51 protein-coding genes and 2 tRNA genes (1 of these 53 running past the window's edge) are annotated in these 57,671 nt (G+C 32.5%); 26 read left to right on the top strand and 27 right to left on the bottom strand.

Going from position 1 to position 57,671, the window contains the following annotated elements:
- On the bottom strand, positions 1–982 hold the 5' portion of the coding sequence (locus tag Q0828_RS14060; RefSeq protein ID WP_298422162.1) for a ferritin-like domain-containing protein. Its footprint begins 524 nt before the window's first position; the window shows 982 of its 1,506 coding nt (coding positions 1–982); the start codon lies at positions 980–982; its stop codon lies beyond the left edge, outside the window.
- Between the two features lie 233 nt (positions 983–1,215).
- Between Q0828_RS14060 and Q0828_RS14055 the strand changes: the two genes are divergently transcribed.
- The 6 genes from Q0828_RS14055 to Q0828_RS14030 all read left to right on the top strand — a co-directional run bounded on the left by Q0828_RS14055 (position 1,216) and on the right by Q0828_RS14030 (position 5,323).
- Complete coding sequence (locus Q0828_RS14055; RefSeq protein ID WP_298422159.1) at positions 1,216–1,947, top strand: thioredoxin family protein; 732 nt, start codon at positions 1,216–1,218, stop codon at positions 1,945–1,947.
- Between the two features lie 111 nt (positions 1,948–2,058).
- Positions 2,059–2,622, top strand: a complete 564-nt coding sequence (locus Q0828_RS14050; RefSeq protein ID WP_298422156.1) for a hypothetical protein — start codon at positions 2,059–2,061, stop codon at positions 2,620–2,622.
- 52 nt (positions 2,623–2,674) lie between these two features.
- Positions 2,675–3,169 (top strand): LURP-one-related family protein, encoded by a 495-nt coding sequence (locus Q0828_RS14045; RefSeq protein ID WP_298422153.1) that lies wholly within the window; start codon positions 2,675–2,677, stop codon positions 3,167–3,169.
- An 84-nt stretch (positions 3,170–3,253) separates the two neighbouring features.
- Positions 3,254–4,105, top strand: a complete 852-nt coding sequence (locus Q0828_RS14040; RefSeq protein ID WP_298422150.1) for a hypothetical protein — start codon at positions 3,254–3,256, stop codon at positions 4,103–4,105.
- 95 nt (positions 4,106–4,200) lie between these two features.
- Positions 4,201–4,686: a sigma-70 family RNA polymerase sigma factor gene (locus Q0828_RS14035; protein ID WP_298422147.1), complete on the top strand. Its 486-nt coding sequence runs from the start codon at positions 4,201–4,203 to the stop codon at positions 4,684–4,686.
- A gap of 7 nt (positions 4,687–4,693) precedes the next feature.
- Positions 4,694–5,323 carry a hypothetical protein gene (locus Q0828_RS14030; RefSeq protein WP_298422143.1) on the top strand — a complete coding sequence of 210 codons (630 nt, stop codon included), beginning with the start codon at positions 4,694–4,696 and terminating at the stop codon, positions 5,321–5,323.
- Between the two features lie 8 nt (positions 5,324–5,331).
- On the opposite strand, the gene Q0828_RS14025 is transcribed toward Q0828_RS14030, so the two are convergent.
- The 8 genes from Q0828_RS14025 to porU all read right to left on the bottom strand — a co-directional run bounded on the left by Q0828_RS14025 (position 5,332) and on the right by porU (position 16,782).
- Positions 5,332–6,006: a YceI family protein gene (locus Q0828_RS14025; RefSeq protein ID WP_298422140.1), complete on the bottom strand. Its 675-nt coding sequence runs from the start codon at positions 6,004–6,006 to the stop codon at positions 5,332–5,334.
- A gap of 101 nt (positions 6,007–6,107) precedes the next feature.
- Entirely contained in the window at positions 6,108–6,788 is a 681-nt protein-coding gene (locus Q0828_RS14020) for an SDR family oxidoreductase (protein WP_298422137.1), read from the bottom strand.
- Positions 6,789–6,984: 196 nt separating this feature from the next.
- Positions 6,985–7,932: a M20/M25/M40 family metallo-hydrolase gene (locus Q0828_RS14015; RefSeq protein ID WP_298422134.1), complete on the bottom strand. Its 948-nt coding sequence runs from the start codon at positions 7,930–7,932 to the stop codon at positions 6,985–6,987.
- A gap of 80 nt (positions 7,933–8,012) precedes the next feature.
- Positions 8,013–9,641, bottom strand: coding sequence for a 2-oxo acid dehydrogenase subunit E2 (locus tag Q0828_RS14010; protein WP_298422131.1), 1,629 nt, complete (start codon positions 9,639–9,641; stop codon positions 8,013–8,015).
- Positions 9,642–9,644: 3 nt separating this feature from the next.
- Positions 9,645–10,643, bottom strand: coding sequence for a pyruvate dehydrogenase (acetyl-transferring) E1 component subunit alpha (gene pdhA / locus Q0828_RS14005; protein WP_298422128.1), 999 nt, complete (start codon positions 10,641–10,643; stop codon positions 9,645–9,647).
- Between the two features lie 256 nt (positions 10,644–10,899).
- Positions 10,900–11,382: a cytidine deaminase gene (gene cdd, locus Q0828_RS14000; protein WP_298422126.1), complete on the bottom strand. Its 483-nt coding sequence runs from the start codon at positions 11,380–11,382 to the stop codon at positions 10,900–10,902.
- Positions 11,383–11,636: 254 nt separating this feature from the next.
- Positions 11,637–12,878: a type IX secretion system outer membrane channel protein PorV gene (gene porV / locus Q0828_RS13995; RefSeq protein ID WP_298422123.1), complete on the bottom strand. Its 1,242-nt coding sequence runs from the start codon at positions 12,876–12,878 to the stop codon at positions 11,637–11,639.
- A gap of 31 nt (positions 12,879–12,909) precedes the next feature.
- Entirely contained in the window at positions 12,910–16,782 is a 3,873-nt protein-coding gene (gene porU, locus Q0828_RS13990; RefSeq protein ID WP_298422120.1) for a type IX secretion system sortase PorU, read from the bottom strand.
- A gap of 226 nt (positions 16,783–17,008) precedes the next feature.
- Here porU and gldJ point away from each other — a divergent pair, with 226 nt between their 5' ends.
- Together gldJ and murF are read left to right on the top strand one after the other, a co-directional pair.
- The gene (gldJ, locus tag Q0828_RS13985) at positions 17,009–18,712 is read left to right on the top strand and encodes a gliding motility lipoprotein GldJ (RefSeq protein WP_298422117.1); all 1,704 of its coding nucleotides are present in this window, start codon (positions 17,009–17,011) and stop codon (positions 18,710–18,712) included.
- Positions 18,713–18,797: 85 nt separating this feature from the next.
- Complete coding sequence (gene murF / locus Q0828_RS13980; protein ID WP_298422114.1) at positions 18,798–20,069, top strand: UDP-N-acetylmuramoyl-tripeptide--D-alanyl-D-alanine ligase; 1,272 nt, start codon at positions 18,798–18,800, stop codon at positions 20,067–20,069.
- 38 nt (positions 20,070–20,107) lie between these two features.
- Here murF and Q0828_RS13975 read toward each other — a convergent pair.
- The 10 genes from Q0828_RS13975 to Q0828_RS13930 form a co-directional block, all read right to left on the bottom strand.
- Positions 20,108–20,182: transfer RNA gene (locus Q0828_RS13975), tRNA-Val, on the bottom strand.
- Between the two features lie 26 nt (positions 20,183–20,208).
- A tRNA-Val gene (locus tag Q0828_RS13970) sits at positions 20,209–20,283 on the bottom strand.
- A 67-nt stretch (positions 20,284–20,350) separates the two neighbouring features.
- Positions 20,351–21,562 (bottom strand): folylpolyglutamate synthase/dihydrofolate synthase family protein, encoded by a 1,212-nt coding sequence (locus Q0828_RS13965; RefSeq protein ID WP_298422111.1) that lies wholly within the window; start codon positions 21,560–21,562, stop codon positions 20,351–20,353.
- A gap of 16 nt (positions 21,563–21,578) precedes the next feature.
- A complete protein-coding gene (locus Q0828_RS13960; protein WP_298422108.1) occupies positions 21,579–22,472 on the bottom strand; it encodes an energy transducer TonB in 894 nt (297 codons plus the stop codon).
- Between the two features lie 6 nt (positions 22,473–22,478).
- Positions 22,479–22,874 carry a biopolymer transporter ExbD gene (locus Q0828_RS13955; RefSeq protein ID WP_298422105.1) on the bottom strand — a complete coding sequence of 132 codons (396 nt, stop codon included), beginning with the start codon at positions 22,872–22,874 and terminating at the stop codon, positions 22,479–22,481.
- The gene (locus Q0828_RS13950) at positions 22,874–23,260 is read right to left on the bottom strand and encodes a biopolymer transporter ExbD (RefSeq protein ID WP_298422103.1); all 387 of its coding nucleotides are present in this window, start codon (positions 23,258–23,260) and stop codon (positions 22,874–22,876) included. Before Q0828_RS13950 ends, Q0828_RS13955 begins: the two co-directional genes overlap by 1 nt.
- Before the next feature lie 14 nt (positions 23,261–23,274).
- A complete protein-coding gene (locus Q0828_RS13945; protein ID WP_298422100.1) occupies positions 23,275–23,982 on the bottom strand; it encodes a MotA/TolQ/ExbB proton channel family protein in 708 nt (235 codons plus the stop codon).
- 52 nt (positions 23,983–24,034) lie between these two features.
- Complete coding sequence (gene nhaD / locus Q0828_RS13940) at positions 24,035–25,456, bottom strand: sodium:proton antiporter NhaD (protein WP_298422097.1); 1,422 nt, start codon at positions 25,454–25,456, stop codon at positions 24,035–24,037.
- Between the two features lie 30 nt (positions 25,457–25,486).
- The gene (locus tag Q0828_RS13935) at positions 25,487–26,713 is read right to left on the bottom strand and encodes a Glu/Leu/Phe/Val dehydrogenase dimerization domain-containing protein (RefSeq protein WP_298422095.1); all 1,227 of its coding nucleotides are present in this window, start codon (positions 26,711–26,713) and stop codon (positions 25,487–25,489) included.
- A gap of 69 nt (positions 26,714–26,782) precedes the next feature.
- A complete protein-coding gene (locus Q0828_RS13930) occupies positions 26,783–27,844 on the bottom strand; it encodes an anhydro-N-acetylmuramic acid kinase (RefSeq protein ID WP_298422092.1) in 1,062 nt (353 codons plus the stop codon).
- 174 nt (positions 27,845–28,018) lie between these two features.
- Here Q0828_RS13930 and Q0828_RS13925 point away from each other — a divergent pair, with 174 nt between their 5' ends.
- On the top strand, positions 28,019–29,161 hold the full coding sequence (locus Q0828_RS13925) for an acyl-CoA dehydrogenase (protein ID WP_298422089.1): 1,143 nt from the start codon (positions 28,019–28,021) through the stop codon (positions 29,159–29,161).
- Positions 29,162–29,219: 58 nt separating this feature from the next.
- Here the strand turns inward: Q0828_RS13925 and Q0828_RS13920 are convergent, their stop codons facing one another.
- From Q0828_RS13920 to Q0828_RS13900, 5 genes are all read right to left on the bottom strand, one after another.
- Complete coding sequence (locus Q0828_RS13920; RefSeq protein ID WP_298422086.1) at positions 29,220–30,311, bottom strand: serine hydrolase; 1,092 nt, start codon at positions 30,309–30,311, stop codon at positions 29,220–29,222.
- Between the two features lie 83 nt (positions 30,312–30,394).
- On the bottom strand, positions 30,395–31,198 hold the full coding sequence (locus tag Q0828_RS13915; protein WP_298422083.1) for a hypothetical protein: 804 nt from the start codon (positions 31,196–31,198) through the stop codon (positions 30,395–30,397).
- Positions 31,199–31,271: 73 nt separating this feature from the next.
- Positions 31,272–32,054, bottom strand: a complete 783-nt coding sequence (locus Q0828_RS13910) for a hypothetical protein (protein ID WP_298422080.1) — start codon at positions 32,052–32,054, stop codon at positions 31,272–31,274.
- A gap of 4 nt (positions 32,055–32,058) precedes the next feature.
- Positions 32,059–32,844, bottom strand: coding sequence for a toll/interleukin-1 receptor domain-containing protein (locus Q0828_RS13905; RefSeq protein ID WP_298422077.1), 786 nt, complete (start codon positions 32,842–32,844; stop codon positions 32,059–32,061).
- Positions 32,845–33,010: 166 nt separating this feature from the next.
- Complete coding sequence (locus tag Q0828_RS13900) at positions 33,011–33,151, bottom strand: hypothetical protein (protein ID WP_298422074.1); 141 nt, start codon at positions 33,149–33,151, stop codon at positions 33,011–33,013.
- 189 nt (positions 33,152–33,340) lie between these two features.
- Here Q0828_RS13900 and Q0828_RS13895 point away from each other — a divergent pair, with 189 nt between their 5' ends.
- The 12 genes from Q0828_RS13895 to Q0828_RS13840 all read left to right on the top strand — a co-directional run bounded on the left by Q0828_RS13895 (position 33,341) and on the right by Q0828_RS13840 (position 48,040).
- Positions 33,341–34,039: a hypothetical protein gene (locus Q0828_RS13895; RefSeq protein WP_298422071.1), complete on the top strand. Its 699-nt coding sequence runs from the start codon at positions 33,341–33,343 to the stop codon at positions 34,037–34,039.
- Positions 34,040–34,254: 215 nt separating this feature from the next.
- On the top strand, positions 34,255–35,622 hold the full coding sequence (locus Q0828_RS13890; protein ID WP_298422068.1) for a microtubule-binding protein: 1,368 nt from the start codon (positions 34,255–34,257) through the stop codon (positions 35,620–35,622).
- A gap of 236 nt (positions 35,623–35,858) precedes the next feature.
- Entirely contained in the window at positions 35,859–36,920 is a 1,062-nt protein-coding gene (locus Q0828_RS13885) for a hypothetical protein (protein WP_298422065.1), read from the top strand.
- 102 nt (positions 36,921–37,022) lie between these two features.
- The gene (locus Q0828_RS13880) at positions 37,023–38,981 is read left to right on the top strand and encodes an AAA family ATPase (RefSeq protein ID WP_298422063.1); all 1,959 of its coding nucleotides are present in this window, start codon (positions 37,023–37,025) and stop codon (positions 38,979–38,981) included.
- A 5-nt stretch (positions 38,982–38,986) separates the two neighbouring features.
- On the top strand, positions 38,987–40,735 hold the full coding sequence (locus Q0828_RS13875) for an amidohydrolase family protein (protein ID WP_298422059.1): 1,749 nt from the start codon (positions 38,987–38,989) through the stop codon (positions 40,733–40,735).
- Between the two features lie 21 nt (positions 40,736–40,756).
- Positions 40,757–41,152 (top strand): nuclear transport factor 2 family protein, encoded by a 396-nt coding sequence (locus tag Q0828_RS13870; RefSeq protein ID WP_298422057.1) that lies wholly within the window; start codon positions 40,757–40,759, stop codon positions 41,150–41,152.
- 6 nt (positions 41,153–41,158) lie between these two features.
- The gene (lepB, locus tag Q0828_RS13865; protein WP_298422053.1) at positions 41,159–41,845 is read left to right on the top strand and encodes a signal peptidase I; all 687 of its coding nucleotides are present in this window, start codon (positions 41,159–41,161) and stop codon (positions 41,843–41,845) included.
- Positions 41,846–41,878: 33 nt separating this feature from the next.
- Positions 41,879–43,600, top strand: a complete 1,722-nt coding sequence (locus Q0828_RS13860; protein ID WP_298422050.1) for an AraC family transcriptional regulator — start codon at positions 41,879–41,881, stop codon at positions 43,598–43,600.
- A 100-nt stretch (positions 43,601–43,700) separates the two neighbouring features.
- Entirely contained in the window at positions 43,701–43,958 is a 258-nt protein-coding gene (locus tag Q0828_RS13855) for a hypothetical protein (RefSeq protein ID WP_298422047.1), read from the top strand.
- A gap of 663 nt (positions 43,959–44,621) precedes the next feature.
- Positions 44,622–45,869, top strand: coding sequence for a DUF6638 family protein (locus Q0828_RS13850; RefSeq protein ID WP_298422044.1), 1,248 nt, complete (start codon positions 44,622–44,624; stop codon positions 45,867–45,869).
- A complete protein-coding gene (locus tag Q0828_RS13845) occupies positions 45,866–46,390 on the top strand; it encodes a hypothetical protein (protein WP_298422041.1) in 525 nt (174 codons plus the stop codon). Before Q0828_RS13850 ends, Q0828_RS13845 begins: the two co-directional genes overlap by 4 nt.
- A gap of 6 nt (positions 46,391–46,396) precedes the next feature.
- Entirely contained in the window at positions 46,397–48,040 is a 1,644-nt protein-coding gene (locus tag Q0828_RS13840) for a hypothetical protein (protein WP_298422038.1), read from the top strand.
- 75 nt (positions 48,041–48,115) lie between these two features.
- Here Q0828_RS13840 and Q0828_RS13835 read toward each other — a convergent pair whose 3' ends face one another.
- Entirely contained in the window at positions 48,116–48,295 is a 180-nt protein-coding gene (locus Q0828_RS13835) for a hypothetical protein (RefSeq protein ID WP_298422035.1), read from the bottom strand.
- Positions 48,296–48,509: 214 nt separating this feature from the next.
- Between Q0828_RS13835 and Q0828_RS13830 the strand changes: the two genes are divergently transcribed.
- On the top strand, positions 48,510–50,228 hold the full coding sequence (locus Q0828_RS13830; RefSeq protein ID WP_298422032.1) for a helix-turn-helix domain-containing protein: 1,719 nt from the start codon (positions 48,510–48,512) through the stop codon (positions 50,226–50,228).
- A 77-nt stretch (positions 50,229–50,305) separates the two neighbouring features.
- Positions 50,306–50,494 carry a hypothetical protein gene (locus tag Q0828_RS13825; RefSeq protein WP_298422029.1) on the top strand — a complete coding sequence of 63 codons (189 nt, stop codon included), beginning with the start codon at positions 50,306–50,308 and terminating at the stop codon, positions 50,492–50,494.
- Positions 50,495–50,525: 31 nt separating this feature from the next.
- On the opposite strand, the gene Q0828_RS13820 is transcribed toward Q0828_RS13825, so the two are convergent.
- Both Q0828_RS13820 and Q0828_RS13815 read right to left on the bottom strand, forming a co-directional pair.
- Complete coding sequence (locus Q0828_RS13820; protein WP_298422026.1) at positions 50,526–52,463, bottom strand: tetratricopeptide repeat protein; 1,938 nt, start codon at positions 52,461–52,463, stop codon at positions 50,526–50,528.
- A 14-nt stretch (positions 52,464–52,477) separates the two neighbouring features.
- On the bottom strand, positions 52,478–53,215 hold the full coding sequence (locus Q0828_RS13815) for a LytTR family DNA-binding domain-containing protein (protein WP_298422023.1): 738 nt from the start codon (positions 53,213–53,215) through the stop codon (positions 52,478–52,480).
- A 333-nt stretch (positions 53,216–53,548) separates the two neighbouring features.
- On the opposite strand from Q0828_RS13815, the gene Q0828_RS13810 reads away from it, so the two are divergent.
- The 3 genes from Q0828_RS13810 to Q0828_RS13800 are packed head-to-tail and all read left to right on the top strand — an operon-like array spanning position 53,549 to position 57,270.
- Positions 53,549–55,021: an SUMF1/EgtB/PvdO family nonheme iron enzyme gene (locus Q0828_RS13810; protein WP_298422018.1), complete on the top strand. Its 1,473-nt coding sequence runs from the start codon at positions 53,549–53,551 to the stop codon at positions 55,019–55,021.
- Positions 55,022–55,031: 10 nt separating this feature from the next.
- The gene (locus tag Q0828_RS13805; RefSeq protein ID WP_298422015.1) at positions 55,032–56,441 is read left to right on the top strand and encodes a hypothetical protein; all 1,410 of its coding nucleotides are present in this window, start codon (positions 55,032–55,034) and stop codon (positions 56,439–56,441) included.
- A 4-nt stretch (positions 56,442–56,445) separates the two neighbouring features.
- A complete protein-coding gene (locus tag Q0828_RS13800) occupies positions 56,446–57,270 on the top strand; it encodes a T9SS type A sorting domain-containing protein (protein WP_298422012.1) in 825 nt (274 codons plus the stop codon).
- Positions 57,271–57,671 lie beyond the last annotated feature (401 nt).

Genomic DNA, 57,671 nt, shown 5'->3' with positions numbered 1-57,671 from the left:
AGAATTTATCGAAATGTGATAACTCATGTTGTTTCCCTTTATCATCATAATCTAACGGATTTGTCATTCCTGAACCTAACGGAAATAATGGACATACAACTGTTCCTTCAGGAGTTAAATGATCTCCTACTATTTTCTCTTTTTTACCATCTATTTCTATTGTAAAATGTGAACCTTCACCTTGCTCTATGATTTCGTGCATTGCATGAATCGCTGAAGATTTTCCTTTTACATGAACCAATCCTCCGCTATCTTCATCATTTGGAAATTGCGGTTTATGATTTTCATCATAGTAAATTGTATCAATATTATTTTGTGCGTAGTATCCTTTTCCTGGTAATAATTGTGGTGCATCTCCGTTGAAATCAGAATCACTTAATTCTTTATCCATGCAGGCTATGATTTGATCATAGTATTCACCTATTGTGGTATATTCAATAGCTTTTCCTTTTTCATTTTTACCATTATTAAACGGTAATGGACTTTCAATTAGCAAAAATGCATGTAGTTGTTCTTTATTAAGTTTTCCTCTATTTATTGGAAAAGCAGGGACATGACCAGGTAAGTATGCTGGCCATTCTTTTGGAGTTTTCCCAACTAAATCAGGAACACCTCCATAAGGTGGTTTTAATGCATTTTTTATATTAGATGATAATGACATGTGCAACATTTCTTCTACAGCAACACTCATAATCAATCCGCCAGCTTTGTTGGCAAAAACCATAATGTCCAAAGCTAGTTGCGCAGCAGCTTCTTGTAATTCAGCAGCTGTTTTTTTATTTTTCTTTCCATTTTGAGTTGCTTGCATATCTGAAAGAATTTTTGCTTCTATATCAGATTGGTTGGGAACTCTATTGACTGAATAATAGGTATATAAATATACTGGAATTGTAGCAATCTCAATTTCAATAGCTTGTTGCATTGCTTGTTTGAGATTTGACTTGGTTACCTTTTTGGGCAACTGAAAGAGTAGTCCATTCATAATGTAGTTGGTTTTATTTTATATGGTCAGTATAAATTTAAACGATGTTTATTCAATTAGTACACGTAATATTACCTATTTCATACATTTCGTTCTAATTTAGACAGAATTCAAATAACTTTTCAGCTACAGTTATATAACTAATAATACGTGTATTATATCAAAATAGTTTTGAATTATTTCTGAACATGGTATTTTTTAGCTACTTTTAATTAAAATTAAATTTATCACATATGAAAAAAGTATTGTTGTTTTTAATGCTTTGTGTTGCAATTCCCTCCTTTGCGCAAACTGAGCTATCAGATGATGACGCCGAATCAAAATTGCTTGTAAATAATGATCGATTGATAGTCTTAGATTTTTATGCTACTTGGTGTGGACCATGCAAACGTATGGACCCTATTATGAAGGAGTTGGATAAAAAATATAAAAATCGTGTTGATTTTTATAAAATTGATGTAGATAAAAGTCAAGTAGATGATGCCTTAGGAATTTCAGCAATGCCTACTTACTTATTCATTTATAATAGTTCCAATCTTAATCAAATTGAAGGAGCTATGAGCAAAGCTAAAATGGAAGGTTTGATTAAGAAGTATATGGGCGGAGATTCAGGAACGACAGTTTCTACTGATGCTACTGATGACTTTGATGTAAATGATTATAGTCAAGCAAATATTGATAAAGTATGGGATTCTTCTACTAAGTTGAATTCTTTAGCATGGAACGCTTATAAAAATCATAATGATGTCAAAATTTTATTAAAAGCAATCAAAGCAGTAGAACGTTCTATTGAGTTAGAAGCTACGTATTATAATGTAGATACGCATGCAGCTTTGTTGTATAAAACAGGAAATTATGCGAAAGCACTAAAGACCGCAAAAAAAGCAATCGATATTGCAAAAGAAGAAGACCTCAGTTACAAAACAACTACCGAGTTGATTGAGAAGATTATTGAAGAGATGTAAAATTTATCACACATACAACATTATAAAAAAGGAAGCTGAAAAAGCTTCCTTTTTTCTTTATCTACAAAATAGTATTTTTGATGCAATCAATACGTATTAATTATATTTACCATGAAAAAAATTGCATTTATATTTTTTATTACTACTATCTTTTGCATCCACTCAACATTTGCACAATCGGATAACAAACAATATATCAAAGCTTCTATAGGATATGGCATTAGTGCTCCCTATGACAATGTTGATGTTATTGGAAGCGGATTTTATGCGCAAGGAGAATATGTATATGAATTTTATAATTGGCTAGATATTCGTCCGTATGCAGGTGTTATTTTCGCGAATAGCAAGGAAGAAGACAACAAACCAAATGAAGCTGGTTTTACATCTGATGCAAACGCCTTTTTATTGGGTGGAAAAGCGAGATTAACCGCTCCAATTCCTTGGATTGCTCCATATATTGAAATTGGGATTGGAGTATCTGTAGGAAAGTTTGAAACGATCACAAATACTACATTTATTGATAAAAGCGGACTCTTATATCATATTCCACTGTCTCTTGGGTTAGAGTTAGGTCCGAAACATAATTTTGATATTGCGTTTACATATTTCATACATCCGAGTGCTGAACAATTTGCAGGCGCTGCTGCTTTTGGTGTAACGTTTCCATTAAACTAAACACCTATATCATAGTTATGATTGTTTCACAATAAAAAACAAAAACATATTTATGGTATACCGAATTAAAGAAAAGTTTTGGGGATTTGGTGATAATTTTTCAATTACAGATTCGCAAGGAAATGAGTGCTTTTATGTGAAAGGAAGAGCATTTTCTTGGGGAGATAATTTATCATTTCTAGACAATAATAGAAAGGAATTGGCTATTATAAAGCAAAAACTTTTTAGTTGGAAGCCAAAATATCAAATTTTTATTAACGGAGAACTGTATGCAGAAATCATAAAAGAATGGAGTTGGTTTTCTAAAGTATTTATTCTTGATGTTCCCGGACCTAATGATTATACTATTGAAGGTTCTTTTTGGGATCATGAATTTGTATTTACGCGAAACAATCAACAAGTAGCTACTATTAGCAAAAAACATTGGGCTTGGACAGATAGTTATGCTATTGACATTCAAGAGAAAGAAAATGAAATAGCTATTTTAATGACATGTATTGTGATTGATCAAATTTTACATGATGATACTCACTCCGATAATGATTAGTTACTGTTTTTATTTTCTATCTTAAGGATAATGATTTAAATTGTAACGAAATGTATGGAACTCCATATATATATTATTAAATTTATGAAAATAATACTCTTAATCGTTTTCAATTTTCTCATACTAGTATCATGCAATAGTTCAAATGAAACAAAAACTAATGATCCACTACCTTTACCTTACAAAGGGCTAGAAATAATTAAGTCAGAAGCTGTTATCAAAGATCGTGTGAATGGAAAATCACTACTTAAAATGCAACTGTTTAATGAAGTAGTGATGGATTCAATTCATGATGATTCATACTTCATTCACTTTAAGGTTTTAGTAAGTTCTGAAGATTTCAAGAATAAACTAATCTCTAAAGGAAGTAAACTCATCAATGACGAAAATCAACATATAGGATTTGCGTTAAACGATATTCATATTCGTGCGGCAATTGAAGATAAATACAATAACTATTATGCTGGATACATAGATGGTGTAACTGCCATAAACAATCTTTATACCGAATCCATTATAGAAAATAAAATTCACACTAAACTTATAGGCAATAAGAACTCTCCTGATGATTTTCAAGATATACTAAAAGTTGCTAACTTGAATGTATTAGATTCCTTAGATTTTATTGAGTTTTTAGAACTTCCAGAATTCACTAAAGCACAAAACAAACTCCGTAAAGCTCCTTCATGGAAAGACATGAAAATTTATTATGACGGCTTTGGACTCAAAAATTATCGTTATATGTTGATGCTTGTCTTCGAAAAAAACAAACTAATCAGTGTTACCTCTTCTCGGGGTATGTATATTCCTAAATGGACACAAGCAAATAGCGCTTCGGGTTCTATAAAATATTATATTTCTGTCTCGCCAGAACTAACAACAAAAGAAAAAGAGTTAAAAATTGAGCTTACTAAATGGCTTCTTGAAGAATTGTAAAAACAACATTCTATAGCAATGCCTTGTATTTTATTTTAAAATCATGTGACTTTTTTTTATTTCTGCGAATAATGATATAAAGACCTGAATTATTCATGAATGAAAAGAAGTTCATATCAATTATAGAAACTCATAAAAATTTAATTTTTAAAGTTTGTAATTCTTATTGCAATTCTAATGAGTATAAAGATTTAGAACAAGAGATTCTTATTCAAATCTGGAATTCTTTTGACAGGTATGATGGACGTGTAAAAATCTCAACTTGGATTTACAAAATTGCTTTAAATACAGCAATTTCATATTACCGAAAAGGATTGGTTGAGAAAAAAAGGACTTCTACAATCCACGAATCAGTGGTTACTTTTTCAGAATATAACTTTGAACTTGATGAGCAAATTAAGCTTCTATACAAGTTTATAGAAAAGCTCCATTATCTTGAAAAAGCAATTATTCTATTGTATTTGGATAATTATACATATAAAGAAATATCTGAAATCATAGGGTTTTCAAAAACGAACATTTCTACCAAAATTAATAGAATTAAGATTAAACTCAGAAAAGATTTTACTCAAAAAAAATAACGATATTATGGAATTAAATGATTTAAAAACAGAATGGAAAAAGTCTGACTCTTTGCTTGAGTCAAATTTAATTATAGACTCTCAAAAACTCTCAAAAAGAAAATTGAATAGATCAAAAAGTGAGATGACGACACCTTTCTTACATGAAATAGCAAATATCATAGTAGTATCAATCACTGTTTTGGCTGCTCTTGTAGGTTCAATACTTTATATCAATGAAATGAAATTCAGTATTCCTGGGTTTATCGCCGCAATTATTGGTTCCGTATATCTTTATTTGGCAATTACAAAGGCAATTAAAATCTCAAAAATTGATTATTTCACCTCAACAATTATTGAGATTCAAAAAGAAATTTCACAGCTGTCATTACTTGTTTTAAAATTCCGAAAGTTAGAACTCATTCTGTTTCCTCTATTTATTGTTTCAATTTTGCCTATCACTTTTATTGCTATACAAAACAGAGATCTTTATAATGATTTACACTTTTTTCTGTTTGAAATTATATTTATAATTGGATTTGGATTCATTGGAATATTCTGGATAAACAAAAACCTTTATGACAAAAAGATAGAAAGAGTCAAGTTATTTTTACAAGAATTGATTAATGAAAAAGATATTTCAATTACTAATTCTTAGTACTTGAATTATTTTCCAGCAATTGATGTTTGATATTCCAATACATCAAATTTCATGTTTACATACATCAATTTTGTAGGTACGCTATCTGATTTTCCATTTACAATTTTATCATAGTCAATTCCCCAATCAAATAGATTCATTTGCCCACTTAACACCAGTGAACTTGCCATTGTTTCTTTTGGGTCTCTAATTCCAGTTACGAAGAACTTCACTTCTTTTTCAACTCCTTTTATTGACAATTTACCATTTACTTGATACCAATTTAATCCCATCGTATAAACATTAGTAGACTTAAATACGATTTGCTCATTGCCAATTCCGATAAATAAATCTGGCGTTCTAATTTTGGCAGTTAACTCTTCACTATTACATACATTAAACGTATTCGGATCTATTTTAAACGAGATCCTCATATTTTCTAAAGGATTTCCTAAATCATCACGCGAAGGAATTTCTAGTTTTAAATCATTTACAGTACCTGCAAATGGTGTACTACAATGTCCATGTGTTACAAATAGATTCATGGTTTGATGTTGTTTACCTTTTATAACATCAATAGTTTTATTTGTATGAACAACGTCATTGCTTTTTGAGTTTGTTTCATTTTTAGTATAACCACTAATCACAAGTGCAATAGCTAATACGATGAATGGTAAAACAATAATTTTGATTTTTTTCATGACTTCATTTTTTACATTTCCACGAATATATAGTGAGTTCGCTATTCTATTTGTCAATCAAATGTAAAAAAAGTGTCAAAAAGTGTGTTTATAATCAAAAACTAAGGCGTAGAGCTAGAAACTTGCATTATTTTACCGTTATAGTATTTGTTTCCTGTTAAAGAGAAATCACGAATATATGTTGCCATTTCCAAAGCGCTTAACGGCGCTTTATAGCCTGGAAATGCTTCTTCTAACATTTCAGTTTGTACAGCACCTAAAGCCAATACGTTGAATGCAATTCCTGCTTCTTTATGTTCTTCAGCTAATAATTCTACTAAGGTGATTACAGCTCCTTTAGAAGAACTGTATGCAGCTAAGCCAGGAAATTTCATACTTCCCTGAATTCCACCCATAGAACTTATAGTAACTACGTGACTTCCTGAAACCATATGTGGCACTAATACACGACTCAATTCTGCAACACCAAATACATTGACTTCATAAATCCATTTGAAATCTTCCATTGTAGTTTCTGCAAAAGGTCTGTTGAGTAATGCTCCTGCATTATGAATAACGATATCTACCTGTTCCCAGTTTTCTTTTACAAAATCGGTTACACGTCCATAATCTTCTGGCTTGCTTAAATCGAACGCAAATGAAGTTATATTTTCATAGTTCAGGTTTGTAATTGGTTTTTCGTTTCGCGAAAGCGCTAAAATATTGTATCCTTCTTTTGCAAAAAGGTGTACCAATTCGAAACCAATTCCTCTACTTGTTCCTGTAATGATGATGTTTTTCATCTTTTCTAAATTTCTTTAAACTATTTTGTGCTAACTGCTGTGAATAATCAACGATAAAATTATGGACTTCTAGGTATTTTTCGATACAAATTTCTTAGCAGAAATTCACTCGAAGTGACGTGTAGATTCACATAATGAATAAAGTTATCAAATTGGATTTTAAATTATCAGATCAAATAATCTTCAAATCGAACAATTATTTTGAAGGATTCATTTTGATTTCTTTAGTTTCCGCATTGACTGCTTTTTTCACTGCTGGAATAAACGTATTTACGAAGTTTGCCATGTGATTAAAATCCATAATATCAGCTTCATCTCCTACTTTATGATAGTGTTCAAAATTTGAAAAATCGAACGTACAGAAGGTTTGGCTAGGCACATTAAATTCTTTAAAAAACGGATAGTTATCCGATCGCATGAATAATCTAAACTCTTCTGCTTTTGAAAAAAACCCTGCAATTTTTTTCCCTGCATATTCGTTCATTTTTTCTGCAAGATTTGTTTTATCAAATCCTGTAACGTAAGCTGTATAATCTTTGTCTACTAAAGGAACTCCTACCATTTCAAAATTTAACATAACATATAAGTCAATATTTTTAGCTTTTAAAGTTTTTGCTAAGTATTTTGAACCTACTAATCCTTTTTCTTCCGCAGAGAATAACGTAAATAAGATACTTCTTTTATTGCTTTTAGTTTTCGCAAAGTATTTTGCCATCGTCATAACAGTTCCAACTCCAGCAGCATTATCATTGGCTCCATTGGCAATTTTATCACCATTTTCTTCTTGTGCAAAACCAATATGATCGTAATGTGCGCCAATAATTACAAATTCATCTTTTAATTTAGGATCTGTTCCTTCTAAATATCCAATTACGTTAAAAGCTTTTTTATCTTTTACATTAAAACTATCACGATACGTATCAAAATACGGTTCCACACCTAAATTTTCAAAGTAGCTTTCAATATATACTGCTGCTTTTTCAATCCCTTCACTTCCTGTATCTCTTCCTTCTAATTCGTCAGAAGCCAAATACGTTACAATATCATCTACTTCTTGAGCTTCAATGATAATTTCTTTTGTTTTACAAGAAAAGATTAGTAATGACACTATAAGAATCCCGAATATGTTTTTTAGGTATTTCATGATTGTTTTTTTGATTGATGATGAATTATGAGTTTAAACAAAAAATCCCACTTCCGTGGGATTTTTCAAGTATGATATGTTTATGCCAACATTGTCACAGGATTTTCTATATACTGTTTTACAGTTTGCAAGAATTGTGCTCCTGTTGCGCCATCTACTGTTCTGTGATCGCACGCTAATGTAACTTTCATTGTATTTCCAACAACAATTTCTCCGTTTTTCACTACTGGTTTTTGCACAATGGTTCCTACAGATAGGATTGCTGAGTTTGGTTGATTGATAATTGATGTGAATTCTAAGATTCCAAACATTCCTAAGTTAGAAATTGTGAAAGTACTTCCGTCCATTTCTGCTGGAGAAATCTTTTTACTTCTTGCTTTTCCTGCTAAGTCTCTTACGTTTGCTCCAATAGTTGTTAAACTCATTTGGTCTGCAAATTTTAACACAGGAACTAATAATCCATCATCAACTGCAACTGCAACTCCTACATGAATGTGCTTGTTGTAACGTGTTGTTGCGTCATTCCAAGTTGTATTTACTTGTGGATGTTTGCGTAATGCCATCGCGCAAGCTTTTACAATCATATCGTTAAATGATACTTTTATATCTGGAATTGCATTGATTGTTTTTCTAGAAGCAATTGCATTGTCCATATCCAATTCTACCGTTAGGTAATAATGTGGTGCAGAGAATTTAGATTCTCCTAGACGACGTGCAATTGTTTTACGCATTTGCGAGTTTTTCACTTCCTCACTGCTTTCTTCTCCTGCAGGTACAAAAGGTGCTACTACTGCTTCTTTCGTTGCTGCTGGCGCAGAAGTTGTTACTTGAGGTGCAACTGCTTTAGCTGCTGCTGGTGTAAAGTTTTCAACGTCACGTTTTATAATACGTCCATGATCTCCACTTCCTGTTACTTGCGATAAATCAATACCTTTATCTGCTGCTATTTTCTTTGCTAATGGTGAAGCAATGATTCTACCACCTGAAGATCCGTTTCCAGAAGCTACGGTTGCTGTTACTGGTTCTTCTTTTGGTGTTTCTGCTTTTGGTGCTTCTTCTCCTACTGAATCGTTTCCCGAAGCTGCAGCTTTTAATACTGTATCAACATCAGTTCCTTTTTCACCGATAACTGCTAATATACTGTCTACTGGTGCAGTTTCTCCTTCTTTTACTCCAATGTATAGTAATGTTCCTTCGTTGAAAGATTCAAACTCCATTGTAGCTTTATCTGTTTCGATTTCTGCTAAGATATCACCTTCTTCAACATTATCTCCTACTTGTTTTAACCAAGTTGCAACTGTTCCTTCCTCCATGGTATCACTTAACCTTGGCATGGTTACAACAATAGCTCCGGATGGCATTTCAACCTTTTCAGTACTTACTGCTTTTGGTGTGTCAACTAGTTTCTCTTCTGTAACTTCTTCTTTTGCTGGTACTCCTACTCCACTTACTAAAGCGGCTACATCTTCTCCTGCATCACCAATGATTGCTAATAGTGTATCAACTGGCGCAGTTTCTCCTTCTTGTACACCAATATAAAGTAGTGTTCCTTCATGGAATGATTCAAATTCCATTGTTGCTTTATCGGTTTCAATCTCAGCTAAGATATCACCTTCTTCTACTTTATCACCTACTTGTTTTAACCATGTTGCCACAACACCTTCTTCCATGGTGTCACTTAGTCTCGGCATGTTTATAATTTCTGCCATGTTTTATAGTTTATGAGGTAAAAATGGATAATCTTCTTGTTCGTATACTGCATCATACATCAAGCTTTTTTCTGGATATGGAGAGTCTTCTGCAAATTTTTCACATTCTTTCACCAAGGCTTTTACACGCTTGTCCATTTCTGCAATTTCTTCTTCTGTAGCATATTCTTTTTCAAGTAATGTTTCTTTTACTTGTGTGATAGGATCTATTTTTTTGTATTCTGCTACTTCGTCTTTTGTTCTATAGTGCTGTGCATCTGACATTGAGTGACCTCTGTAACGGTATGTTTTCATTTCTAAGAATGTTGGTCCGTCTCCACGTCTTGCTCTTTCTACTGCCTCATGAACTGCTTCTGCAACTTTTACAGGATTCATTCCGTCTACTGGCCCACAAGGCATTTCGTATCCTAAACCTAGTTTCCAGATATCTGTATGATTCGCTGTTCTTTCTACTGAAGTTCCCATTGCATACCCATTGTTTTCACAGATAAAAACTACAGGAAGTTTCCAATTCATTGCCATGTTAAATGTTTCGTGCAACGATCCTTGACGTACCGCTCCATCTCCCATATAACATAGTGTAACTGCATTTCTTTTGAAATATTTGTCAGCAAATGCCAATCCTGCTCCTAGTGGAATTTGTCCACCAACAATTCCATGTCCACCATAAAATCCTTGTTCTGGGGCAAATATATGCATTGAACCTCCAAGACCTTGTGAAGTTCCTGTTGCTTTTCCATATAATTCTGCCATTACTTTTTTAGGATCAACACCCATTCCAATTGGCTGAACATGATTTCTATATGCCGTAATCATTTTATCCTTTGATAAATCCATTGCATGTAATGATCCTGCCAAAACAGCCTCTTGACCATTGTATAAGTGAAGAAATCCACGCACTTTTTGCTGAATATATACAGCTGCTAGTTTGTCTTCAAATTTTCTCCAGAATAACATCTCCTCATACCATTTACGGTATATCTCTTTAGTGATCTTTTTCATTTATTTCAAATTGGTTGGCATTGTTAAATAAAATAGTAACAATTCCATTTTAAGGTTTATAGCTTCTTGTTGTTTGTTTGTTTTTAATGAAACGATAACAAAAATACTATTTTAATAAGAAGTGAAAAAATGTTGTGATGATTTATCACTGTTTTAACACGAATTATTGTTTCGAAAACGTTATCGAAAACATGAAAATCATTTTTGACGATTATATTTTTTTACTTCGCAACTGTTTTTTATGATTTTTCTGATTTTATAAATACGATTTATCAAAGACCAAGGGTAATAAATCTTTCAGTGAATTTGATTTCATTATTTTTCCTTCTGCTCCCATAAAGTAAATTTCTATGGGTGATTCTTGACGCATTTCATATTCAGCAATTGATTGTCTACATGAACCACATGGTGGAATTGGCGTTTTGTTGATATGATTATCAGATGTCGCTGTAATGGCAATTTGGTTTACAGCTACCCCAGGATATTCTGCTCCTGCATGAAAGATAGCAACACGTTCTGCACAGAGTCCAGATGGATATGCAGCATTTTCTTGATTGTTTCCTAAGATTACTTTACCATTCTCTAATAATAATGCAGCTCCTACTCTGAATTTAGAATATGGAGCATAGGCGTTTTTACGTGCTTTTACAGCACTTTCCATGAGTTCTTGTATTTTTTGAGGAAGTTCCTCTATGTGGTCATAACACGTAAGTGTTGTTGTGATTTTTATTTCTTGCATTTGAAATTTTTATTTTCTTTTTTGATTGAACTTAACTCGAATCAAAATAGCTTAGAAATATAGTGATTATTTATGTAATAGCGTAATTTGGTTTATGTGTTTATGTGTTTATGTGTTTATCTGTTTATCTGTTTATCTGTTTATCTGTTTATCTGTTTATCTGTTTATCTGTTTATGTAAAATTATTTTTTTTTAAACAAAAAAACCTTTCAATTGAATTGAAAGGTTTTTGTATATGTATTATTTGTTGAATTTTATAATTCGTCGTACGTATCTCCTAAGTTAAATGTTAATGAGAAACGCAATGTATTTTCTAATGGGTTTTTCACTTGTGATGCAGAGAATAAATAAGACACATCAATTTTTACAGCACTATACTTAAATCCTGCTCCTAGTGTTAAAAATTTTCTAGCTCCTTTTAATTCACTTTCGTTGAAGTATCCTGCACGTATTGCAAATGAATCTTGGTACCAGTATTCTGCTCCTAAAGCATATGTAAATTCTTTTAATTCTTCACTGAATCCGCCTGGTGCATCTCCAAATGATTGAAAGATTCCCGATACAAAACTTACATCATCACTTTGTCCTTCTACAATAATTGTAGGTTCGTTTTCATCAACGTTTGGCGTTGTAGGATCATCAGTATCTTGATTTCCATCATCATTTAAATCTACGTAACCGAGTTTTGGAGGTGTAGGAACTAATAATTTTGTTACTTCTGCACTTACAGATAATTTGTTGTATTCATCAAATATGAAGTCAAATCCACCACCAAGTCTTAATTGAGTTGGCAAAAAGTTTTCTTGACCTAAATCATCATATTTTAGTTTTGGACCTAAATTAGAGATATTGAATCCACCTCTCCAACGTCCATTGAAGCTATCATATGCAATTTCTTCTGACTGATAGTATCCTGCAATGTCCACAGCAAATGTACTTGCAGCGTTTGCTTCTGTATCTGGCTGTGATTGTAGTTTTAAATCTGAACGTAAGAAACGACCTGTTACCGACATTGAGAATTGATCACTTAAACGTAAGGCATATGATGCATCAATTGCCAATTCGTTTGGTCTTTCAATTAACGGTGTAAAGTTTCCTATGTCCGCTTGTTGTTGTGTAATGATTTCAATTTCTCCTAAACTGAAATATTTAATACTTGCTGACCAAGCACTTCTTTCACTTAATCTGTTGTAAAATGTTAAGTTTCCAAGAAATATATCATTTACTAAGTCACTTAAGTATGGTGTGTAACTGATACCTACTCCAATTTGTTCTTTAGCAAAAGCGTATTTTGCCGGATTCCATTGTTGCGAATATGTATCTGGTGAAGTTGCAACTCCTAATTCTCCCATTCCTCCAGCTCGAGCATCTGGAGTGATCAGTAGGAAAGGAACTCCTGTGGTAATTACTCTTGTATCATTTGGATTGATAACCGTCGTTTGTGCATACATTCCCAATGGGACTAAACACAATAAGGATAAAAATATCTTCTTCATTAAGTTAAATTTTAACAAATATAGGTTTTATTTATAGTATTACAAGTTTTTCAAATTTTTCAACTTTCTGATTAGTTAACGGAGATTTTACTGTAATCTTGTATACATAGACTCCTTTTGCTAATTTATCTCCGAAATCGTCTTTCCCGTCCCATACAATATCACGCGACAGCGAACCGAAATCTTTACTGCTTGCGCCAGCATTTGCTTTTCCTACAAGTGTACGTACTACCTTGCCTGACACTGTAAATACTTGTATCATTACATCCAGTTCACTTGAGCTATTATGATTAAACCAAAACTCTGTATAGCTAACAAATGGGTTAGGATAATTTAACACATTGGTAATAGTGAGTGAGTTATTTTCGTTGAAAACTGTAAATTGTATTTCGTTTGTTGAAGAATTGTTGTACACATCCCACGCTTTTAATGTAAGCGTATGCGTTCCTTCTTCTAGATCTCTGAATGGAAATTTTACAATTCCACGTGTGTAATCGTTTAATTCTGTTTCGTAATAATCATTTAAAATGATTGGATTTACTTCATCTCCATCAAGAATTCCGACAATATCATGTCCAATTCCACTTGCGGTATTGATTCCATTTTCATCCGATAGTTTTGCTAACAAAAATGGTGATTCATTGGTAATTCCTCCAGATACAAAACTTTCATCATTCATAAATAAGTTTACAACTGGTGGTTGATTGTCTGCTGGTGCATTTTCATTTAATTCTCCTACTAAAAAGTTTTCGTTAAATCCTGTATGATCTTCTAAAACATCTCCTTTTTCTGCATAGAAACTGATACGACCATTTCCTACAGGAATGGCAATATCACGTGGTACTACGAATTCGAATTCAAAAGTACCGTCCGTTACTCCAGACTTTCCTCTGAATATAATTTCTCCTAACGTTTCAAAGTCTAATACAAATGGAAAATCATTTGATAGTGTTTGGCGCTGAATGTTTTTGTCGTAAATTGTTGAGAATACTGTTCCGTTGTATGTATTTAATATGTTTCCGAATTCGTCCGTAATGTTTCCTGCCATTTTTACTCTACTTAACGCTTTTAAGGTATCTGTAGCTTGTGTAATTGGCACATCATTTATTGCTGTAAGATTTACACGTGGTTTTGGAATCGCAAGTTTTAATGCTGGATCCCCAATGTAGAAAACTGTTCTTTTGTTACTTGTTGTTACCAAGTTTTTAGTTTGACGTAATGCTTCCGATATTGGCTGATATTCGTTAGAACCATATGAAAATAAGTATCTTGCTAATAATTCGTTGATACTTACCCCTACATTTTGAAATATTTGTCGTGTTGTTGTTAAAAGTGATACTGCTCCACCTTCTTCATTCCAAAACATGAATTCTCCAGCAGTTTGACGTAGTGGGTTATCAAATCGAGTGTATTCACAAGTAATTGTGATAAATAAAGGAAGACGGCAATCATTTCTTAGTTCTTGCGAATCATTTTTTTCAAAGATTCTTTCTCCTGCGAGTCCATCTTCTCCACCATGACCAAAGTAGTTTACTACTAACGAACCTAAAGCAATATTATCTTTTATGGCTTCATTTACTTCCGGATAGCGTTCTCCTCCTGCGGATGTTTGTTGTACAAATGCATCTGAGTGAATTTTAGAGATATTGATAAATGGTTTGTTCGCTACTATTGTATTCCCTAAGGCATCTAAATCTACTTCCAAGTCTTTATCGGAGTTGTCTTCGGCATCATCTGAAATAATTGTCACTGTATTTCTCCACCTTCCATATGCTTCCTTACTATAATATGTTAACACTTTATCTACCATTGCTTTTGCTTGGCTTTGTTCCATGATTAACATTCTCCCTAAAGCGATATCTAAACGATCTGCTATAGATAATGTTCCTTCGTTATCATCCATCATACCATAGAAATCATCTGTCATGAATCCTCTGGTTAAGTTAAAACTTTCGTATGCCTGATATACAGGAACTATGTTCGTGTTTTCTTCTATTCTATCTTTATAATCGTATGACGCATCTCCAAAGAAACAAACATATCTTAATCTGTTTTCATCCGCACTTGCATTGTCATATACATATTTAATAAAGTTACGAATGGCTCCAATATCTGGATTCCCTGTATTAAATTCATTGTAAATACTTGTCAATGTAACGACTCTAACTTGCAATCCTGAGTTTGTTCTGTGAAAATCGGCTAAGCGTTCTGCTTGCGAAACAAATTCTTCTGGAGAAATAATAATATAATCAACGTCTCCTTCAGAAAAAATCGTTCCTTTTAGGTTTTGATTAGCAACTAAACTATTAGGTTCTATCGTTGGAATGAAGATTTGCGAATTATCGAGCGCTATATATTTTCTAACTTCTCCCATTGGCGCATTAAAAGCAAAATTACTTGCTGCTCCTTCATTCGTTACTTTCGAAACATCCCATATATCCGTAATGTCCCAAACTTCAGGAATATCGGTCGCATTTGCAATAACAAATTCCCCAAAACCTATAACATTTCTAGCATCGTTGTATTGAAAATTGAATTGTTCTCCAGTTCCCATTAACATACGTGTCGATGCTACTGAAATATAATCAAGATATCCTATAGAACCTGCAACTCCATTATTTGAATAATTAAGCGTAATACTTAAATTTTCTGAGCTTAAGTTTATTTGATCTTCTATTAATCCTTGGCGTGATTGTGGTGATCCAGGTATAATATGTTGTGTTGCTAATGATGAACCATTGATAGGCGCAAAGTTAAAATTAAATGTTGGCTGTCCGTTTACGTTTTCTGCAGGCTGTCCATTAATTAATGTAGACATTGAAGTTGCACTATTTGAAATAGCTGCTGGTTTAATCCCTATGGTTACTGGCTCAGAAGTCACAAGATTTTTAAGGTCAAAATCAAATGTTTTTTCTGTTTCAATGTTAAATACATCTCCAAACCATCTTCTTCCTAACTTTACAATATTCACATTATCAAGTTCATGATATTGGTAATCATTGTATTCAGTTACTGTTACCGCTGGTGTTCCAGAAGGCTGTACTGCTTCTTGAATCCTTTTTCCATCTTCTAAACCTTCTGTGGTAATATAATAGTAAGTTTTGTCTGTATATGCATTAATATGAGTTTGACTATCATTATTCCATTCTTTTGGGCCTTCCGCATAGAATAGAATATAATCATTTGCATTGAATTCACCGTCTTCTTCACCAACTACTTGTATCGCATTTTCGGCAACATCATAATGTTCATTTAATGAATTTTGTAAAGGAAGCATTCTTCCTCCATTACCATATATTTTTAATTTTCTTGGATTTAAATTCCCTGTATTAAACCCTATTTGATTTAAAAAATTAGCATCTATTCTATGGATTCCTGATTCTTGCACAGAAAATCTATAAAAATTACCCGAACTCAATACTGAACTTGTAACATCTTCAGGGTTCCCAGCTGTAAATGCACTACTTGAATTAAAAGTATAGCTGACATCAAAACTTGTAACTTTCTTAATAACACCGTTATCATTCACTAAAGGAGAAACCACTAATATGTGATTATTTTTCCCTCTTGCCTTGGAGTTATAAATGTTAACAGTAGCTACTGAAGGTAGTTTTCTTTTGTCAATATTACCTAACTGTGTATTGGTAAGCGTTCCATATGAGATGTTATCAAAACGAATAGAACGTTGATTTACTGTTCGATCATCGTCCCATTGTGTAACAAAACTAATAGTAGCATCGCCATTATACACAAAATATTCTTTGTTGAATGTAGGCAATTTCAAATTGATGTTTTCTGTAGAAAACTCAGTTACAGTATCGCTCCATGCTAAATCAAAATGTTTATTTTGAGCATATATACTTATAGAAAGGATACCTAAGAGGAAAGTAAGTTTTTTTTTCATTGCATCTTTAACGGTAAAACAAATTAAATATTATTAATTGATTTGGGTATTTCTTTTAAAAAAACAAAATTAAGAATAATAAATTACAACTGTAGTCGTTATATGAAAACTATTGATATTTGTGATGAGGGTAAGTATCATATTAATTTTTAAAATAAACCTTGATATTTTACCTTTAATTGCTATATTGCAAACCAAAATTTCTTTCAATACTCAAGTCTTGACTATGAAAAAGCGAACAATAAGAATTATGCTACTAGTCGCAGTAGTTTCTTTAGGATTTTTTAGCTGTAAAAGATCATCATCTAAAAACACATCAAGAGCCACAGGTTGGCGAATTGATGGTAAAGACGGTGGATTTGAAGCCAACACAAAATATAAAGATCAAGAAACTGCTCCTGGATTAGTATTTGTAGAAGGTGGAACCTTCACAATGGGAAAAACACAGGATGATCCTATGCACGATTGGAACAATACCCCAAACCAACAACATGTGCAATCCTTTTACATGGATGAAACTGAGGTGACTAATTTAATGTACACAGAGTACTTATATTGGACAAAGAATGTATTTTCACCTGAAGATCCAAATTACAGAAACATTTATACTGGTGTTTTACCAGATACGTTAGTTTGGAGAAATCGTTTAGGATTTAACGAAACGATGACTACTAACTATTTAAGACATCCTGGATATGCTGAATACCCTGTAGTTGGTGTTAACTGGATTCAAGCAGTTCAGTTCTGTCAGTGGAGAACAGACAGAGTTAACGAAGCTGTTTTAGAACGTGAAGGCTACATTGCTAAAGGTGTTAAAACTGATAGCACAGACGCTACTAGTACATTTAGTACAGAAGCTTACCTAACAAGCCCTAACGAAACTTATGGTGGTAAGATTGACGAATACAAAGGGAGAATTGCTGAAAAATCTAAGCGTAAAAGCAAGAAAAAGAGCGACGATGACGCTGCTGACGGAGAAGAGGAAGAAGCATCTAACGTATATGCAAAACGTACTTCTGGAGTTATTTTACCAGAATACAGACTACCAACTGAAGCTGAGTGGGAATATGCCGCTAAAGGTTTAGATGGATTAAGAGAGTATAATAATGTACGTGGTAGAAAAAAATATCCATGGAAAGGTGAATTCACAAGAAGTGGAAACAGAAAAAGACGTGGAGATCAGTTAGCTAACTTCAAGAATGGAAAAGGTGACTATGGTGGAATTGCTGGTTGGTCTGATGATGGAGCCGATATTACTGCTCGTGTAAAATCATACCCTCCAAACGATTTTGGATTATATGACATGGCAGGAAACGTTGCAGAATGGGTTGCTGATGTATACCGTCCAATGGTTGACGACGAAGCTAGTGACTTTAACTACTATCGTGGTAATGTTTACATGAAAAACAAAATCAACCAAGAAGGAAAAGCTGAGATTGTTAAAGCTGACGATATTAAATATGATACCATTTCTAATGGTAGAATTATGGCAAGAAACCTTCCTGGTCAATTAGCTCAAGTTCCTGTTGACGAAAACGAAACATACTTAAGAGTAAACTTTGACAAGTCTGATAACAGAAACTATAGAGATGGAGATGTTGCTTCTTCTAGATTCTATGACTTATTTAACGAAGACGAAGACGGAGGAGAAAACAGCAAAAAGAGAATGTATAACGCTCCTAAGCATAAAGTTAGCTCTGATTCCAGCGGAATGGTTAGACAATATGACAAGTCTGAAGAAAGAACAACTTTAATTGATGACAACGTTCGTGTATACAAAGGAGGATCATGGAAAGATAGAGCTTACTGGATTGATCCAGCACAAAGAAGAGCTTTCCCAGAGTACATGGCAACTTCATACATCGGATTTAGATGTGCAATGTCTAGAGTTGGTTCAAAAGCACAAGGAAAGAAAAGACCTAGAAAATAATATTACTTCATGAAAAGTAATTGAAAAAAGCCCTGATCTATCAGGGCTTTTTTTCGTTTAAATCATACATAAATACATCAACCATATGATTGCAGAATTGTATACCATTTTCAAAAAACACCCTGTCGTTTGTACAGATTCAAGAAACATTACTCTAAATTGTATTTTCTTCGCTTTAAAAGGCGAAAACTTTAATGGAAATAAATATGCCGTCGAAGCACTTAAAAAAGGAGCCTCTTACGCTATTGTTGACGAAGAAGCTTATGCAACTTCTAAAAAAACGATCCTTGTTGAAAATGTATTAGAAACACTTCAAAAGCTTGCAAATTATCACAGGCATCAATTAAATATTCCTATTATTTCATTAACTGGAAGCAACGGAAAAACAACAACCAAGGAATTAATCAACATAGTACTTGCAAAAAAATTCAACACAACCGCCACCAAAGGAAATTTAAACAACCACATAGGCGTCCCACTTACTCTTTTATCCATGAACAGTTCTACCGAAATAGGGATTGTAGAAATGGGTGCAAATCATCAAAAGGAAATTGCTTTTTTAAGCAACATTGCTGAACCTGATTACGGATATATTACGAATTTCGGAAAAGCACACCTAGAAGGTTTTGGAAGTATAGAAGGGGTTATTATTGGCAAAAGTGAATTATATGATTATTTAAAAGCGAATGACAAGTTTATTTTTGTGAATGGAAATGACTCAAAACAAGTTGAACGCACACAAAACTCAAGACATTATACATTTGGAAATACCACCACAGCAGATATAAAAATTCAATTTATTGATGCCAACCCAATGGTTCGTCTACAAACTAACACTATAGAAATACAAAGTCAACTCATTGGAGCATATAATTTTCCAAACATTGCAGTTGCCATCGCTATAGGAATTTACTTAAATGTACCATTAAACGATATTAAAGAAGCTATAGAATCATACATCCCTTCTAACAACAGATCACAAATTATCCATAAAGAATCTAACAAAATCATTTTAGACGCTTATAACGCAAACCCAACAAGCATGAAAGCAGCGCTGGACAACTTTTCACGCTTAACAGACGCTAAAAAGGTTGCTTTTTTAGGCGATATGTTTGAACTAGGATCTACTGCCAAAGAAGAGCATCAATATATAAATGACTATATTGATTCTTTGCATATTGACAAAGTCTATTTAGTTGGAGAAAACTTTAACAGTATAGAAAGTAGCAATCCCAAAGTTAGCATTCATAAAAATTTTGAATCATTAAAAAATGACTTTCCAGAAGTAAAAAATAGCACACTTTTAATAAAAGGTTCACGTGGAATGGCATTAGAAAGAATTTTAGAATTATTGTAAAATAAAAAAAGCTTCTCATAAAGAGAAGCTTTTTTTTGTGGGTAATACTGGATTCGAACCAGTGACCCCCTGCTTGTAAGGCAGGTGCTCTGAACCAGCTGAGCTAATCACCCGAAGTTCCTTTTTCAATAAAATTTTGTGGGTAATACTGGATTCGAACCAGTGACCCCCTGCTTGTAAGGCAGGTGCTCTGAACCAACTGAGCTAATCACCCTTATTGCGTATTGCGGATGCAAATATAGAATAGATTTTATATCTGACAAAATTTAAGCTTAAAAAATTTAAACTATTTCTGCTACCACATAAGTACTTCCTCCTATAAAAATTACATCATTTGGAGAAGCCCTAATCTTAGAAACCTCATACGCTTCTGAAACAGAATCATATACATCACCAATCAACTCATGATTACTTGCCTTTTGTTGTAATATAGGCGCATCTAAACCTCTAATTATTTCTGGACTGCAAAAATAATATATTGCCTCTTTAGGCAATAATGATAGCACTTCTTCTATGTTTTTATCTTTTACAACACCAAAAACAATATGTAGTTTTTCATAATTCTCTCTTTGCAGTTGACGCATAACTATCACCAAGCCTTCTTTATTATGTGCAGTATCACAAATTATTTTAGGTATTTTATTTAGAATTTGCCATCTACCTGTAAGTTTTGTGTTGACAAAAACTCTTAACAATCCGTTTTTAATATGCTTTTCTTCAATTTTAAAGCCTTTTAGTAATTGAACAGCTTGCACAGCAGCTTTGTAGTTTTTCTGCTGATAATCGCCTAATAAATCCGTTTGATACCGTTTTACAATTGTTTTTTCTGCAAGATATAACTGCGTCTCTTTCTCTAACGCCACTTTTTCAAAAATTGGAGATATCTCTTTCTGGAATTCACTAATAACTACAGGAATATTTTTTTTAATAATTCCCGCTTTATGCGAAGCAATATTAGCTAAAGTATGTCCTAAAGAAGCTGTATGATCAAAACCAATATTGGTAATTACACTAACTTCAGGTATAATGATATTTGTAGAATCCGTTAAACCACCCAAACCAACTTCAATAACTGCAATATCAACTTTTTTCTTAGCAAAGTAATCAAATGCCATCGCTACTGTCATTTCAAAAAATGAAAGACCATTGGTTTCTAAAAATGTTCTGTTTTGTTTTATGAATTGAATAATGAATTGCTTACTCACCATTTTTCCATTAATCCGAATACGCTCTCTCACATCTTTTAAATGCGGGGACGTATAGAGACCAACTTTGTACCCTGCCTCTTGCAAAATAGAGGCAATCATGTGCGATGTAGAACCTTTTCCATTGGTTCCTCCAACATGTATTGTTTTGAATTTCTTTTCAGGAAAGTTTAAGTACTCTGAAAATTTGATGATATTCTCTAAGTCTTTTTTAAGTGCTTTTGCTCCTTGACGCTGAAAAAAAGGCAACTGATGATACAACCAGTTTATGGTATCTTGGTAATTCATACTATTTTTAAGGAAATTATTGCCCTAACTTGAAGACAAATTCAATAACTCCAGATTGTCTAGAAGGAGCGTTTGAATCAGCATTCCATTTAAACTTGTAAGCAGCTTTTATAGCTGTATCAATTAAACATTGATCAATTGCTGTAGTACCCGAACCACGTTTAGCCTCAACTACTTTTCCTTGATTATTTACTTTAATTGAAATTACCACTTTACCTTCTGCCTGACATTCAGACTGAACGTCAGGTTTGTGTGTTCTAGAACGTCCATTTAATCCGCTTCCTCCTTGCCCACCTGTTCCTGAACCAGGTTGTCCGTAATAACTTGCTGCATATGGATCGCCTTTAGGGTTTCCCTTATCTCCTTTATCGTTATCATCTCCGTCACCTCCGTCAGCTTTTCCATCAGAGTTTTTCACACCATCCATCATTGCATCTAACTTTGCTCTCTTTTCTGCTTTTTCTCGCTCGAGTTTTTCTTCTGCTTCACGTTTTTCTTTTGCAATTCGATCAGCTTCAGCTTTTGCCGCTTTTTCGGCTTCATCTGCCTTACGCTTAGCTTCTTCAGCCTTTTTGATAGCAATTGATTCTTCTGAATCCTGTGTTACTACTTCTTCTGTTGCCGTTTCCGTTGTAGTTTCTGGCTGCTCTTCTGTAACTGCTTCTGTTTCTTGTGGTTCTTCAACTTCTTCTTCTGGCTGCGTTGGTGCAGTATCAGGTTTTATAGCTTCTTTAGGTTGCACATTTCCACTTCCAGTTGCAGTCGTACCAAAATTTACAGCAATCCCACTTTCTTCTGGCGGATCTAAATATCGCATTCCAAAAAGAAACATGAGTATTAATAACAAAATCATTAATACCGTGGTAATTGTAGCTGATTTTCGTTTGTGTTCTGTATTTAGTATTGACATAATCTTTTATTTTGATCGTACTGCTAAAATAACTTTATATTGATGCTTGCTCGCAAAATCCATAATATCCACTACCTTTCCAATTGGCACTCCTTCATCGGCATGCACTATAATTGTTGGATTTTGTTGCCCGTCTAATTTTATTTTTAATTTTTCTTTTAATTCAGTTGATTCTACTCGTACTGAGTCAAGATATATAATTTTATCTTTTGCTAATCGCACCGAAACTGATGGAGTACCCGCATCACTTTCAACAGTTTTAGGCAATTCTAAATCAATAGTATCTTTCCCTAAATTTTCTATATAATTAGCAAAATACGCTAATACGATTAGAAAAATAATTCCAGCAATATAAACGAATGGAAGATTAAACTTTTTATTTTTCGTTTGTAATAAACTCATTACTGAGGCCGAACTGCTAGAATGATTTTATATTTATTTCTATTTGCGATATCCATAATATTGACTGCCTTTTCAATTGGCACACCTTCTTCCGCCCTTAGTATAATTGTTGGTTCCGTTTGCCCTCTTAGCTTCGCGCGTAGTTTTGCTTCTACTTGACTTGCTCTTACTCTATCTGCATCAATATATACTTCTAAGTTTTTTTTAATACTTACAGATACATTCTGTGTATTTGTCGATTTCCCTTTTGCTTTTGGCAATAATAAATCGAGTGCATTTGGCGAATTTGATGTTAACATGAAAAACACCAATAACAAGAATACAATATCCGTCATAGACGACATACTGAATTCTGGACTGACTTTATTTCTACCTTTTAATCTCATATCATATAGTAGAATTACACAGGTTCATTTAATAAGTCTAAGAAGTCTACTGCATTTGCTTCCATTTGATGCACCACCTTATCTGTTTTTACAACTAAGTGATTATACCCAATATACGCAATAATCCCCACAATTAAACCAGCAACTGTCGTTGTCATTGCTGTGTAAATACCACCTGCAAGCGAGCCCATTTCGGCTTGACCGCCACTTGTTGCCATTTCATGGAATGCCAAAATCATACCAATTACAGTCCCTAAGAAACCAATCATTGGTGCAGCTCCAGCTACAGTTGCTAAAATACTCACGTTTTTCTCTAGTTTATATACTTCTAACGTACCTGCATTTTCGATTGCTTTATTGATATCTTCCAACGGTTTTCCGATACGTGAAATTCCTTTTTCTGTTAAACGTGCTACAGGAGAATCTGTTTGTGCACATAACATTTTGGCTGCATCTAATTTTCCACTAGAGACATTATCTCGAATTTGATTCATAAAGTTTTTATCAATCTTAGACGCTGATTTTATCGCAAATAAACGTTCAAAATAAATGTATAAAGCAACCGCAAGTAAAATCAATAATACACTAATGATTATAATACTTCCTATTCCACCATTTACGACTAGTTCATAAATGGAGAGTGTTTTTTCTTGATCTTCTAATAAATTTTCTAGCGCTTCCGCTGTTTCTTTTGCTTTTTTGGTTGTTTGAAGTAGCAACATATGTGTTTTAAATTTAAACTATAATAACGTATGATTTATGAATAAAGTATACTTATATAATGATTCTCATTAATATAAAAGCTCCTGAACCTACAATGAATCCGACAAGTGCTAACCATGATATTTTTTTGAAATACCAGAAAAAATCAATTTTTTCCATTCCCATTGCTACAACTCCTGCTGCAGATCCGATGATTAACATGCTTCCACCTGTTCCTGCTGCAAAAGCAATAAAGTGCCATAACGGGTTGTCAATTGTTTCTGTAAACATTCCTAAACTTGCTGCTACTAATGGTACATTGTCAATTACTGCTGAACCAACTCCAAGCAACATTACTACTAAATCTGAAACACCTCCAGCTGTAGCTTCTGTTCCTAATTGCGGCGTTGCCGTTTTTAACCAATCTGCAAATCCGAATAGCAAACCTAAAGACTCTAAAGCTGCAACAGCCATTAAAATTCCTAAAAAGAATAGTATACTTGGTAATTCAATTTTTGATAATGAATGATGTACTGGACTGTGGTGTGTTGATAATGCTTCTGTTTCAACATCATGCCCTTCATTTGCGCCAACTGCAGACATGCTAAATTTCGTATTACTATATATTTCAGCAAAGATAGCCACTACAGATAACGATAACATCATTCCTACATATGGAGGCAAATGCGTTACTACCTTAAATATTGGCACAAAAACAATTGCGGATAAACCTAAATATAACATTGTTGGTCCAAAACGATGTGCTTTTTTACCATCATCATTTACAGCTTCTTCAGGAAGATTTCCTTTGAATGGCTTCAAGAATGTTGCTGCCAAGAACGTTGGCACCAACATACATAATAGTGATGGAACGAATAAGTATGCTAATAGTTTCCCTGTTGATACTTTGTTTCCAATCCATAGCATGGTTGTGGTAACATCCCCAATTGGCGACCAAGCTCCTCCTGCATTTGCGGCAATAATTATTAAACCTGCATACCAAATACGGATATTTCTGTCTCCAATAATTTTCTGAAGAATAGAAATTAGTACAATTGTAGCTGTTAGGTTATCAATAATAGCTGATAACACAAACGCTAAAAATGCAAAAATCCAAAGTACTTTACTTCTACTTCGGGTTTTTATAAAGCTTTTTATTGTAGCAAATCCATCAAAGTAATCTATGATTTCCACAATGGTCATTGCTCCTAGTAAGAACACTAGTATTTCTGCGGTTTTACCAAGATGATGCAATAAGGTTTCTTCCATTAAATGCATTTTATCTACACCTGCATTTTCAGGACTTGTGAGATCCATTAAGGCATGTGCTCCTGAATCAAACCAAGTTTGAAAATCTTCCATTCCGAAAGCGACAAATGCCCAACATATTGCCATCATGGCTAATGCTGGAATAAGCTTATCAATTTTCAGGTTGTGTTCTAGGGTTATGGCTAAATATCCTATAACAAATACGGCTATTATTGCTGATTCCATTTGTAGTATTTATGAGTTGTTAGTTTATAATTACACTAATTCTTTTAGTGCGATTTCAAAAGCAGTTTTACTTACATCTACTTTTGAAGCGTTTCGTTTGAATGTATTTTGCAATGCTTTTTTGATGATTTTAGAGGTATCTTCAAAGATAGCTTCATCCGTCATTTGAACTCTGCGTTCCATGAAATATGCAAATACTCTTGCCATTCCGCAGTTAGAAATGAAATCTGGAATTAAGCTTACTTTTTGATCTGTATGCTCCATTATTGGCCCAAAAAATATTTCTTTGTCTGCAAATGGCACATTAGCTCCACAGGTAATTACTTCCAAACCTGTATCAATCATTTTATCAATTTGCTCTTGCGTGATAAGCCTTGAAGCTGCACACGGTGCAAATATTTCGGTTGGTAATTCCCAAATACGTTGATTCATTTCTTCAAATGAAATCATATTATCCGCTACCAATGTGTTTCCATCTTTTTGAAGAAAATATCCTTTGATTTCTTCATACGAAAACCCTTCTTCTTTGATAACTCCTCCAACTCTATCAATGATTCCTACTATTTTTGCGCCCATTTGTGATAAATAGTACGCTGCTGCAGCTCCAACATTTCCGAAACCTTGTACAATAGCACGTTTACCCTTGATTGACCCACCGTAAATATCATAGAAATGGCGCGCTGCTTCTGCAACTCCAAATCCTGTAATCATATCTGCAACTGTATATTTACGAGAAACATCTGGAGAGTATTCTGAGCTTTCAATTACTTTAATTACTCCCAAACGCAATTGTCCAATTCTGTTGATTTTATCAGCTTCCGTAGGTTTAAAGTGTCCATTAAAAACACCTTCTTGTGGATGCCAAACACCGCTATCTTCCGTAATTGGAATTACTTCATGTATTTCATCTACATTTAAATCTCCACCTGTTCCGTAATAGCTTTTAAGTAAAGGTGCTACTGCTTTGTACCAACGTTTTAAAACGCCGTTTTTTCTTGGATCTCTTGGGTCAAAATTGATTCCTGATTTGGCTCCGCCAATTGCTGGACCAGAAACTGTAAATTTTACTTCCATTGTTTTTGCCAATGAAAGTACTTCGTTCATATCCAAACCTTTTCGCATTCTTGTTCCTCCACCTGCTGCACCTCCGCGAAGTGAATTAATTACTGTCCATCCTTCTGCATTCGTTTCAGAATCTTTCCAGTTAAATACTATTTCTGGTGCTTTATTTTCGTATATTTTGAGTAGTTCTTTCAATTAAAATTAGATTTTATTGGTATGTTGTGTCTTTACAGACAAATATAAAAATTGTTACCATCTTTTAGGTTAATTTACTTTAAAATCATACACTTCTCCTGAACTATGATTTTTTACAGCTCCCGTTACACTTTTAAGACAATTTACCTCATCTCGCAAACGCAGAATTCCAAGAAAACCAAAAACAACCGCTTCCTTATATTCAATGAGTTCATCGCTTGGTTTTACAAGGTTTACATCTTTATAAAATTTAATCCTTGATAGTAAATAATCATTATATGCGCCACCGCCAGTGACTAATATTTTGGTTCGAATTTTAAAATTTTTAGCAATTTGCTGTGCGATATGTTCTGTAAAAGTTCGTAAAATGTCGAGTTCTTTTCGTTTAGATTTTTCTAATCGAGGAAATATTTCTTCTTGCACCCATTCTAGTCCAAGTGATTTTGGTGGTTTTTGCTCGTAAAAAGAAAGATTATTCAATTCTGAACCTAAAACCATTAAATATTCACCTGATTTTGCAAGGCTCCCTTTATCATCATATTCAAATCCTAACTGTTTTGCGTATTTATTCAATACAATATTTACTGGACAGATATCGTATGCTATTCGTTTTCCACTTTGATGAAAAGACACATTTGCGAACCCGCCCAAATTTAAACAGTAATCATATTCAGAAAATAACAATTCATCTCCGATTGGCACTAATGGCGCTCCTTGTCCTCCAAATGCAACATCTTGCACCCTGAAATCACATACTAGCTTTTGCTGAATAATTTCGGCTAATAGTTCCTGATTCCCAATTTGATAGGTTATTCCATTTTCAGGCTGATGCAAAACCGTATGTCCGTGCGAACAAACCGCATCAATATCTGTAATTTGATATTTTTTAATAAATGAATTAATTACAGTTGCTAAATGTTTTGTGTATGTAGTATCAAATTGAGCTAACTTTTCTTTTTCATAATGAATAGCTTCACGAAGCTCCTGTTCCATTTCTTTCGTATATGAAATAGTTGTTGCTTGTAAGATAGAAAATGTCCAAAATTCTTGTTTTTTGAAATGTATATAAGCTACATCAATTCCGTCAAGAGAAGTTCCTGACATGACACCAATCACTTTGTATGAAATCATTTTACAAAATTATTCAAATTTTACCATTTTGATTTGACTTTTAAGATAACATTCACAATTCTGGTGTATTAAAATCGAAGATTCTCAGAAAAACGCACTTATTATTGAAAATCTGCTATTTTAGAATTATCTTTGTGCGACTTTTTTAAAAATTTATTAATACAATATATAGTTATGGATTTTAATCTTACAGAGGAACATATCATGATTCGTGATGCAGCAAGAGATTTTGCAAGAACTGAGTTGCTTCCAGGCGTTATAGAACGTGATAATAAGCAAGAATTTCCACAAGAATTGGTTCGCAAAATGGGTGAATTAGGATTTTTGGGAATTATGGTAGATCCTAAGTACGGAGGAAGTGGAATGGACACGATTTCTTATGTGTTAATCATGGAAGAATTATCTAAAATTGATGCTTCTGCTTCTGTAATTGTATCTGTAAACAACTCTTTAGTATGTTACGGTTTGGAAGCATATGGTAGTGAAGAGCAAAAGCAAAAGTATTTAACAAAATTAGCTACAGGAGAGTCTGTAGGTGCTTTTTGTTTAAGTGAACCTGAAGCTGGAAGTGATGCAACTTCTCAAACAACAACAGCAATTGACATGGGTGATCATTATGTAATTAATGGTACTAAAAACTGGATTACTAGTGGTGGACGTGCTGATTTTTATTTAGTGATTGCACAAACAGATAGAGAAAAAGGACATAGAGGAATTAATGCCTTTATTGTTGAAAAAGGAATGCCAGGTTTTGATATTGGACCAAAAGAAGATAAGTTAGGAATTCGCGGAAGTGATACCCATACATTACAGTTTAATGATGTAAAAGTTCCTAAAGAGAATAGAATTGGCGAAGACGGATTTGGATTTAAATTTGCAATGAAAACTTTATCTGGTGGACGTATTGGAATTGCCGCACAAGCTTTAGGAATTGCTTCTGGAGCATATGAATTAGCATTGAAATATTCAAAGGAACGTAAAGCTTTTGGAACTGAGATTTGCAATCACCAAGCTATTGCATTCAAATTAGCTGACATGTATACTGATATTACTGCTGCACGTCATTTAGTAATGCAAGCTGCTTGTAAAAAAGATGCAAAAGAGAATTATGACATGGAAAGTGCTATGGCAAAATTGTTTGCTTCTAAAGTAGCTATGGAACACACAGTTGAAGCTGTTCAGATTCACGGTGGAAATGGTTTTGTAAAAGAATATCATGTAGAACGTTTGATGCGTGATGCAAAAATTACACAGATTTACGAAGGAACTTCTGAAATTCAGAAAATTGTAATTTCAAGAGGAGTTATCAGAGGATAAATTTAAGATTTTATATATATTGAAAAGCGCATTCGTAAGGATGCGCTTTTTTTATACTTCATTTTTTATAATGCGCTACAATTTCTTCTAATAAATCATTGATAGCTTTTAGATCGCTTACTGTTTGATTCATCAATATTGAAATGGCAATTTCTTCTTTTGCTACTATTATGGTTCTTCCAAAAAACACATCACCACTTCCATCATGTGTACTTATCGTATAAGCACCTAGTTTCATTTTTTCCCAACCATAATTTCGCTTTTTAAAAGTTTGATGCAATTCTTTATAACTTTTACTTTTTAGCACATTATCGTTCCCAAGCAAACCATTTAAATGCATTTGGATAAATTTTGAATAATCAATTGTAGACATCGATAATCCCCAACAAGGCAATTGAAAGTCTTTGTAGAAATTAAACTCAGATAATTCAAAGCTTCTTTCTTTTTTAGACAACACATTATGTCCCCATGTATCTTTTTTATTATGTGTATTTGGATACCCTATTACATATGTTAATGATAAATCATGGAGTGTTTTCTGTATCAGTTTTTCAAATGATACTCCAGTAGTTTTCTCCAACATCATTGCAGCCATAATATACCCGACATTAGAATATTTATTTTTCCCTTTGGGAGATTTAGAAAGTGTCAATTTTGCTAAATGATACCTTTTTTCAGCATGTGTTCCTTCTTTTAAAATTTGAGTTTCATCATATATACAGACATCATTTATCTTAGCTTTGTGACTTAACAAATTTCCCAATGTGATTTCTGCATATTTTTTAGCTTTCTTTTCTGTTAATAATTCGGGAAAAACATCGAAGAACTTCGTTTCAAAACTAATAACACCATCTTCTTCCATTTTTTTAGCAATGAACGATGTAAATGCTTTGGATAGTGAAGCTAGAAAGAATTTGTTTTTCAGTGTTATTACATCAGATTCATCTTGTTTTCGCAATCCTGAAACGCTATAATAGGAAGTGTCTGGTTTTATAACAGCTACTGTCATTCCTACTATATGTTGTTCTTTTTTGAAGTTTTGACAAATAGAATCTAACCATTTTGTATGTTGTTGAGAAAAACTTTGATTCACCAAAAACAGCATAATTAGTACGCTAAAAATAGACGATTTAGAAAAAGTATAATTCAAGATGTTTTTGATATTTGATGGATTCATAAACTAAACCAACAACTCATATTTTCTGGAAATATTGTTGCTTTATGAATATCGATTTAAAAACGATAATCAAAACCAATCCCCATAGAATTGATTTCAACCGAACCTAATTTGTAACGATTAAAACCTCCATGAACTGAAAATCGATTTAAATGATAACGTGCGTGTAGTTTAAATTCGTTTACAGAAGAATTATTAATAAAACTTTGCTTCCACAACGTACTTAAACTAAATGGCTTTTTCAAATACACATCTATACCAACTTGATATGTAAAACCTATTTTATCTACTCCATGAATTACATGTGAAACTCCAACTCCCCAAAAGGCTGTCACCATTTTTTCACGCACTCGATAATAATTTAGCATCAACGAATTTATTCCTAACTCAGATTTTGGTATTTTTTCAAAAAAATGCAAGTGATTTACCTCAACTCCTAACAATCGCATAAAGCGAAAATTTAACTTCACATCATTTCCATAAAATTCTTTTCCACTAGCAAAAAAGGTATTCGAAAGCATGAGTTTCATACTTTTTAACGATGCATTTTCCTCAGGAAGAGCATATTCACCATGTGAACCATTGGCATATGGATAGTCATAAAAATATTTCTGTTCCATATCTCCAAACAATATTCCAAAAACAATTTGGTCTATTATATCATTAAGTATTTGTTCAAAATGGTTGTTTTCATCATCATCCCATGAATTGGAGGAATTGGAGGAATCGGAAGACGAAGAACTTGAGCTAGAACTTCCGCTTGACAGCTCTTCTTTAGCTTTATTGAGTTTTCCCTGCGCATTGGTAAGTGCGCAGGTAAAACAACACAACAAAAGTAGCAGTGTAATTTTTGGGTTCATAAAATTGGTTTTAATGTTGCCAAAATGTATCAAGAAAAGTGCCAAAAATTCAAGTACCTATGTTAAGTAAATGTCAATCTCGTAAATAACGTGGCGAATAGAAAGGGTTTTGTGAATTTTCTCCAATCTTTTTTAATTCCGTGAAATTACCTCTTGTTTGCGGATTTCGGTTAGTATAAAAACCGCCTTCTATTGAAAAATCATCATTTATTCTCGTTATGTTTAGATGAGCTGTTCCTGAGTATCTTCCTTGTTTTGGAGTTCCAATATCATTAAAGTGATAGATAAGCTCATAGTCTCCTTTATTTTCTAACTCACGAATAGCCATCATATCACTTTTAGATTCATGAATTTTATCTTTATCATTTTTATAACAAAAAGAATGAATACTAATTTTACTCCCTGTCTGATTGATTCTTAATGTAAATTTTGATGGATTCCTAGATATTTTACTTTTAAGCACACTAGTGTAACCATCAACAATTTGTTCAGTTTTTGTCACAGATTCACTAATCTTATTACCTTCATATACTCCTGAAAAGTCTTCCACAGTAAACATATATGAAAATGGAACGTATCTCCATAAATGAGTATCTACAACTTCTAAAAAACACATTAATATCAAAGCTATTATTGGAGCAATAAAATCATTTTTTCTAAGTACAAATACAAAAAAGGAAGTTCCAACTATTAAAGCGATTATTGCTTGGGTTTTATAATATACAAAGTAATTCTTTTCCATTGTTATTAATAAAATTCCAAATATGATGAGTGCTTTTACAAAGAGGAAAAGACCATTAACAAATTCATGTTTCCGAATAATTTCTTTCGTTTGAAATTCTGTTTTTTCTTCCATCAATTTAGCGATTACTATTTATTGCTTGTAGTTTCTCTTTTATCTGCGATTGAATGATTTTCAAAAAACTATCTCGCAATGGCGACCACACCAACGGTCTCTTAGGCACAATATCAAATTTGCTTTCTAGAGTTTCTTTAAGTAAATCATAATTAGCGACTCCTTCAATTTCAATTCCTTGAAAATGCTTAAAAACTCCTTTTATTTTATCAAGCTTAAAAGGTGTAATTGCTACAGATATTTGGCTTTTTGTCTGTATCCAAGCCGCACCCATTTCTATTAAACACATTGCCGATTCGTAAAAATTGTCAGACAACATAAAAATCACTAATACATCTTCGTTTAATCGTTCTTTGATTTCTTCCATAAAATCATTGCCCAAAGGTGTTCCATATCCTTTTAAAGAAGTACAAAATATAGCTTCCGCAGGAATTCCAATAGCTTGTAACATATGAATAAACGTAGTGACAACTTCTCTGTCCTCATAGGAATGACTAATAAAGATTTTCTTTAAATATTTTTTGTCAGATGTAACGGTTTCTTTTCCTTTTGTTGGTTTTTGAATAACATAATTTGACGTATCAATTTTTAAATCATCTGCAATTAATAGCAATATTTTGCTTGAGGCTGTTGCTAATAGTTTTTTAATTTCGGTTTGCGTATAATCATTAATTAACTCATTTGCAACTCCGTACCCACTTAGAATACTAACCATTTCTCTCATACTGTGACTGGTTTGCAATGAAAAGAAAATGTCTTGAATTAATCGATTTTGTGTTACTGGATTCATATTATTGATGGTTTGAAATTGATTTTACCACAAAGATGAATGATTCTGTAACGCAAAAAATCAATAATATTGAGGAATACAAAACCCCTCAAGCTTAAGGAGTTTTTGTACTAAGCACGAATAATAATATCGAAGATATCTTTTATACCCTATAGCAACCAAGCTATCATGTAGCATCACTTTGACATACCGTAACCTGATTTTTATGAATTGCAATCGTTAGTTGCGATTCCTTTTTTTTATCATAATATATTTCTACTTCTTTAAATTCGTTTCCAATTTCAATAGTCGTTTTAGATGGCTTCATGAGGTTTGTTTTAGTTTAGATAAATATCCATCATAAAACCACTTAGAACAATACTTAATTATACGTATTTTTTGATCGTTAGTATTAATGAGGAAAAGACTCAAAAAACGCTCTAATTGCTAAATAATACTATTTACCTTATATTTAATATGGATAATATGGTACATTTTTGACTCTAAATACAACATCATGGATAAACAAGAATTTAATGAACTTAAAGAAAAAGTTGCAAAACTTGAAAAGAAACGAAACTTCAATCTCTGGTTACAGTTTTTTATATTTCCTTTAATTCTTGCTGGAATGGGTTATTATTTTCAACATACTGTACAACAATCTGAAAAACGATTAGAACAATTGAAAATAACACAAACAATTGTAAATCAAGTATTCACTGACACCACTATAGAACGCACAGTAATCCTTAGAGATATTTTAGATGAAATTCTTGAAAATGATGTACTTGCTGATAAAATTCAAGCATCCATTGACAAGTATCTTAAAAATAAAGCGATGACAGGCACGCCCGAAGAAGCTAAAAAAGTAACAACTGCGATCAATGCATTTGCATCCGACGATACAAAATTGAAAGAAAGCTTTCAAGATTCAGATGTCATTCAGAAAAAAGTTTCAAAATATGATCGTGCCATTGCCAAAGAACGTGAAGCATTTACTTTTTTAGTGAATGGTGAATTAGACAAAGCTAAACACGCTTTTAGAGAAACTGGACAAATCTACCCAAGTTTTCATCAAGTATATGAAATTGGGAATTACTTAGAAAAATCTCCTGAAAATCCAACCGAAACACAGATAAAGGAAATTCAAAACTACATTGGAAATACCATGGGATGGAAAGCCCCGCAAGATCTTCTATATAAATTAACGCAGTAAAAGCTATTCTTTCTATTTCAAGTGTTTTTTCACGAAAATGTTACCATACTGTAACATTTTAAGAAAATCTCACACATATAAGCTAAATTCTTTATCTTTAGAAATTACTTGAAAAATCTTTTTTTCATTGTTAGTCAATGGAATGAATTCAAGTAACTAGGCTAAAACAAAATTGACTTAAAATAAACATTCATTAACAATAAACTAAATAGTATATGGCTGACGAATTTGATTTACTGGAAACTTCAGGATCACAACAAGAACAAAAATCAAACGACAAAGTAGATTGGGGAAAAGCTATCGACCAAATGAAGTCGAAGTTAGCACAAGAAGACAGTCCAGAAGTACGTCAAAAAATATTAAATGCAACCTTAGATAATGTGGTTGATATGGCTGAAAAAGATCGCACTTCTTTATTAGATGCCATAAAAGACTTGACTGATTATCAAGATGAAGTTGGAATCATTTTTGAGCGTTTTTCTACTTTAAATGATGAAGAACAACGTGTAATTGACAACGCACAAAAAGACCTTGAAAAAGCAAAAGTTGAATATCAAGAAGCATTAGACAAACCAGATACTTGGTGGAATAATCTTTGGGGACGAAAATCTAAGATAAAAAGCACGAAAGCTGACTTAGATCAAGCTGAAAAAACAAGGAAATTTGCTGATTCTAAAGCAAAAGAAATGTTCCAAAAGCGTATTGAAAGCTCTGATACAGAAACATTATTAAAAGAACTATCATTCAAAAGTCAGGCAGCTGTAAAGCGTTTAAAAGATCGTGAAGTTGAAATCAAAGAAGTTGAAGATAAATTGCAAGTTGCAATTGTTGAAGCTAGTAAAAATCACACAAAAGCGTTAGAGAAGAAGAAAGAAGTTGAAGAAAAACTCGAAACTGAAAAATCGTTATTGAGTCAAGCCCGACAAGGATTGGAAGAAGTGGTTGATAAGCAATCACCTGAATATTCTGAAGCATTGTCTAAAGTTACAAAGCTTGAACAAAAAGTAGAAGAACTAGAAGGTTTACGAACAGCTTATATTACGTTAGCAGCAAGTAAAGATAGTTTCGTCCACAAGCATAACTTAACAATCAAAGTATTGACTTCGTTACGTAGCAACTTACAAACGCACAGAGCGAAATTGAAATCAGATACTGAAGAACGTGTGCGTTATTATGATGGTTATGTAGTTGCATTAAAAGCTAGAACTGATCAAGAATTTGCAGCAATTTTAGAGCATTTAGGAATTAAAACTGATGAGAAAATTGGTGAAACACTAGCAGCGATGCATACAGCAAGTGCTAGAGCGCGTCAAGATATGATGGAAAACATTCCTGTTCACGAAAAAGTAATGAAAGGTATTTACGGAAGTTATGCAGAATCGTTACAAGAAATTCGGGAGAAAGATGTGGAAATTCGTAAGAACTTCGCAGATCGTTATGGAATTGACATGAAAGAATTATTTGAAGAGTATTATAAAAATAATGACAATCCATCTACAGGAAATGATAAAGGGAATGATTCTGGCGGAGCTGGAAACGGTGCGCCAGCAAATGATGGTGGTTCGGACGATTTGTTAGGATAATATTACTAAAGTATATTATAAAAAAGGGTTCCGCATGAAGGATTGTATTTCGACTTCGCTCAATATACGATAGTGTTGGAGCTCTTTTTTTAGATTCCTGCCCACGTAGGAATGGCAAAATTGTACTATAAAAAAGTGACTGCTGATAGCCTGACCGCAAAAGTAAATTTCGAGAACCTCAATGTTCTTTTGTATGCATGCCCAAAAATAATAATTACTAAAACATTTCTGTTTTAATGTCTATAAACGATATCACAACACCATTAGACTCTGCAACCTTAGATTCAGATGCACAATACGAACTTTACTATAGAATGGTAAAACATGTATTAGACGAATTTGAAATCAATTTAGTAGAATGGAATCATTACCGAATTTGCACAAAAGAAGAACTAAAATCTTTAGAAGAGTACTGTAAACGTTTGGCGTTTTCATTAAAAGCAATGCAATTAAAATATCGTTTTGATGAAGAACGTATGAAAGTGGATTTGACAGAATCTGGCTTCCCAAACTATTTAGAATTACGCTACATTCACAACGATTTAGATCTTAAAGAAGAATTTAAAGCCAAACTTCCTGAAGCTAAAGAATTCAAAGAAAAGTTTATTCATCGCTTAATGATTGATAAGCAACATGTAGACAAACGTGATTTGTTTGAAGCTTCTTCTTCCTTGTATTATAACATGATTCAGGAAGATAAAATTTTTCAAAAGTTTGTGATTGGAAAGATAAAAAAGACAAAAAGTTCATTTGCAACTTATGTGCTCGATTGGGCTTTTTATGACGTAACACTCAATAGGCCTTTTATCTGTTTCATGTATTTCGATTACAAACACGATGACAAAGTAGAACAAGAAATTTATGATACTGTAAAAGAATGTGCTGATCGTTGTTTAGATTTAGACAACATGGCGTATATGATTGATAAACGTCTAAAATATGTACATCCACGAAAAATAAAACGTGTAGATTTAGGAATATTACATAGTATCTTTTCAAAAGATGATCATGAAACAACACATGCACTTTTAAAAGCAATTGCACAAAAAGATGTAACCATCAACTCATTTGCATTAAGCACCAAAGTAGAAACGATTACAGCTGTCAATTCTTCTAAAGTAAGCAATGATTTATTATCATTTAAAAAACAAGTCATACAGGTTTGGAGTGATGTTGTAAAACATAATTACATATTAGCACCACACAGAGTGATTCAATTACTATATGGCGCCATTCCTGATACCGTAATTCATTTACACCATGAACCTTTTGAAGTAGAAGAAATACCTGAAAGTTGAAATTGAGTCTAGAAAATAGATCATGAAGTTGAAATCAAATACTTAAATCAACAAAAAACGAATTAACAAATAAACGAAGCGAAAGCGACAAACAATATATATATGGAGAAACAACCGACTTTTCCTATCAAAAAAACAGAATTAACTATTTTACGTGAAGAAGCTTCTTCTTTCATTAAAGGCGTACAATGGGAACAAGGTTACAAAGCACGAAGTAGAGACGGAAACAAAGAGCAAGAAGATATTCTATTATACTTATCTAAAGCCAAAGGGAATGGAGGAAATACTATTTCCATCTCAAAAACAATTTTAAGTTTAAAAAAACGATTGCTTCCAGATTCTGTTGCGTTACCGCTTGCACTGAATGAAACGCTCTTTAACTTACAAGAAGCGCTGGCAATTGGTTTATGGATTAGAGATAGTTATTATGATGCTTCTGGCTTATCTATTTTGCATGAAAGAAGAACCGGACTTTCTGCAGATCAACGTAAAGAATATGAATCAAAGCAACAAACAGCAACTGCGTTTATGTTGTTTAGTATATCGTATTATGTTTTAGCGAAGATGAAAGAGAAAGCTTCCGAAAACAACAAAGCAATGCAAAACAAATTTGCTGGGATTCCGGAAGTTTCATTGTTATCGCCAATGAAAGGAATTTCATGTCAGTTGTTTTATTATGACAAATACATGAATCATCCGAATTTGATCAATTCTGAACAAGATGTGATCGATTTCACTGTACTATATTTTGAAGCATATCTCAATGAAATCATTCAACGAAAAGGAGCCTTAGATTATACAGAAGTTATTACAGATAGAACTTATCAATTAGAAGATTCAGAGTTTTCTATTGCTGGTTGGGAAACTGCTTTTACAGGAAGTGCTAAAAGTATTGAATTCAACCCAATTCGTTTTGAACAAATTGTTGGTAATAAAGATGCAAAACACTTTGCCAAACGTTTGGTAGAGCGTTTAATGAGTTATGATATCGCAACGAAAAGAAATCCTTTTCAAGAATTAGGTGGATTCATGCCCGTATTTATGGGATACGGAATTCCTGGAACTGGAAAAAGTATGTTAATTGCTGCCATTGCAACAATGTTGAAAGAACGCTGTGATCATTTAGATATTCCATTTTTATTTCATCCAATGCCAGATACCGTAGTTTCTACATTTCAAGGTGGATCGGCAGAAAAAATGGTTCAATGGATGAAGCCAATGCAGGATCCTACTCGATTAATTTTTGCACCCATTGATGATGCAGAGAACAATTTACAGGAACGAACTGCACAAGGTGTTTCGGCAGGTGTAAAAGAAGTAATTGGTGTGTTTTTACGTTATACGGAAGGTGCATACGCGGTAAATCATGGAAATAGTTCTATTGGTTTATTTACCAACTTACCCGAACAATTAGACAAAGCTGTAATTTCCAGAATTCAAGGGCGTTTTAAGATTGATGGAGCGCGCACAGAACATGATTTCTTAGATCAAGATTATATTTGGTGGTCCAAAATTGAAAAGACATTACCTGGATTTGTTTCTATGAAAAACCATCCTGATTACAAATACTTAAGCGATCAAGGCTTGGCGGCAAATGCTGGAGAAATTTTAGGACAGTTAGATAAACCAACAGAAGAAAAAATTGCGATCATTTATGATAAAGTGTTAGCAAAAGATGCTTTGGATTCGCATACGTTTTATTCAAACTTATATGGAGCTGTACAAAAAGAGTTTCCATTTTTCTCTTCAAGAGATATCAGAAACATTCAAAGTGCGATTTCATTACGTTTGACAGATTTCAACCTAGAAGAAGACTGGTTTGAAAACCCTGAATTATATTTCCTAAAAGATTACGACACAAAACTAGGAATGCTAAAAGAGTTGATGACTACAAATATGAAAGGACTCAACTTTGCAGATATTCGTAAGCAAGAAGTAATTCGTTACTTAGATAATGTTGCTACAATTGCAGATACTGATTTCTCTCGTAAAGTAGAGCAACAAATTATGCAAATGAAAATTGGAACAGAAGCACGCAATCGTTTTGAAAAAGGCAGTTAATTATCATGAAAAACCTCGTTTTCTTACTGTTTCTTTATCTTTCAACAAATTACGCACAAGAAGAGACTGTAAAAGTTGAAAGTATTAAAATGAACCCGAAAGGTGAAGCCATTTTAATAGAACACATCAATATTATTGACGTTCATACAGGAAAAAGTAGTAAAAAAAGCGTTTTAATTCGTGATAAAAAAATTGCAGCGATTTCTAAAAATATTCGTGTAAACGATACAACAACTATTACAATAGACGGAACAGGAAAATGGTTGTCACCAGGAATGGTTGACAGCCATGTTCACTTGTTTCAATCGGGAAGCATATACACACGCCCAGATGTTTTTAATTTAACGAAATTTAAACCCTATGAAGACGAGCGTAAATGGCTTCGCCAAAATGCACCCGATTTATTAAAACGTTATTTACAAGCAGGAATTACCACCATTACTGATGTTGGCGGACCTTTATACAATTACAAACTAAGAGACCTGTATAATGACAATACTTCATTTCCGAACATCTACCTTACCGGACCGTTAATTTCTACCTATCAACCAAAAGCTTTTGATATAGAAGACAGTCCTATTATCAAAGCAAGTTCGCCCGAGGAAGCTATTGATTTGGTTAAAAAGCAATTACCGTACAAACCTGATTTTATCAAAATATGGTACATTGCCAGTGGTAACGAACAGCAAAATTATGACATTGTAAAAGCTACTATTGAAGAAAGTCACAAACACAATTTGAAAGTTGCTGTACACGCTACACAATTAGAAACTGCAAAACGTGCCCTAAAAGCAAAAGCAGATATTTTAGTCCATAGCGTTGATGATCCTATTGACAAAGAATTTATAGATTTGTTAAACGCTAGAAATGTTGTGTACATTCCAACACTGATGGTTGCTAATAAATATACTGAAGCTTTTGCACAAGAAATTACATTCTCTACCGAAGAACTGAAACATTCCAATCCGTATCCTATTCGTAGCTTTTCAGATTATAAACATTTACATAATGGTGATCTTTTTAATTTAGTAAAAAAGTATGCTATTGCTAGAAAAAACAGAGGTCAAAAGGAAGATTTTATTCAAGCAGAAAACTTAAAACTACTTCAAAAAAGCAATAGTATCATTGCTACAGGAACAGATGCTGGAAACATAGGAACATTGCACGCAACTTCATATCAAGAAGAAATTCGTCAAATGAAAGAAGCTGGATTATCTAACTTAGAAATCATACAAGCTTCTACCATAAATGCGGCTAAAATATTAGATAAAGAACATGAAATTGGAAGCATTGAAACATCAAAACTAGCAGATTTACTGATTTTAAACAGTAATCCTTTGGAAGACATTGAAGCACTTCAAAATATAAGTCATATTATAAAAGGTGGAAGTATGTATACGATTGAAAATGTACTAAAAGATAGTCCTGAAAACATTGTACAAAAACAAGTCAACGCATACAATTCAAGAAATGTAGAAGCTTTTTTAGATACATACAGTGATACGATTGAAATTTATAATTTCCCAAATCAATTGATGTATAAAGGAAAAGAAAAAATAAGAGAAATCTTTACCGTTTACTTTAAAAAATATCCAGAATTACATTGTGAAATTTTAAACAGAATTGTCATAGGGAACAAAGTGATTGATAACGAACGTGTTTCTATTGGAGAAGGATATAAGTCATCGGAAGTTATTGCAATTTATATCATTGAAAATCACAAAATCGCGAAAGTTTACTTTCTTCGAGATTAAGTGTTCTAAAACAATATCATCATGAAAAGACTATTTATTTTATTCGTATTATATGCTTCGTTTGTCACTGCACAAGAAAATAACGAAGCTGCTATTATTGTTCAAAAACAAGTAGAAGCCTATAATGCAAGAGATATTCAAGCATTTTCAGCACTATTTAGTGATGATGTAAAAATGTATGATTTTCCGAAAACATTACGAGCATCAGGCAAAGTCGAACTAAAAAAACGCTTTGGTCAAATGTTTCAAAACACACCTGATCTATTCAGCTATATAGAAGACAGAATTGCTTCTGAAAACAAAGTAATTGATCATGAAAAAGTAACCTTTAAAAAAGGCGAACCTGCAAAAGAATTTATAGTAATGTATATTGTAGAAAATAAAAAAATCACGGAAGTATATTATATAAAACGATAACCTGTTTTGAAGAAAAAGTCATATAAATTATACATTGTTTTCATAGGTATTGCCATTCTCTATTATGCTTTAAAATTCTCAGGAGTTCTTGTATTATATGCAATTCCATCTTCTAGTAGTGAGCCAACAATTAAAACAGGAAGTTTTATTCTTGCAACCAATTTAAAAACGCCCAAACGCGGTGATGTAATTACATTTATTTTTAAAGATCGATTGCAACCAGACTCTCCAATTCAAGAGTTGAGTTATATATTTCGTTTAACGGCTGTTGCAAATGATACCCTTGAAATTAAAAAAGGCATTGTGTATGTAAATGGTAAAAACGTTGATACACAACTTACACTAAAACATTCGTATCTTTTGAGTCAAGCTCAATTGGACAAAGTAAAAGATCTTGATCCAGAAAACTTTCCAATAAACAAGGATTCATTCATGGTGTTTATGAAAGATGCTGATGCAAAAAAACATGCACTAGAAAAGCAGCAATTCATAGATAAAAAAGGAAAACCTGATGATTTCATCAAAGAAAAGTATCAACAAAACTGGAACAAAGATCATTTTGGTCCATTAGTTATTCCTGAAGGAAAAATGTTTGTGCTTGGCGATAATAGAGACAATGCTAGAGATAGTCGTACTATCGGTTTAATAGATGCTTCCGCAATTACAGGTGTTTATTGGAAAACACTCTTCTGACAATTCAAATAATGCATGCAATATAGAGAAATTATGAATAAGCTATTTTTTACACTTATATCTTTTATTTTCTTCAATTTTGCCAATGCGCAAATTGCTAAAAAAATTGTTCAAAGCAATTTGAAAAATGTATCTATTGATAGCTTAAAAAAAGGATTTTATCATTACCAAAAAACGAATCCTAGTGTAGCTAAAGAATATTTAGTTTCACTTTTACAAAAAGCATCTTCTAAAGATACTATACTTGAAAAACATAAAATCCACTATCAGTTAGCAATTATTTTTAGTACCCTAAGAAATAAAGATAGCTCACTACACCATATAAACAATGCACTAAAAGAAGTTGAAAACGACGAAACATTACTATCTAATCATCTATATCTAAAAGGAGGTATTTATTATGACTTTGGAGACTATATAGAAGCTATTGAGTATTATACAAAAGTATACAACATCGCAAAAAAGAAAAATGATCTTTTTGCACAAGCAAATCTTGCCAATGATATAGCATTGATAAAAACACAAATTGGAGACAATGCAGATGCACTACAACTTGTACGAAAGAATCTTCCTTTTTATGAACAACTACTAAATAAAAAAGATAGTGAACAATACAGGGCTCCATATCTCAATTCACTCATGACTGTTAGTGATATTTACACTAATTTATTTATAGATAAAGGAAAGAATAACAAAAAATATTTAGACTCTGCACGGTATTACAATTCTATTGCATTGCAGAAAAGCATACGTTATAATGATGATGAAGCTTTTGCCATTTCACTAACACTCAAAGGAATTATTCATCATGAAGAAGGAGATATTGAACAATCAACAACGGAATTAATCAAGGCTGAAAACTTAATTCAAAGTTTAAATCTTCCAGGACAACTCTTAATTTCACAATTATATAGAGGAAAAAATTATTACGTAAAAGCAAACTATGATAAAGCAATCACCTATTTCATTAAAACAGATTCTCTAATTAGACATACAAATACAAATTTCCCTGATTTACAGGAATTATATATTCTACTAGCAAAATCGTATGAACAAAAAAATGATGCTAAAAATACTATTAAATACTACAACTTATTTCATGAAAAAGATCTACAAAATGATTATTTGAGTCAACAAGCGCTAGAAAATTTACATAAAGAATATGATGTTGTCATTTTTAAAGACACTATCGATTCTTTGCAAAAAAGTCTTAAAGAAAAAAAGTATAATTATCGTATTTTAATAGCTGTATTTCTGCTACTCATCATGATTATCATTATGTATTACAAAAGAAAACAAGTTCAAAATCACAAGCAATTTCAGCTGGTTTTAAATGAATTAGATTCTAAGAAACAACAAGAAAAAAAATCACCTTCAAAAGAAATCAATATTAGTGAAGAAAATATTTCCAAAATTTTACAAGGCTTGGATAACTTTGAAAAAAACGAACAGTTTCTCAAAAAGAATTGTTCTTTAAATTTTGTAGCAAATAAAACAAATACAAATAGTACATATTTATCAAAGGTGATTCAAATTCATAAACAGAAAAAGTTTATCCAATACATTACTGACCTTCGCATTGATTACGCGCTTGAAAAACTTCAAGCCGACAAAAAATTTAGAGCCTATAATATCAAATCTATTGCTGCTGAACTCGGATATAATTCAGCAGAATCATTCTCTAAAGACTTCAAAAGAAGAACCAAACTATATCCTTCATATTACATAAAAAAATTAAACGAAACAGCCATTTAAAACTTTAAAATAGTAATCGAAATCTAACAATTTCGAGTACTAACTTTTGACTCAAGAGTAGTACGCTCATATATTAGCTACAACATAAACACTCATCCATATGAAAAAATTAAACTTGAAAAAGAGTAAAATTGCTGCTATTACAAATGCTTACTTCATTAATGGTGGCACAGACAATTCTGTCATAAATACCATCTGTGATTACACAAATAACGAATCTGTAACTTGTCATACAAACTGTGATACTTGCAATACAACTAATGAAAATAGTCCTTGTAATTCGACTAATCCAGGGAACACAAGACCGAACAAAAGTATTAATACACAAGCAGCCATTTGCTTGAATAATGGTGGATGATTTTTCTCCTATTAGTGATAAAAATAAAAAAATTCAATTTTTTATAATTTTAGTTTGCATTGTTCAAACGTTGATTCACTTTAAAAAAAAGGAAGTCAAACTTAAACATCATAATGGTCGGAAGAAAAAATCTTCCGACCATTATTTAATTTAAACTCCTTACTATTTAAGTTGTTTTTCTACAGTATTAGCATCTAGCTGTACAATTATAATCTATCGTATCATTAGATGGGCCAAAAGGACAATTAATACCACATGAAGTTCTGGTGTCCACGCAAAAGGTTCTAGTTTCTCCACCAACCAACTCAGTTAGATTTAAAAGTGAAATTGATTTTTTGTTTAATGCTAAATTTTTAAGCTGTTGCTTTTTCATCATTTTTAATTTTATGATTAATATGAATCAAAGATATAGCGCTACTCATCCCGAAAAAACACGACCTGCTCGACATTCAACAATTTCGACTCTTAATTACTGAATTTCAGACTACAGAACTTTATTCAACTTTCGACTATTTATCGCATTTACCTTCATTCTTTATAGTAAAAAGAGAATTTATTTTATCACTCTTTTCATTATCTGTAACAAGAGACAAAAATTAACTACTTATAAAGTATCTTAGCAACAGATATCCTATTTTTGTTAAAAGGTGAATTTTATAGCGAATGGAAAAATTAAAACGATCTGAATTATTCGGCGCAGCCTTAGTTCCAATTACTGGAGCTTTGGTAGAACGCTACAATAAATGTCTTTCTTTCATAGGAACTGCACCTACAAAACTGCGCAGTTTTCATATTGATGCCATGGGTTGGAGTCCTGAAATTGCAGATGAAAAAGATGATTTTTTATATTTAAATTCTGGAGAAGCCAATCCGAATGCTATTATTCTTTCACCAAAACAAAATGAAAAACCAGCGTATTCGCCTTTTCATAGTTTTGATATAGAAATTATGAATTTGGTGTTTAAAGAACATCGTGATGCAATTAAAGATATTACTCGTGATGCCGCAATTTGTGTTGATTTAGATCAATATATTGATGCGTTTTACGAACCCGAAGATTTATTAAAATACAATCAAATCTCAGTCGATTTTACAGTGGTTGAAGATTTATACAACATCCAACAAAAACAATTAAAACTAGTTAAAGAATTTCAAGAAGATCATAATTTTTTAGATGAAAGTTTACATTTAAAAATTTTGGCTTCCGCCAGAAAACATGGCGATTTACGTTCACGCACACTTGAAATGAAAAGCATGTCGTTTACCACAGATTCGTTTTACACAAGAGCTTTTGGTGGCGTATTTGTATTTAGACGAAAAGGAAGTGGAAAAAACATCTTGATTTTTGAATCGAAAAAAATGGCAAAAAAAGTAACATCCTCTTCAAAAACGCAAGCCTTTCATATAAAAGACGGACGTTTTTATAGTGCTTTAGCTGCTGAAAAAATGATTGTTCTTGATCCTGAACACAGTGTTTTGTCTGGCTATTATGAACGTGTACAAAAAATTATTTTTTCAAAACAAATAGAAAATGCAACACACTCATTGCATGAAATTTTAGAAAACTCTAATGTGTACAAACGTTATTTGAATCGTTTCACAGCCGATTCGCGAAAGCAATTAATGATTTTAGAACGTTTAAAAACGAATGCAAAAAAAGAAAATGCGTTAGATATTGAAGGTGGCTTAACGCCGGAAGTGTTGGCTTGTATACAAATTCCAACACCTGAACTAGCAATGAAAGAACAAGAACTTGTTTGGAAATTGATTGTAAAAACATCACCATACAAAGATCCTTTATTTTTGTATTGGTATGATAAGGAAACATTCTATTTAGAATATACAAATTGGGACGAATCGTATCAGGATTGGGTCATCAAATTAATTAAACAAAACACTTGGAACACATGATTACATTTGAAATTATCATATTAATATCAAGTCTCGTTTTTGGAATTTCTATCTATTGGTTAGAATCAAAAAGCAATGGTTTGTATAAAACAATTAACAAGATTACACATTCTGAAGAGTTACAAATGAAAGACACGAGTAGAAAAGGTTTCTTTGTAGGACAACCTTTTATTCCGCGTTTAATTTATGTAAACGTCATCTTCATTGTTGTGTGTTTATTTCTTTTCTTCTTATTTCCTATTGCAACGCCGACAGTCCCATATTATGTAACTGCATTGATTGGAACTATGGTCGGAATTTACATTGCGAGTTTTATCATCAATATAAAAGATAAGTCTGAAGAAATTATTGATAAAGTTGTCGATACTGGAAAAGATATCATTGACGATATTAAAACCAAAGGACAGGAAGCTGCTTCCAGTTTTTCTAAAGAAGAAGAAAAAGAAACAACTACAAAAGAACCTGAAACGCCAAAGAAAAGCGGTAGAGAACGATTAAAAGATAAAGGATATTTAAAATAGAAAGTTATGCTAAAAAGATATTGGAACCGTGGCGCAAAACAAAAATTCATCCTCATATTAATAGGGTTTATTATTTTTTGTACGCTCTTTATTTTGAGAGACGACTATCAACCGTTTTTACTTTTTATTAGAAAGTATTTCTTTGTATTGCTTTTATTTGTTGCAATCCTATATATCGGAATTCGATCGTTCCGAAAAGCGGCAAATGCACTAAAAAAAGTATTTAGAGCTATTCTTGCATTAGCTTCTATTGCGCTGATATATGTTTTCTTTTGGAATGTTGGCATGTACGATTATATGCAAACATACAATGTGTATAATGATATGAATTTACAAGAAATATCAGAGCTACCATTAACTCAAAATGAACGTATACAGCCATACAATAACATTAAAACAATGGCGTACGAATCTATTTCGGAAACGCAAGAAGTATCTGCTCCACAACTAGTTCGTGTTGATGATAGAAATCAATGGACAATGGCTGTACAACCTTCACATGAATATTTTGTACAACGTACAAGTGATAATATTGAAGAATTGTTTTCGGTTTCGAGTACGTCACCTTCTCCCCGATTTTCTAACGAGAATAGAATTGAAGCAACTTTTGCCATTGGTGAATCGTTAGCGTTTAGCAGAAACACGTACAATGCTGTTGTACAACGTTTTAATCCTTGGCAATTGTTTAACTATGAACCACATGAAGCGTATTACATGAAAAATGACGCTGGAAAGTGGGTTCAGGTTGTGAGTTTGATAAAGTGGAAAGGTTTCTTTTTTCCATATCCAACATTTGGTGGAGTAATGGTTGTAGAAACTGGCGAACACAATTTGAATGATTACATAGAACGTTTGTTGATTGGAAAAGGAACATTTATTTCCGCCGACGAAGTTCAAAATTATCCATACTTAATGCGTCAAAATACTTTATCTGAAAAAGTATCACGTTTACAAGCAAAGTCAATGATGTTTTTAGGTGGTTTTACAGATCCATTGCCATGGAATAAGAAGACTGCTGTAAAAATTCCAGATTTGATAGAAGATCAAAATCAGCAACCTTTTGTAACCGATTTCAAATTTAACGGTGTCGTTAATAATGCATACGATGGTTTATACCACTGGTTTGGATTAGAACCAATTGGAGATGAACGTACAAGTTTATCTATCAGTGTTTTTATTCCTGCTGACGGAACTAAAAAAGTATATTACTACAATCATGCTAAAAAGAAAGAAGGATTTGCAGGAGTTTCGGCTATGCCAGCGAAAGTAATGGAATCTAAAAAATCATATGATTGGACGGTAAATAAACCTGTAGAATTTAGGCCTTTCATTAGAGATTTGGCAGGAAAAAGACGTTTATTTATGTTATCAACTATTGCTGCAAAACGTGAAAACAGCGATCAATTTGATGGTGGTTCTACACCAGATTTAGCCTTGGTTGATGTTTCTTACAAAGATGTTGTTTGGATTGATGCTAAACATCCATCACAATGGAACGCTCAAATTTTAAAACAATTAGGAGAAACTTGGCAAACTTCTGAAAACTTATCAGATCGTGATTTATATCCGAATAGATTAAACATTAACACAGAAAAAAATAAAGATTCAATTACGATTCAGAAAGATAGTATTGTAAAAGATTCTTTATAAGAATTACTTTTTCATACAGATACAAAAAGAAGCGGGCAAAACCCGCTTCTTTCGTTTCAACAATACTATGTGTTATTAACTACATTCATAACATGCTGATATTGGACACGTACGTTGATATGTTAATGGTAATGCTGGTGGCGCTTCACACCAAACTCTACTACCTCTACCATCTTGTGCTCCTCCATTTATAGCATTCATATTAGAAATAGTTTTTTTGGTAAAGCTTAGGTTTTTTAAATTCTTTTTTTTCATTTTAATAAAGTTTACGATTAATAATACTGCTAAATAACAGGGTAATTTTGAGAGAAAAAAAAGCACTTCTTGACGATTTATGAAACGTCTTGATTATTTATAAAATGTCAAAATTGTTTTGTACGAAAGACATGTTCAAACTGTTTTACACACAATTAAATTTTGGTAAGCAGTTCAATATCTCTATTTTGCAAAAAAATCCTCACCATAGCGAATGAAAAAAAGTAGTCTTTTAAATATCTGCAAATTCTTTTTCTTGATATTTTCATGCTTTTCTTTAGAAACATTTGCGCAAACAGAAAAAGAACAATCATATCTACATATACTTTCATTTGATCAGCTTGATTCATTGTTCATATATTCACAACATGATGATTTTTCAACTTTAGAGCTGTATGCACAAAGAATGCTTACTATTTCTAGAAAAAACGATAGTGTTCTACAAAAAAATATCGCTTTTTACAATCTAGCTTTTGCGTACCATAAACAAGGAAAGAAAAACAATTATAACCAAGCTATTGACAGTCTTGAATATTATACCACACAGTCAAAAGATATAACTATGCTAGCAAATTGTTTCAACTTAAGAGGCACTATTGCATATGAAGAAGGAAATCTTGAAACCGCTTTTTCAGAGTATACAAAGGTTATTGAAATAAGCACTTCGCCAAAAAATCAAAGGATGACATTGGTGGCACTTAATAATATAGCATTAATTAAGAAAGAGCTACAAACACCGAAAGAAGCTTTAAAAGATGTGTGCGTTGCCTTAAAAGGATTTCGAAAAGATAATCGATTCTATAATGAAATTGGTTCCATGCATCTTATTGGAGAATTGTATTTAGATATGTATCGTTTACATGGAGATTCAAAATATTTAGATTCTACAAAATTATACACCGACTCAGGTTTAAAAAAATGCAAGCTGTATAAAGATACATTTGGGCATTATTTGTTTTTATACACGAAAGGACAATGGCTTCAAGAAACGAAACAGTACGATAAAGCCTTGGTTACACTAGAAGAATCATTAAATTATTTCGAAGAAAATAATGATCAGAAATGGAAGTTGTTTTTGTATTTATATTTGGGAAGGTTGCATGATGAAACTCAAAATCATACTGCTGCTATTGAAGTTTTAGAAAAAGCTAGTTCAATATTAGCGACAAAGGATTTTCATTTTAGTGATACTCCTGAAGTATATTTACTGTTGACCAAGAATTATTTTTATGTACAGAATCACGCAAAAGCAAATACGTATTTAGAGAAGTATAAAAGTTTTAGTGGTAAAATTGAGCAAGACAATCGAAAGTTATTTGCAAAACTTCATAATGAATATAATGTTACTGCATTGGAAAAGAAAATTTCTCAGATAGAAATAAAAGCTTCTCACAAACAATATGTCATTCTTTTAATCACTATTACAAGTATTATTGTAATTGGGTTGATTGCGTTATTTTTTTATAGAAAAAATAGAACAAATAGCAAACGACTTACTGAAATTCTTGATCAATTAGAAACCACCGAAATACAAAAAGAAGTTGTTTACACCACAACTAATGCTAAGATAGAAGATACAGAAATACAACGCATTTTGCACTCATTAGAAACCTTAGAAAAAGAAGAATATTACTTAGCTATGAGTTGCACCTTGAATTCTGTTGCTAAAGAAATTGACACTAATACTTCGTATTTGTCCAAAATTGTAAATGAGTACAAAGGGAAATCGTTTGCAAATTACTTAAATGAATATCGAATTAACAAAGTATTAGTCAAATTGAAAAGCGACAGTCAGTATCATCAATATACTTTAAAATATATTGCGGAACAGTTTGGTTTTAGTAGACATGAAACGTTTAGTAGGGTTTTTAAAAAGCAAACAGGTATTTCTCCATCGTACTATTTAAAGAAGTTAAAGAATGACAATTTATAAATCATCAAACTTATTTTTATTTTCATACCTGACAATCTTTTACATTTACATTCCTATTAATTAAACCTAAAGACCTTATGAAAAAACTACAGTTTACAAAAAAGACAATTTCCAAGTTCGAAAACTTAAATCAGGTAAAAGGTGGTGCAAATAATCACACTAATGTATGTGATACGTTAGAAGTATGTACCTATTCATTAATTTCTGATTGCCCAGCAACATCATCAAGAACTGCTGACGGAAGAACTAAACGTGGCTCTAAATAATTTATTATTCAGATACGATTTAAAATAGCGATTAACGAAGCGGAATACTTAGAACAACTTCTGTTCCGCTTGGGTTTTCGTTTTCATCTTTAAGATCTACAAAATACACTGAAAAATTGTTTTTGAAGTCTTTTACAAAGTTACTCAGTCTACTTTTTGTTAATGCAATACCAATTGATTTTCGTTTTACAAATTTATCATTAGCTATTTTTTGAGCTGCTTCTCTACCAATACCATTATCAGTAATTGAAATTGTAATAAAATCTTTTTTAGTACTTTCAACAGATAGCTTAATATTTTTGTCTCCTTTTTTAGAGGAAAGCCCATGCCATAAAGCATTTTCTAAAAATGGTTGCAATACAAGTGATGGAATTTTTATTTGATCAAGATTGATATTATTATCTACCATAATTTCAAAATTGATTCCATTAGAAAAACGGATATTTTCAATACTCATGTATAAATCCATTGTTTCTAGTTCGTCTCCTAAAGAAACTACTTTTACACGAGAAGCATCTAATATTTTACGAATCAACTTTGCGAATTTATTCAAATAATGCACTGCATTTTTTTGCTCATTTGCAATAATGTATTGTTTGATAGAGTTTAACGAATTAAATACAAAATGCGGATTCATTTGACTACGAAGCATGTCTTGCTCTAGCGTTAAAATCTTCTTTTCATTATTTAATAAACGTTGTCTGTATAAAATGTAGATCATGATTGCCAAAAACGCCAACACAATACTACTTGTAATCCATATGCTTTTATTTCTTTTCAGCGTAAGCTTCACATTTTCGTTTTCTTTTTCAAGACTTTCTATTTGCAGATTGTATTTTTCATTATCGTATTGAGCAATTAAATCATTGACGTATTTGAAATTTTTGTCATTTCTGATTTCTTTATTCAATTCATACGATTGTTTTTGGTATTCTAATGCTTTCTCAAATTGTTTTTGTTTTTTGGCTAATTTCGATAAATACTCATATGCTTCTGCAATAGCACTTCTAAGATTGAATTGTTTTGAGATTATCAACCCTTCTTTTAAGTATTTATCTGCAAGTTTATAGTTATTTAATTCTACATGCACTAAACCTAGATTTAGATATACGCCTGAAAGATGAAATTTATCTCTCAGTCCTTTTCCCATTTCTAAAGTTGTAGTGAGAAGTGCAACTGCTTTTTGATATTTTTTTTGCTTAATATAAATTCTCCCTATCGTATAATTACAGATAACACGTCCCAAATCGGAGTTGATTTCGTTATTATATCTTAGTGATTCTTTATAGTCTGCTAACGCACCTTCTAAATCGTTTGTTGCTTCCTTAGCATATCCTATATTGTGATAATTAATAGCAAGTCCGAGTTTATTATCTACACTTTTTTCAATTTCCATTGATTTCTTAAAGCGCTGTACCGCCAAATCGTATTGATCTAATGCTAAGTATATATTTCCCATACTATTTAAGGAAATAGCTATACTCTTTTTTACAGATACAGTACGTTGCTCAATAGTTTCTGCTAGAGCTAAAGCTTCTTGATGATAATCTAAAGCAGTTCTGATATCTTCTGTTCGTCTGTATACAACGCCTAACATATTTAAAGCATTTACATGTAATTCTTTATCACTTGCTTCTTTAGCTTTCTCCAAAGCTTTTTTATGATACAGTACTGCTTTGTCATACTGAGACGTATTTCGACAATACACTCCCATTGCATTCATTACATAACTTTCGCCATGTAAATAGTTATTCTCTTTATATAAATTGATTATATATTGAAGCTTCAAAGAATCAACTTCATACTTCTTTAGTTTTTCATCAAACTTAGAAAACTCAGTCATTTTTGCTTTCAAAAGTGCATTGGCTTCTTCCACAAAAATACTGTCGTTAGTAGTTTGTGAAAAGCTAATGGTAGATATAAATAAGGTAAGAATGAACAGCATTGCATTCTTATGTAAATTGCACATACACTTTAATTTTCTTATAATTTTTCCAGAAATGCTGCCTTGCGTTGTCTAGATATGGGGATTTTATGATTGGAAACTAAAATTACATATCCATCAGATTTTATAAACTCTTTTATTTTATCTAAGTTGACAATGTATGAATTATGAATTCTGAAGAAACGCTCATCTGGTAGCATAGCATTTACTTCTTTTAGTTTTTTTGTGAGTACTATTTTTTTTGAATTTGTTAAATACAATGTACTATAATTCCCATCAGATTCAGCAAATAACAAATCGTCTAAATCTAGAAATATCAGTTTTCCATCTGTATTAATGGTAATTCTCTTTTTATTGAATCTACTATTATAGTCTGATAAAATTCGCTCAAACTTTTCTGTAGAAACATCATTTCTTGAAATATACTTTTTGATTTTAGAAATGGTCAATTTTAAATCGTCCATATCAATCGGTTTTAACAAATAATCAATAGCTTCTTCTTTCAAAGCTTTGATAGCATATTCATTATAAGCTGTCGTAATAACAACTGCAAAATCTTTTGTTTTTAATCTATTTAAAAATTGGAATCCATCCATTGTTGGCATTTCAATATCGAGAAAAATACAGTCAAAACTTGCTTTTTCTACATACAATAAAGCTTCTTCTGGGTCCGTAAATTTTGCTAGTACTTCTATTTCATCACTAAAGTTTTCTAGTTCCCAAGAAAGGCTTTCTATAGCTTTAGGTTCGTCGTCTATTAAAATTGCTCTTAACATAAGATTGTGGCTTTTATACTATAAAGGTAATTCTTTCGAATTAAATTCTGACACACATAGTATCATTGGTTCAAAAATATGTATGTGCGGTTTAATTTTATAAATAGTTAACATACAAGGGTATTTTCACCCTTTTCAGCCAAAAACAATCTATACAACATTTGATTCCATTTATACAAAAACCATGCTTACCAACTTCTTCATGGTATATATTTGGCTAATCAATTAGTTCCGCCCCGAATTTTGATCGCTTATAGTCAATTACATACATGTACATATTTTAATAATCTAGAATACAATTTATCTAATAACTAAACAATCAAAATCAAAGTAATGAAAAAAATTACACTATTCTTAATGCTAGTTTGTTTTACTTTTAGCACAAGTACGAAAGCAAACAACATTCAAGTGAACAACATATCACTTGAGAACTTAAATGAAGTTTCTAACTGGGTTCATGTAGAATTTGATCTCTTTTGGGAAAATTCATGGAGAATTAGCTCGGGACCATCCAATTGGGATGCTGCTTGGGTATTTATTAAATATAGAGTAAATAATGGAACTTGGACACATGGTATTGTAAGTCAAGCAAACTCAGTAGCTGCATCCGGATCTACAATGGATGTGACTTCCGATGGAATGGGAGCTTTTATTTACAGATCTACTGACGGAAGTGGAAATGTAAACTTTCAAAATACGCAACTACGTTGGAACTTTGGTTCTACAGATACGAATGACATTATAGACATTCAAGTATTTGCTATTGAAATGGTATATGTACCAGAAGGCTCATTTTATGTAGGAGGAACAACAGGAGATGAAGCAAATAAATTTCACTCTGGTGGATTTTCAACAAGTTCTTCATACCGAGTTACTTCAGAAAGTGTTTTAACAATTGCAAACACATCAGGAAACTTATACTACACTGCTACTAATTCAAACGGTGGAGACCAAACAGGAAGTCTTAGTGCTTCGTTCCCTAAAGGATTTGGTGCTTTTTACAGCATGAAATATGAAGTAACAGAAGCACAATGGCTAGGGTTCTTCAATAGCTTAACAGAAACGCAAAAAACGAATCGAGATGTTACTGACGCTACTCACAAAAACAGTGATGCAGTAATCAGTAGAAATACGGTTTCATGGACAGGAGGCTCAGCAAGTGCTACAACATCTGCACCAGATAGAGCAATAGCTTACTTGAGTCCTGGCGACATGAATGCTTATATGGATTGGACTGGAATGCGTCCTATGACTGAGTTAGAATACGAAAAAGCATGTAGAGGACCTATATTACCAAAACCAGGTGAATTTGCTTGGGGAAGTGCCAATATTGCTTCTAACGCCTACACCTTAGTAAACTCAGGTTTTTCAAGTGAACGAATCACGAATCCTGAAACGAACACAGGTAACGCTATGTATTCTGACACTAACGGTACAATCAGTGGTCCATTACGTAATGGTATCTTTGCAGCAAGTGCGGTAAATAATAATCGTGAAGAAACTGGTGGTTCATACTACGGTATTATGGAACTTTCAGGAAATTTATATGAAAGATGCATAAGTGTAGGAACTGCACAAGGTCGAAACTTTACTGGCGTGCATGGAAATGGAATCATTAGCTCTACAGGAAATGGAACAGCAATCAACTGGCCAAACAACACTACAGGTGATGGATATAGTTATCGTGGAGGAAGCTGGTTAAATGGAGCTGACTTTATTAGAGTATCTGATAGATTTGATGGAGCATCTATAATTGCTTCAGGAAATAATCGTTTAGGATTTAGAGCTGTAAGAACTGCACCATAAAATGAAGGAGATGAAAAAAAGAATTATTTTCTTATTGTCTATTTCTCTCCTGTATAGTATACAAGTTGCTGCTCAATTTGAAGGAAGTAATGGTGATGGATTTGATGTAGAATCTGTATCCTCCATAACACTTACAAATCTTTCCCTTGAAATATTGTACGATGGTAGTAATGGTGATGGATTCTCTAATAGAATATTAACAGCCACTACACTTGATAACATTTCACTTGCAGTATTATATGAAGGTAGTAATGGTGACGGATTCTCTAATAGAATACTGTCAGCCACGACGCTTGATAATACACAATTGGATGCACTTTATGAAGGTAGTAATGGTGATGGGTTTTCTTTCAGATTATTATCTGCTACGACACTTGAAAATACACAATTAGCTGTACTTTACGATGGTAGTAATGGTGACGGATTCTCTAATAGAACATTAACAGCCACTACACTTGAGAATATTTCTCTTGCAGTATTGTATGATGGTAGTAATGGTGATGGATTTTCTAATAGAACATTAACAGCCACGACACTTGAAAACATTTCACTTGCAGTATTATATGAAGGTAGTAATGGTGATGGGTTCAATGTTGGTCAAATAAACGCATTTTTAGATCCTAATCAAGTTGTTGACTTGAGGATACGTGCAAAAGTATTTTTACAAGGACCTCGTTTGAATGCTGTTGATGCTGGACTTATGAATGATGATTTACGTACTGGAAATTTAATTCCTAAAGTGAGTCCTTATGATGGTCTAACGGCAATTCCTGATTCTGATGTATTCAATACTGGCGGAATCTCTGGTGTTGGATTAAATCAAGATGATATTGTTGATTGGGTTTGGATAGAAATTAGAAGCAACTCAGACAACACTCTTATTGTAGACGAAGCATCTGTTTTAGTACAACGTGATGGAGATATTGTTGATTTAGATGGAACCTCTGATGTAATATTACGTGGATTAGTAGGTAACTATTTCATAACTATCAAACATAGAAATCATTTAGCTTCAATGACAAATAATGCGCTTCCATTATCAGTAGTAGCTACAAACATAAACTTTACAAGTAATGCTACCGCTACCTTTGGTTCAAATGCACAAGTGCAATTATCAAATGGAGATATGGCTTTATGGTCAGGAAATGTAAATAGTGATACTGTAGTACAATATTCAGGAACAACTCCTGATTCACCAAGTATATTATCACTAGTACTTAATGATGCTGGAAACTTTTTAAACTTCCCTACATATGTAGTAACTGGATATCAAGTACACGATGTAAACATGGATGGAGATACACAATATACAGGAACAGCTCCTGACACTCCAATCTTATTACAAAATGTATTAGCACATCCAGGGAATTTCTTAAACTTTAGCACATATCAAATACAAGAACAATTACCAGAAAATTAAACTTATGAAAAAAACAATAAACATATTAATATTTAGCATCATATGCCTCTTAGCTCATCAGCTAAAAGCACAAGATGGCTATACATATACATTGATGCACAATGGAGGATATAGCTTTACAGTACAAGCAGTACCAAATGCAAGTGCTAATAACTTTGCTACTTCTGTACAGAGTTATGGTTTCTCTATCATAGTTCCAGATGGTGTAACAATTGATACAGGATCAGCAACTTCTTTAGGAGGTGCTGCTGGTGCTAATTTCTTTGATGGAACTAGTCTATCAATGGCAACTATTGATGGATATTTAGTTACAGAAACTTTAGGAAGTCCTGTAACATTATCTGCTCCTTCAGCTGCCACAAACTCTAATGTATACACATTTACCGTAAACGGAAGCCCAACTAGTGGAGAAATAAAAATTTTAGAAAATAATTCAGCACTAGCAAATGCCGCAACACCATTAAAATCATTCATGCAGGCAGATATGATTGATAATGGAATGGCAGAATTTACAAACGTAGTAGATCCTAATGCTGCAGCTGTGTCTGGAATGAGTATTTTTGACTTTAACACTTTATCTGTTGAAGAAGAAAATATACTATCTGGTCTATCGTTATATCCTAATCCCGCTAAAAACCTTGTAAAAATTCAAGTTCCAAATGGAATACAGGATATTGAAATTGAAGTATTTGATAATGCTGGTAAAAAGATAAATATGGAATTATCCTCAGATAATACTATTGATGTAAGTAAGATTGCATCTGGCTTATATCTAATATCTATAATATCAAATGATATAAAAACTACTAAAAAGCTTATTGTAGAATAAATAAGCTTCTATTTTTTGTTTCACGAAACCTCTTGATTGTCATAACTCAAGAGGTTTTCTATTTACATATATAACCTTCCTATTTTATTATTCTATTTGGTTTAAAAATATAAATGACATCTCTATCGAATAACAATAATGAATTCAATTTTCTAACCTACTATATTTATCTTTTAAAACAACTATATATCATTGTAATTGTATAATGATGTATAGCTGCAATGTACTTTTACAGAAGATTATAACAATCAGGAAGTAGGTACTAACTTGTTAGAAGATAAAAATCGTTTAGTTCATTTTCCACAAAAGAAGCAACCTATAAATTTTCAGAGTTTATAGTAGTCCTTACAAGTACATCCCTTTCTTTGCTTTTTATCCAAAAACAAAACTATGACATACAA

The organism is uncultured Kordia sp. (assembly GCF_947496985.1).
GTDB lineage: Bacteria > Bacteroidota > Bacteroidia > Flavobacteriales > Flavobacteriaceae > Kordia.
This window is presented reverse-complemented; position numbering and strand designations above follow the sequence as displayed.

What these genes read in the sequence shown, in the direction of transcription:
- Q0828_RS14055 (WP_298422159.1), top strand. Translation starts at nt 1,216, where the DNA reads ATGAAAAAAGTATTGTTGTTTTTAATGCTTTGTGTTGCAATTCCCTCC.
- Q0828_RS14050 (WP_298422156.1), top strand. Translation starts at nt 2,059, where the DNA reads ATGAAAAAAATTGCATTTATATTTTTTATTACTACTATCTTTTGCATC.
- Q0828_RS14045 (WP_298422153.1), top strand. Translation starts at nt 2,675, where the DNA reads ATGGTATACCGAATTAAAGAAAAGTTTTGGGGATTTGGTGATAATTTT.
- Q0828_RS14040 (WP_298422150.1), top strand. Translation starts at nt 3,254, where the DNA reads ATGAAAATAATACTCTTAATCGTTTTCAATTTTCTCATACTAGTATCA.
- Q0828_RS14035 (WP_298422147.1), top strand. Translation starts at nt 4,201, where the DNA reads ATGAATGAAAAGAAGTTCATATCAATTATAGAAACTCATAAAAATTTA.
- Q0828_RS14030 (WP_298422143.1), top strand. Translation starts at nt 4,694, where the DNA reads ATGGAATTAAATGATTTAAAAACAGAATGGAAAAAGTCTGACTCTTTG.
- Q0828_RS14025 (WP_298422140.1), bottom strand. Translation starts at nt 6,006, where the DNA reads ATGAAAAAAATCAAAATTATTGTTTTACCATTCATCGTATTAGCTATT.
- Q0828_RS14020 (WP_298422137.1), bottom strand. Translation starts at nt 6,788, where the DNA reads ATGAAAAACATCATCATTACAGGAACAAGTAGAGGAATTGGTTTCGAA.
- Q0828_RS14015 (WP_298422134.1), bottom strand. Translation starts at nt 7,932, where the DNA reads ATGAAATACCTAAAAAACATATTCGGGATTCTTATAGTGTCATTACTA.
- Q0828_RS14010 (WP_298422131.1), bottom strand. Translation starts at nt 9,641, where the DNA reads ATGGCAGAAATTATAAACATGCCGAGACTAAGTGACACCATGGAAGAA.
- pdhA (WP_298422128.1), bottom strand. Translation starts at nt 10,643, where the DNA reads ATGAAAAAGATCACTAAAGAGATATACCGTAAATGGTATGAGGAGATG.
- cdd (WP_298422126.1), bottom strand. Translation starts at nt 11,382, where the DNA reads ATGCAAGAAATAAAAATCACAACAACACTTACGTGTTATGACCACATA.
- porV (WP_298422123.1), bottom strand. Translation starts at nt 12,878, where the DNA reads ATGAAGAAGATATTTTTATCCTTATTGTGTTTAGTCCCATTGGGAATG.
- porU (WP_298422120.1), bottom strand. Translation starts at nt 16,782, where the DNA reads ATGAAAAAAAAACTTACTTTCCTCTTAGGTATCCTTTCTATAAGTATA.
- gldJ (WP_298422117.1), top strand. Translation starts at nt 17,009, where the DNA reads ATGAAAAAGCGAACAATAAGAATTATGCTACTAGTCGCAGTAGTTTCT.
- murF (WP_298422114.1), top strand. Translation starts at nt 18,798, where the DNA reads ATGATTGCAGAATTGTATACCATTTTCAAAAAACACCCTGTCGTTTGT.
- Q0828_RS13965 (WP_298422111.1), bottom strand. Translation starts at nt 21,562, where the DNA reads ATGAATTACCAAGATACCATAAACTGGTTGTATCATCAGTTGCCTTTT.
- Q0828_RS13960 (WP_298422108.1), bottom strand. Translation starts at nt 22,472, where the DNA reads ATGTCAATACTAAATACAGAACACAAACGAAAATCAGCTACAATTACC.
- Q0828_RS13955 (WP_298422105.1), bottom strand. Translation starts at nt 22,874, where the DNA reads ATGAGTTTATTACAAACGAAAAATAAAAAGTTTAATCTTCCATTCGTT.
- Q0828_RS13950 (WP_298422103.1), bottom strand. Translation starts at nt 23,260, where the DNA reads ATGAGATTAAAAGGTAGAAATAAAGTCAGTCCAGAATTCAGTATGTCG.
- Q0828_RS13945 (WP_298422100.1), bottom strand. Translation starts at nt 23,982, where the DNA reads ATGTTGCTACTTCAAACAACCAAAAAAGCAAAAGAAACAGCGGAAGCG.
- nhaD (WP_298422097.1), bottom strand. Translation starts at nt 25,456, where the DNA reads ATGGAATCAGCAATAATAGCCGTATTTGTTATAGGATATTTAGCCATA.
- Q0828_RS13930 (WP_298422092.1), bottom strand. Translation starts at nt 27,844, where the DNA reads ATGATTTCATACAAAGTGATTGGTGTCATGTCAGGAACTTCTCTTGAC.
- Q0828_RS13925 (WP_298422089.1), top strand. Translation starts at nt 28,019, where the DNA reads ATGGATTTTAATCTTACAGAGGAACATATCATGATTCGTGATGCAGCA.
- Q0828_RS13915 (WP_298422083.1), bottom strand. Translation starts at nt 31,198, where the DNA reads ATGAACCCAAAAATTACACTGCTACTTTTGTTGTGTTGTTTTACCTGC.
- Q0828_RS13910 (WP_298422080.1), bottom strand. Translation starts at nt 32,054, where the DNA reads ATGGAAGAAAAAACAGAATTTCAAACGAAAGAAATTATTCGGAAACAT.
- Q0828_RS13905 (WP_298422077.1), bottom strand. Translation starts at nt 32,844, where the DNA reads ATGAATCCAGTAACACAAAATCGATTAATTCAAGACATTTTCTTTTCA.
- Q0828_RS13900 (WP_298422074.1), bottom strand. Translation starts at nt 33,151, where the DNA reads ATGAAGCCATCTAAAACGACTATTGAAATTGGAAACGAATTTAAAGAA.
- Q0828_RS13895 (WP_298422071.1), top strand. Translation starts at nt 33,341, where the DNA reads ATGGATAAACAAGAATTTAATGAACTTAAAGAAAAAGTTGCAAAACTT.
- Q0828_RS13890 (WP_298422068.1), top strand. Translation starts at nt 34,255, where the DNA reads ATGGCTGACGAATTTGATTTACTGGAAACTTCAGGATCACAACAAGAA.
- Q0828_RS13885 (WP_298422065.1), top strand. Translation starts at nt 35,859, where the DNA reads ATGTCTATAAACGATATCACAACACCATTAGACTCTGCAACCTTAGAT.
- Q0828_RS13880 (WP_298422063.1), top strand. Translation starts at nt 37,023, where the DNA reads ATGGAGAAACAACCGACTTTTCCTATCAAAAAAACAGAATTAACTATT.
- Q0828_RS13875 (WP_298422059.1), top strand. Translation starts at nt 38,987, where the DNA reads ATGAAAAACCTCGTTTTCTTACTGTTTCTTTATCTTTCAACAAATTAC.
- Q0828_RS13870 (WP_298422057.1), top strand. Translation starts at nt 40,757, where the DNA reads ATGAAAAGACTATTTATTTTATTCGTATTATATGCTTCGTTTGTCACT.
- Q0828_RS13860 (WP_298422050.1), top strand. Translation starts at nt 41,879, where the DNA reads ATGAATAAGCTATTTTTTACACTTATATCTTTTATTTTCTTCAATTTT.
- Q0828_RS13855 (WP_298422047.1), top strand. Translation starts at nt 43,701, where the DNA reads ATGAAAAAATTAAACTTGAAAAAGAGTAAAATTGCTGCTATTACAAAT.
- Q0828_RS13850 (WP_298422044.1), top strand. Translation starts at nt 44,622, where the DNA reads ATGGAAAAATTAAAACGATCTGAATTATTCGGCGCAGCCTTAGTTCCA.
- Q0828_RS13845 (WP_298422041.1), top strand. Translation starts at nt 45,866, where the DNA reads ATGATTACATTTGAAATTATCATATTAATATCAAGTCTCGTTTTTGGA.
- Q0828_RS13840 (WP_298422038.1), top strand. Translation starts at nt 46,397, where the DNA reads ATGCTAAAAAGATATTGGAACCGTGGCGCAAAACAAAAATTCATCCTC.
- Q0828_RS13835 (WP_298422035.1), bottom strand. Translation starts at nt 48,295, where the DNA reads ATGAAAAAAAAGAATTTAAAAAACCTAAGCTTTACCAAAAAAACTATT.
- Q0828_RS13830 (WP_298422032.1), top strand. Translation starts at nt 48,510, where the DNA reads ATGAAAAAAAGTAGTCTTTTAAATATCTGCAAATTCTTTTTCTTGATA.
- Q0828_RS13825 (WP_298422029.1), top strand. Translation starts at nt 50,306, where the DNA reads ATGAAAAAACTACAGTTTACAAAAAAGACAATTTCCAAGTTCGAAAAC.
- Q0828_RS13820 (WP_298422026.1), bottom strand. Translation starts at nt 52,463, where the DNA reads ATGTGCAATTTACATAAGAATGCAATGCTGTTCATTCTTACCTTATTT.
- Q0828_RS13815 (WP_298422023.1), bottom strand. Translation starts at nt 53,215, where the DNA reads ATGTTAAGAGCAATTTTAATAGACGACGAACCTAAAGCTATAGAAAGC.
- Q0828_RS13810 (WP_298422018.1), top strand. Translation starts at nt 53,549, where the DNA reads ATGAAAAAAATTACACTATTCTTAATGCTAGTTTGTTTTACTTTTAGC.
- Q0828_RS13805 (WP_298422015.1), top strand. Translation starts at nt 55,032, where the DNA reads ATGAAAAAAAGAATTATTTTCTTATTGTCTATTTCTCTCCTGTATAGT.
- Q0828_RS13800 (WP_298422012.1), top strand. Translation starts at nt 56,446, where the DNA reads ATGAAAAAAACAATAAACATATTAATATTTAGCATCATATGCCTCTTA.